At 70.8% G+C, this 56,761-nt stretch carries 49 protein-coding genes, 2 tRNA genes and 1 pseudogene (1 of these 52 cut by a window edge); 29 read left to right on the top strand and 23 right to left on the bottom strand.

Annotation, left to right across the window (positions count from 1 at the left end):
• Positions 1-105 carry the end of a biotin/lipoyl-binding carrier protein gene (locus ACFYVR_RS15355; protein ID WP_387474472.1) on the top strand. It extends 111 nt beyond the left edge of the window, so the window shows 105 of its 216 coding nt (coding positions 112-216); the start codon falls outside the window, past its left edge; the stop codon is at positions 103-105.
• 12 nt (positions 106-117) lie between these two features.
• On the top strand, positions 118-1,632 hold the full coding sequence (locus tag ACFYVR_RS15350; RefSeq protein ID WP_387474470.1) for a sensor histidine kinase: 1,515 nt from the start codon (positions 118-120) through the stop codon (positions 1,630-1,632).
• A gap of 141 nt (positions 1,633-1,773) precedes the next feature.
• On the opposite strand, the gene ACFYVR_RS15345 is transcribed toward ACFYVR_RS15350, so the two are convergent.
• Positions 1,774-2,028, bottom strand: a complete 255-nt coding sequence (locus ACFYVR_RS15345; protein WP_007537924.1) for a WhiB family transcriptional regulator — start codon at positions 2,026-2,028, stop codon at positions 1,774-1,776.
• A gap of 356 nt (positions 2,029-2,384) precedes the next feature.
• Positions 2,385-3,341 (bottom strand): diacylglycerol/lipid kinase family protein, encoded by a 957-nt coding sequence (locus tag ACFYVR_RS15340; protein WP_387474467.1) that lies wholly within the window; start codon positions 3,339-3,341, stop codon positions 2,385-2,387.
• A gap of 73 nt (positions 3,342-3,414) precedes the next feature.
• Between ACFYVR_RS15340 and ACFYVR_RS15335 the strand changes: the two genes are divergently transcribed.
• Positions 3,415-3,840 carry a hypothetical protein gene (locus tag ACFYVR_RS15335; protein ID WP_387474465.1) on the top strand — a complete coding sequence of 142 codons (426 nt, stop codon included), beginning with the start codon at positions 3,415-3,417 and terminating at the stop codon, positions 3,838-3,840.
• 48 nt (positions 3,841-3,888) lie between these two features.
• On the opposite strand, the gene ACFYVR_RS15330 is transcribed toward ACFYVR_RS15335, so the two are convergent.
• Both ACFYVR_RS15330 and ACFYVR_RS15325 read right to left on the bottom strand, forming a co-directional pair.
• Positions 3,889-4,362: a GNAT family N-acetyltransferase gene (locus ACFYVR_RS15330; protein WP_387474463.1), complete on the bottom strand. Its 474-nt coding sequence runs from the start codon at positions 4,360-4,362 to the stop codon at positions 3,889-3,891.
• Positions 4,363-4,401: 39 nt separating this feature from the next.
• Entirely contained in the window at positions 4,402-4,962 is a 561-nt protein-coding gene (locus ACFYVR_RS15325) for an acid phosphatase (RefSeq protein ID WP_387474600.1), read from the bottom strand.
• A 130-nt stretch (positions 4,963-5,092) separates the two neighbouring features.
• Between ACFYVR_RS15325 and ACFYVR_RS15320 the strand changes: the two genes are divergently transcribed.
• The gene (locus ACFYVR_RS15320) at positions 5,093-5,884 is read left to right on the top strand and encodes a ParA family protein (RefSeq protein WP_387474461.1); all 792 of its coding nucleotides are present in this window, start codon (positions 5,093-5,095) and stop codon (positions 5,882-5,884) included.
• Between the two features lie 49 nt (positions 5,885-5,933).
• Here ACFYVR_RS15320 and ACFYVR_RS15315 read toward each other — a convergent pair whose 3' ends face one another.
• The gene (locus ACFYVR_RS15315) at positions 5,934-7,163 is read right to left on the bottom strand and encodes a hypothetical protein (protein WP_387474459.1); all 1,230 of its coding nucleotides are present in this window, start codon (positions 7,161-7,163) and stop codon (positions 5,934-5,936) included.
• A gap of 9 nt (positions 7,164-7,172) precedes the next feature.
• Positions 7,173-8,765: a DEAD/DEAH box helicase gene (locus ACFYVR_RS15310; RefSeq protein WP_387474457.1), complete on the bottom strand. Its 1,593-nt coding sequence runs from the start codon at positions 8,763-8,765 to the stop codon at positions 7,173-7,175.
• Between the two features lie 303 nt (positions 8,766-9,068).
• Between ACFYVR_RS15310 and ACFYVR_RS15305 the strand changes: the two genes are divergently transcribed.
• Entirely contained in the window at positions 9,069-9,749 is a 681-nt protein-coding gene (locus tag ACFYVR_RS15305; protein WP_387474455.1) for a ferritin-like fold-containing protein, read from the top strand.
• 114 nt (positions 9,750-9,863) lie between these two features.
• The gene (locus ACFYVR_RS15300) at positions 9,864-10,091 is read left to right on the top strand and encodes a DUF3107 domain-containing protein (RefSeq protein WP_387474598.1); all 228 of its coding nucleotides are present in this window, start codon (positions 9,864-9,866) and stop codon (positions 10,089-10,091) included.
• Between the two features lie 97 nt (positions 10,092-10,188).
• Here the strand turns inward: ACFYVR_RS15300 and ACFYVR_RS15295 are convergent, their stop codons facing one another.
• A complete protein-coding gene (locus tag ACFYVR_RS15295; RefSeq protein ID WP_387474453.1) occupies positions 10,189-10,833 on the bottom strand; it encodes a TetR/AcrR family transcriptional regulator in 645 nt (214 codons plus the stop codon).
• Positions 10,834-11,259: 426 nt separating this feature from the next.
• Between ACFYVR_RS15295 and ACFYVR_RS15290 the strand changes: the two genes are divergently transcribed.
• Positions 11,260-12,201 carry a DUF3152 domain-containing protein gene (locus ACFYVR_RS15290; protein ID WP_387474596.1) on the top strand — a complete coding sequence of 314 codons (942 nt, stop codon included), beginning with the start codon at positions 11,260-11,262 and terminating at the stop codon, positions 12,199-12,201.
• 18 nt (positions 12,202-12,219) lie between these two features.
• Here the strand turns inward: ACFYVR_RS15290 and ACFYVR_RS15285 are convergent, their stop codons facing one another.
• Positions 12,220-12,663 carry an acyl-CoA thioesterase gene (locus tag ACFYVR_RS15285; protein WP_387474451.1) on the bottom strand — a complete coding sequence of 148 codons (444 nt, stop codon included), beginning with the start codon at positions 12,661-12,663 and terminating at the stop codon, positions 12,220-12,222.
• 103 nt (positions 12,664-12,766) lie between these two features.
• Between ACFYVR_RS15285 and moeZ the strand changes: the two genes are divergently transcribed.
• Entirely contained in the window at positions 12,767-13,975 is a 1,209-nt protein-coding gene (gene moeZ, locus ACFYVR_RS15280; protein WP_387474449.1) for an adenylyltransferase/sulfurtransferase MoeZ, read from the top strand.
• Positions 13,976-14,055: 80 nt separating this feature from the next.
• Positions 14,056-14,904 carry a TIGR02569 family protein gene (locus tag ACFYVR_RS15275; RefSeq protein ID WP_387474448.1) on the top strand — a complete coding sequence of 283 codons (849 nt, stop codon included), beginning with the start codon at positions 14,056-14,058 and terminating at the stop codon, positions 14,902-14,904.
• Positions 14,905-14,922: 18 nt separating this feature from the next.
• Here the strand turns inward: ACFYVR_RS15275 and ACFYVR_RS15270 are convergent, their stop codons facing one another.
• The 3 genes from ACFYVR_RS15270 to ACFYVR_RS15260 are packed head-to-tail and all read right to left on the bottom strand — an operon-like array spanning position 14,923 to position 17,141.
• A complete protein-coding gene (locus ACFYVR_RS15270; RefSeq protein ID WP_387474446.1) occupies positions 14,923-15,945 on the bottom strand; it encodes a pirin family protein in 1,023 nt (340 codons plus the stop codon).
• A gap of 7 nt (positions 15,946-15,952) precedes the next feature.
• The gene (locus tag ACFYVR_RS15265; protein WP_387474444.1) at positions 15,953-16,420 is read right to left on the bottom strand and encodes a GNAT family N-acetyltransferase; all 468 of its coding nucleotides are present in this window, start codon (positions 16,418-16,420) and stop codon (positions 15,953-15,955) included.
• A gap of 19 nt (positions 16,421-16,439) precedes the next feature.
• Positions 16,440-17,141, bottom strand: a complete 702-nt coding sequence (locus ACFYVR_RS15260) for a FadR/GntR family transcriptional regulator (protein WP_387474442.1) — start codon at positions 17,139-17,141, stop codon at positions 16,440-16,442.
• 148 nt (positions 17,142-17,289) lie between these two features.
• Between ACFYVR_RS15260 and ACFYVR_RS15255 the strand changes: the two genes are divergently transcribed.
• The 6 genes from ACFYVR_RS15255 (at position 17,290) to ACFYVR_RS15230 (ending at position 25,421) form a co-directional block, all read left to right on the top strand.
• On the top strand, positions 17,290-18,567 hold the full coding sequence (locus tag ACFYVR_RS15255; protein WP_387474440.1) for an MFS transporter: 1,278 nt from the start codon (positions 17,290-17,292) through the stop codon (positions 18,565-18,567).
• A gap of 202 nt (positions 18,568-18,769) precedes the next feature.
• Complete coding sequence (locus tag ACFYVR_RS15250; protein WP_387474594.1) at positions 18,770-20,197, top strand: MFS transporter; 1,428 nt, start codon at positions 18,770-18,772, stop codon at positions 20,195-20,197.
• Positions 20,198-20,337: 140 nt separating this feature from the next.
• Positions 20,338-22,836: a nitrite reductase large subunit NirB gene (nirB, locus tag ACFYVR_RS15245; protein WP_387474438.1), complete on the top strand. Its 2,499-nt coding sequence runs from the start codon at positions 20,338-20,340 to the stop codon at positions 22,834-22,836.
• Between the two features lie 193 nt (positions 22,837-23,029).
• A complete protein-coding gene (gene nirD, locus ACFYVR_RS15240) occupies positions 23,030-23,437 on the top strand; it encodes a nitrite reductase small subunit NirD (RefSeq protein ID WP_387474592.1) in 408 nt (135 codons plus the stop codon).
• A gap of 80 nt (positions 23,438-23,517) precedes the next feature.
• Positions 23,518-24,633 carry a uroporphyrinogen-III synthase gene (locus ACFYVR_RS15235; protein ID WP_387474436.1) on the top strand — a complete coding sequence of 372 codons (1,116 nt, stop codon included), beginning with the start codon at positions 23,518-23,520 and terminating at the stop codon, positions 24,631-24,633.
• On the top strand, positions 24,630-25,421 hold the full coding sequence (locus ACFYVR_RS15230) for a sirohydrochlorin chelatase (RefSeq protein WP_387474434.1): 792 nt from the start codon (positions 24,630-24,632) through the stop codon (positions 25,419-25,421). The genes ACFYVR_RS15235 and ACFYVR_RS15230 overlap by 4 nt, the downstream gene beginning before the upstream one ends.
• Here the strand turns inward: ACFYVR_RS15230 and ACFYVR_RS15225 are convergent.
• Together ACFYVR_RS15225 and ACFYVR_RS15220 are read right to left on the bottom strand one after the other, a co-directional pair.
• On the bottom strand, positions 25,363-27,126 hold the full coding sequence (locus tag ACFYVR_RS15225) for an NTP transferase domain-containing protein (RefSeq protein WP_387474432.1): 1,764 nt from the start codon (positions 27,124-27,126) through the stop codon (positions 25,363-25,365). The genes ACFYVR_RS15230 and ACFYVR_RS15225 overlap by 59 nt on opposite strands.
• Positions 27,127-27,198: 72 nt before the next feature.
• Positions 27,199-27,624, bottom strand: coding sequence for a PaaI family thioesterase (locus tag ACFYVR_RS15220; protein ID WP_387474430.1), 426 nt, complete (start codon positions 27,622-27,624; stop codon positions 27,199-27,201).
• Between the two features lie 43 nt (positions 27,625-27,667).
• Between ACFYVR_RS15220 and ACFYVR_RS15215 the strand changes: the two genes are divergently transcribed.
• The gene (locus ACFYVR_RS15215) at positions 27,668-28,144 is read left to right on the top strand and encodes a winged helix-turn-helix transcriptional regulator (protein WP_387474428.1); all 477 of its coding nucleotides are present in this window, start codon (positions 27,668-27,670) and stop codon (positions 28,142-28,144) included.
• 39 nt (positions 28,145-28,183) lie between these two features.
• On the opposite strand, the gene ACFYVR_RS15210 is transcribed toward ACFYVR_RS15215, so the two are convergent.
• Complete coding sequence (locus tag ACFYVR_RS15210) at positions 28,184-28,480, bottom strand: MGMT family protein (RefSeq protein WP_387474426.1); 297 nt, start codon at positions 28,478-28,480, stop codon at positions 28,184-28,186.
• Positions 28,481-29,266 carry an alpha/beta fold hydrolase gene (locus ACFYVR_RS15205; protein WP_387474424.1) on the bottom strand — a complete coding sequence of 262 codons (786 nt, stop codon included), beginning with the start codon at positions 29,264-29,266 and terminating at the stop codon, positions 28,481-28,483.
• A gap of 111 nt (positions 29,267-29,377) precedes the next feature.
• Between ACFYVR_RS15205 and ACFYVR_RS15200 the strand changes: the two genes are divergently transcribed.
• Together ACFYVR_RS15200 and ACFYVR_RS15195 are read left to right on the top strand one after the other, a co-directional pair.
• Positions 29,378-32,665, top strand: a complete 3,288-nt coding sequence (locus ACFYVR_RS15200; protein ID WP_387474590.1) for an ATP-dependent helicase — start codon at positions 29,378-29,380, stop codon at positions 32,663-32,665.
• Positions 32,662-36,087: an ATP-dependent helicase gene (locus tag ACFYVR_RS15195; RefSeq protein ID WP_387474422.1), complete on the top strand. Its 3,426-nt coding sequence runs from the start codon at positions 32,662-32,664 to the stop codon at positions 36,085-36,087. Before ACFYVR_RS15200 ends, ACFYVR_RS15195 begins: the two co-directional genes overlap by 4 nt.
• Positions 36,088-36,118: 31 nt before the next feature.
• Here ACFYVR_RS15195 and ACFYVR_RS15190 read toward each other — a convergent pair whose 3' ends face one another.
• Entirely contained in the window at positions 36,119-36,517 is a 399-nt protein-coding gene (locus tag ACFYVR_RS15190) for a MauE/DoxX family redox-associated membrane protein (RefSeq protein WP_387474420.1), read from the bottom strand.
• 169 nt (positions 36,518-36,686) lie between these two features.
• Between ACFYVR_RS15190 and ACFYVR_RS15185 the strand changes: the two genes are divergently transcribed.
• Both ACFYVR_RS15185 and nudC read left to right on the top strand, forming a co-directional pair.
• The gene (locus ACFYVR_RS15185; RefSeq protein WP_387474418.1) at positions 36,687-37,754 is read left to right on the top strand and encodes a potassium channel family protein; all 1,068 of its coding nucleotides are present in this window, start codon (positions 36,687-36,689) and stop codon (positions 37,752-37,754) included.
• Positions 37,755-37,813: 59 nt separating this feature from the next.
• Positions 37,814-38,695 carry an NAD(+) diphosphatase gene (nudC, locus tag ACFYVR_RS15180; RefSeq protein ID WP_387474588.1) on the top strand — a complete coding sequence of 294 codons (882 nt, stop codon included), beginning with the start codon at positions 37,814-37,816 and terminating at the stop codon, positions 38,693-38,695.
• A gap of 57 nt (positions 38,696-38,752) precedes the next feature.
• Here the strand turns inward: nudC and ACFYVR_RS15175 are convergent, their stop codons facing one another.
• Positions 38,753-39,010, bottom strand: a complete 258-nt coding sequence (locus ACFYVR_RS15175; protein ID WP_387474416.1) for a mycoredoxin — start codon at positions 39,008-39,010, stop codon at positions 38,753-38,755.
• An 85-nt stretch (positions 39,011-39,095) separates the two neighbouring features.
• Here ACFYVR_RS15175 and ACFYVR_RS15170 point away from each other — a divergent pair, with 85 nt between their 5' ends.
• The 3 genes from ACFYVR_RS15170 to ACFYVR_RS15160 all read left to right on the top strand — a co-directional run bounded on the left by ACFYVR_RS15170 (position 39,096) and on the right by ACFYVR_RS15160 (position 42,060).
• Complete coding sequence (locus tag ACFYVR_RS15170; RefSeq protein ID WP_387474414.1) at positions 39,096-41,246, top strand: ATP-dependent DNA helicase UvrD2; 2,151 nt, start codon at positions 39,096-39,098, stop codon at positions 41,244-41,246.
• Between the two features lie 143 nt (positions 41,247-41,389).
• Entirely contained in the window at positions 41,390-41,626 is a 237-nt protein-coding gene (locus tag ACFYVR_RS15165; RefSeq protein ID WP_387474412.1) for a hypothetical protein, read from the top strand.
• A 140-nt stretch (positions 41,627-41,766) separates the two neighbouring features.
• Positions 41,767-42,060 (top strand): WhiB family transcriptional regulator, encoded by a 294-nt coding sequence (locus tag ACFYVR_RS15160; RefSeq protein ID WP_387474410.1) that lies wholly within the window; start codon positions 41,767-41,769, stop codon positions 42,058-42,060.
• 94 nt (positions 42,061-42,154) lie between these two features.
• On the opposite strand, the gene ACFYVR_RS15155 is transcribed toward ACFYVR_RS15160, so the two are convergent.
• Positions 42,155-43,093 (bottom strand): exodeoxyribonuclease III, encoded by a 939-nt coding sequence (locus ACFYVR_RS15155; protein ID WP_387474408.1) that lies wholly within the window; start codon positions 43,091-43,093, stop codon positions 42,155-42,157.
• A gap of 184 nt (positions 43,094-43,277) precedes the next feature.
• Between ACFYVR_RS15155 and ACFYVR_RS15150 the strand changes: the two genes are divergently transcribed.
• Both ACFYVR_RS15150 and ACFYVR_RS15145 read left to right on the top strand, forming a co-directional pair.
• On the top strand, positions 43,278-45,635 hold the full coding sequence (locus ACFYVR_RS15150; protein WP_387474406.1) for an arylsulfatase: 2,358 nt from the start codon (positions 43,278-43,280) through the stop codon (positions 45,633-45,635).
• Positions 45,636-45,648: 13 nt separating this feature from the next.
• Positions 45,649-46,651, top strand: a pseudogene (locus tag ACFYVR_RS15145) (HAD family hydrolase).
• Positions 46,652-46,708: 57 nt separating this feature from the next.
• Here the strand turns inward: ACFYVR_RS15145 and ACFYVR_RS15140 are convergent.
• The 3 genes from ACFYVR_RS15140 to ACFYVR_RS15130 all read right to left on the bottom strand — a co-directional run bounded on the left by ACFYVR_RS15140 (position 46,709) and on the right by ACFYVR_RS15130 (position 50,419).
• Positions 46,709-48,049, bottom strand: a complete 1,341-nt coding sequence (locus tag ACFYVR_RS15140; RefSeq protein ID WP_387474404.1) for an ABC1 kinase family protein — start codon at positions 48,047-48,049, stop codon at positions 46,709-46,711.
• Positions 48,046-48,933, bottom strand: a complete 888-nt coding sequence (locus ACFYVR_RS15135) for a TOMM precursor leader peptide-binding protein (RefSeq protein WP_387474402.1) — start codon at positions 48,931-48,933, stop codon at positions 48,046-48,048. The genes ACFYVR_RS15140 and ACFYVR_RS15135 overlap by 4 nt, the downstream gene beginning before the upstream one ends.
• Before the next feature lie 100 nt (positions 48,934-49,033).
• Positions 49,034-50,419 (bottom strand): zinc-dependent metalloprotease, encoded by a 1,386-nt coding sequence (locus ACFYVR_RS15130; protein ID WP_387474400.1) that lies wholly within the window; start codon positions 50,417-50,419, stop codon positions 49,034-49,036.
• A gap of 123 nt (positions 50,420-50,542) precedes the next feature.
• On the opposite strand from ACFYVR_RS15130, the gene ACFYVR_RS15125 reads away from it, so the two are divergent.
• Positions 50,543-51,565 carry a PDZ domain-containing protein gene (locus ACFYVR_RS15125; RefSeq protein WP_387474398.1) on the top strand — a complete coding sequence of 341 codons (1,023 nt, stop codon included), beginning with the start codon at positions 50,543-50,545 and terminating at the stop codon, positions 51,563-51,565.
• A gap of 21 nt (positions 51,566-51,586) precedes the next feature.
• Here ACFYVR_RS15125 and ACFYVR_RS15120 read toward each other — a convergent pair whose 3' ends face one another.
• The gene (locus ACFYVR_RS15120) at positions 51,587-52,207 is read right to left on the bottom strand and encodes a PPA1309 family protein (protein ID WP_387474396.1); all 621 of its coding nucleotides are present in this window, start codon (positions 52,205-52,207) and stop codon (positions 51,587-51,589) included.
• Between the two features lie 123 nt (positions 52,208-52,330).
• Here ACFYVR_RS15120 and ACFYVR_RS15115 point away from each other — a divergent pair, with 123 nt between their 5' ends.
• Positions 52,331-55,312, top strand: coding sequence for a UPF0182 family protein (locus tag ACFYVR_RS15115; protein WP_387474394.1), 2,982 nt, complete (start codon positions 52,331-52,333; stop codon positions 55,310-55,312).
• A 94-nt stretch (positions 55,313-55,406) separates the two neighbouring features.
• On the opposite strand, the gene ACFYVR_RS15110 is transcribed toward ACFYVR_RS15115, so the two are convergent.
• Complete coding sequence (locus tag ACFYVR_RS15110; protein WP_387474392.1) at positions 55,407-55,925, bottom strand: transglycosylase family protein; 519 nt, start codon at positions 55,923-55,925, stop codon at positions 55,407-55,409.
• A 525-nt stretch (positions 55,926-56,450) separates the two neighbouring features.
• On the opposite strand from ACFYVR_RS15110, the gene ACFYVR_RS15105 reads away from it, so the two are divergent.
• A tRNA-Met gene (locus ACFYVR_RS15105) sits at positions 56,451-56,527 on the top strand.
• A 144-nt stretch (positions 56,528-56,671) separates the two neighbouring features.
• Positions 56,672-56,748 (top strand) — tRNA-Met (locus ACFYVR_RS15100).
• Positions 56,749-56,761 lie beyond the last annotated feature (13 nt).

Here is a 56,761-nt window from a genome sequence, read left to right as displayed (position 1 = left end):
ATGGAGATTCCGGTGATCGCGGAGGTGGACGGCACCGTCTCCTCGGTCGACGTCTCGGTTGGTGACGTGATCCAGCAGGGCGACCTGATCGCCGTCATCTCCTGATCTCCACGCTCGATGTCGACCCTGAGTGACCTGCTCGCCGAGCACACCGATCTACCCGGCTACGCGGTCGACCACCTGCAGCGGGTGGTCGGGGAGTGGCAGTTGCTCGCCGACCTGTCCTTCGCCGACGTGCTGTTGTGGGTGGCGACCGACGCCGGCGCAGCCGAGCCCGCGGACGACGCGGAACTGGTGTGCGTCGCGCAGTGCCGGCCGACGACGGCGCCGACGGCGTTCGCGGAGGATGCCGTCGGGTGGGTCGTGTCCGATGTCGAGCATCCGCACGTGCGGCAGGCGCTGTCGGAGTGGCGGATCGTGCGGGTCCCGGACGGTCCGGCCACCGAGGACGCGCCGGTCCGGCGGGAGGCGGTCCCGGTGCGCTGCAACGGCGACGTGATCGCGGTCCTGAGCCGGGACACCAACCCGACGCAGCAACGGCAGGCGAGCCCGCTCGAGGTCGCATACCTGGACTGCGCGACCGAGCTGTGCCAGATGATCAGCGAGGGCACCTTTCCGACGCCCGAGGAGCGCAGCGAGATCCTGTCGAGCCCCCGCGCCGGGGACGGGTTCATCCGCCTCGATCCCGACGGCACCGTCGTCTACGCGAGCCCGAACGCGCTCTCGGCCTATCACCGGATGGGGTTGACGACCACGACGCTGACCGGTCGGGATCTGGCGTCGGTGACCCGGACGTTGATCACCGACCCGTTCGACGCGCAGGACGTCGCGACCGACATCCGGGCCGCGTTGGCCGGCAAGGCGGGCAAACGCGTGGAGGTGGAGGCTCGCGGGGCGATCGTGTTGCTGCGCACGCTGGTGCTGCGGCCGGGTGGCCAGCCCGCGGGTGCGGTGGTGTTGATCCGGGACGTCACCGAGGTCAAGCGGCGGGACCGGGCCCTGCTCAGCAAGGACGCGACGATCCGGGAGATCCACCACCGGGTGAAGAACAACCTGCAGACCGTCGCGGCGCTGCTGCGGTTGCAGGCCCGCCGGACGCAGCACGACGAGGCGCGCCTCGCGCTGACCGAGTCGGTGCGCCGGGTCACGTCGATCGCCCTGGTCCACGACATCCTGTCGATGTCGGTCGACGAGGAGGTCAATCTCGACGAGGTGGTCGACCGGCTGGTGCCGATCATGGCCGATGTCGCGGTGGTCAACAGTGCCGTCCAGATCCGGCGGGAGGGCAGTTTCGGGGTGTTTCCGGCGGAGCGGGCGACGCCCCTGGTGCTGGTGCTCACGGAGCTGGTCCAGAACGCGTTCGAGCACGGGTACGAGCCGGGGCAGGGTGGGACGGTGACGATGCGGGCGAGTCGGTCGGCGCGGTGGCTGGACGTGGTGATCCACGACGACGGTGCCGGTCTGCCCGAGGGGTTCAGTCTCGAGCGTTCGGAGAGCCTGGGACTGCAGATCGTCCGGACGCTGGTGTCGGCGGAGCTCGGTGGCTCGCTCGGTCTGCGGCCCGGTCCCCAGGGCGGTACCGAAGCGGCACTTCGGGTTCCGCTGGGCCGCCGGGCGGCAGCCCGTCTGTGAACGGTGCGGCAGCCCGTCTGTGAACGGTGCGGCAGCGTCGCGTGTGACGGTGCGGTGGGTCGGGATTCGCGGGGTCGGTCGCGAACGCACATGAGGCCCGGCGCCTTTCGGCGGCCGGGCCTCATGTGGGATGTTCGGTGACTAGACCGCGCTGCGGGCCCGGGTGCGCGCGTTCCGACGCTTGAGTGCGCGGCGCTCGTCCTCGCTCATGCCGCCCCAGACGCCGGCGTCCTGGCCGGACTCGAGTGCCCAGGAGAGGCAGTCAGCGGTGACGGGGCACCGGTTGCACACCAGCTTGGCGTCGGCGATCTGCGCGATGGCCGGCCCACTGTTTCCCACAGGGAAGAACAACTCCGGGTCCTCGTCCCGACAGATTGCCTTGTGGCGCCAGTCCATCTTCTCTGCTCCTTTGCTGGGTGCGAGCGCACCGTGTCGTGGTGATGCGCTGCGTACCGGGTGGTTGTGGTGTCGCGCACCGTGTCGTTTCGCGTAAGTCATGCGCGGTTCGGGCGAATGTTTCCGCGCTGTTGCTTGTGAATGCTTTCACGAACGCGCAGGAAGTCAATAGAAAATGGCCCGTCCGTGGGGTAACTCACTTCAAGTGGGTCACCCGATGTGGTCTGCATTACTTTGTACCCCGCTGACGGCGAGATTGCAGTATGGGGGTAGAGTTTTTTTCGCCTTTGCCCTTAGTGGGGGTTGCCGGGCGTGACCTGGCCCAGGCGGTCGACGGCCTTCACCACCGCCCCCGGTCATCCCAGGCTCGGAGCCACCACCGTCAGCGCCTCCCGGACCGCGATGAATTCCACGTCGGTGCGTTTGCCGATGTAGTCGCCGTCCAGTTGCAGCCCGATCGGGACGGTCGACCGGATTCGGACCCGTGGGGCGTCGTCGACACGAAAGAGCTTGCGGGACTTGGGGCTCGCTCCCTGGGTGAGGAGTTGGCGAACCACCGGCATCGTCGCGGCCACGCTCATCGTCCGCATCGCGAACACGCCGAGGCCGGTGTCGAACCCGGTTTCCGGGTTGACCGCGACGGGGCGTTGGTTCAGATACGTCCACGGGCTCGAATTCGAGACGAACGCGTAGTGCACGCCGTCCACCGGATCGGTTCCCGGGATCTCGACGGTCAGCGTGGGTTCGAGGCGGCGGTTGCGGAAGAACGCGCGGACCGCCGTGCGGACGTAGCGGGCGGGGGTCGCCGCGTGTCCCTTGGCGCGGGCGAGGTCGATCGCCTCGCACACCTGCGCGTCGAGACCGAGGCCGGCGTTGAACGTGAACCAGCGCCCGTCGCAGTGCGCGAGTCCGATGCGGCGGCGCTCGCGCAGCTCGAGCAGCTCGATCAGCTGATTCGTCGCGACCACCGGGTCCGGGTCGATACCGAGCGAGCGGGCGAACACGTTCGCCGATCCGCCCGGGACCACGGCGACGAGAGGGGTGGGTCCGATGGGGACCGCGATCATCGAGCCCGGTACCGGGGCGCCCAGAAGTCCGTTGACGACCTCGTTGACGGTGCCGTCCCCTCCGTGCACGATGATCAGCCCGATGCCCTCGAGGGGCGCTCGGCGGGCCAGTTCGGCGGCATGGCCGCGATGCGTCGTGTGGACCACCCGTACCTGCACGCGACTCGACAGGGCGTGCGCGAGCAGGTCACGCGCCGCGGCGGTGGTCGAGGTTGCGTTGGGGTTGACGATCAGCAGCGCGCGCACGGGTGCCCAGCCTAGCGGGGACGTGACGCGGGGAGCCGACGGCATTCGGTGCGCCGTTCTATAGGCTGGCGCCGTGTCCGAGTCGCCCACACCTCCCAGTACGCCCACCACCGTCCGATGGGCGGGAGGCCTCGTCGCTTTCGAGGGTGCGCTGGCCGTCGTCGTCGCGATCGTGCTGGTCGTGCGCGGACTGCTCGGCCACGACGGTGAGGCCGCCAACCCGTACGGCACCGCCGCCTGGTTCGTGATCCTGGGCGGGGCGGTCCTGGCCGCCGGCCTGGCACTGCTGCGGGGTCGTCGGTGGGGCCGGGCGATCGCGGTCGTCGCCCAGCTGCTGCTGCTGCCGGTGGTGTGGTCGCTGCTGACCGACTCGCACCAGCCGATCCTCGGGGTGCTCTGCGCGGTGATCGTCGTCCCGGCGCTGGCCTTCCTGTTTGCCGGGCCGACGTCGCGGTGGATGGCGCAGGAGTACGGCGGGGACACGGCCGACCGGGACTGACGGCGCTCATCCGCCGGCCCGACGGGCGACCGGCATCCCCGCCGCCGGCTACGCCGTCGCGGCCAGCTCGCGCAGCGCCGTCCCGCTGAGGCGGTAGCCGGTCCATTCGTCCTGGGCGCGGGCGCCGAGGGCGTCGTAGAACTCGATCGACGGCGTGTTCCACTTCAGCACCGACCAGGCGAGGCGGGTGTAACCCTGGTCGACGCATTCCTTGGCCAGCGTCGCCAGCAGTGCCTTCCCGTGTCCCCGGCCACGGGACCGTGGCTGCACGTACAGGTCCTCGAGGTAGATGCCGTGCACGCCGTCCCAGGTCGAGAAGTTGCGGAACCACAGCGCCGTTCCCACCACGACGCCGTCCTCCTCGGCGACGTGACCGAACGCCGCCGGCGCCGGGCCGAACAGTGCGGCCTCCAGCTGGGACTCGGTGACGGTGCACTCGTGGCGGGCCTTCTCGTACTCCGCGAGCTCGTACACCAGGCCGGTGACGGCTGGGACGTCGTCGGGCCTGATCCGGCGAATCATGCTGTACCTCTTTCGTTCTCGCACTCGACGGGCTGCGGGTCAGTGCACGTTGTGGCTGACGATCTGGCGGACGCCGTGGTCGAACCCGAGGACCGTGATCGCTCCCGGCGACAGTGCGAACCGCCTGCCCTCGACCAGCGGCAACCCGGCCCACCGTGCGATCAGGGCCCGGGAGAAGTGGCCGTGCCCGACGAGGACGACGTCACCCTCGGGCAACCGGGACTCGGCGACGGCCAGCACCAGTTCGGCGCGGGAATCCACCGCGTCGAAGCCCTCCCCGCCGGGGCAGGGGTGCGTCCACACCGTCCACCCGGGGACCGTCTCCCGGATCTCGGCGGTCGTGAGTCCCTCGTAGTCGCCGTAGTCCCACTCGACCAGGGCGTCCCAGGTGCGGGTGTTCAGACCGGCGACCTCGGCGGTGCGCACCGCCCGCTCGCGCGGGCTGCACAGCACCTCCGTGTCACGCAGCCCCAGCGCGTCGATCCGGCGCCCGGTCTCCCGCGCCTGCTTCTCGCCCTCCGCGGTGAGCGCCACGTCGGTGCGCCCGGTGTGGCGTCCGGCCGCTGCCCACTCGGTCTGGCCGTGGCGGAGCAGGACGATGCGGGCGTCGGCGAGGTTCCTGGTTGCCGGGTGGCCGGTTCGTGTGTTTTCGGGCGTGGAAGTCGACACCGTCGCATCATCTCAGGCGTGTGGGTCGCATGGGACGCCCGAGTAGGCAATGATCTCCGTCGTGACAACAGTGCTCGCGGTGGCGAATCAAAAGGGTGGGGTCGCGAAGACCACGACGGTCGCGTCGCTCGCGGCCGCATTGGCGGGTCTCGGACGCAAGGTGCTGGTCGTCGACCTCGACCCGCAGGGATGTCTGACGTTCTCGCTCGGGCACAATCCGGACCGGCTCGAGGCGTCGGTCCACGAGGTGCTGACCGGGCAGTTGCCGCTGCGCGAGGTCATCCTCGATACGGAGGAGGGGTTCTCCCTCGTTCCGGCGACGATCGACCTCGCCGGGGCGGAGGCCGTGCTGTTGATGCGTCCGGGGCGCGAGTTCACCCTCAAGCGGGCGCTCGCCACTCTGGGCGACGACTACGACGTCGTGCTGCTCGACTGTCCGCCGTCGCTCGGTGTGCTCACCCTCAACGGTCTCACCGCGGCCGACGCGGTCCTGGTTCCGTTGCAGTGCGAGACGCTCGCGCACCGGGGTGTCGGGCAGTTGCTGCGCACGGTCACCGAGGTCCAGCAGATCACGAACCCGGAGCTGACGTTGCTCGGGGCTCTGCCCACGCTGTATGACGCGCGCACGACCCACAGCCGCGACGTGCTCTCCGACGTCGCGGATCGCTACGACCTGCCGGTGCTCGCGCCGCCGATTCCCCGCACCGTCCGGTTCGCCGAGGCGAGCGCGTCGGGCGCGACGGTGCTCGCCGGACGCAGCAACAAGGGCGCCCAGGCGTACCGGGAGCTGGCGGCGAACCTCGTCGCGTACTGGGACGGGGAAGCGGAGTTGCGCAGCTTCACTGCCGAGTGATCGCGGGGCGGTGCCGGCTCGGTGTCGAGTGAGCGACTGCCGCGCCGCGTCAGCGGAGGGCGACGAGAACGTCTCCGCGCTGTTCGAGCAGAACGGATCCGACCGCGGCGCTCGTGATCGGCAGCCCGCCGAGATCGGTCGGCGCGACGCCGCGGTCGACGGTGATGCGCCGGATGTGCGTGCCGGTGGCCGGGTCGAGCACCTCGATCGCACCGTCGACGGGGACGAGGAACTGCCCGCCCATCGGCGTGCCCGGGCCCAGCGCGCCGTCGACCGTCCAGGCGGGCGTGAAATCGGTTGTGCGAAGGGTGATCACCTGCGAACCCGTCCACCACGACCAGAACGACCCGGTGCGTTCTACGGCGGCGGTGGGGGACACGTCGGCGGGCGCCGCGAACCGGGACACCTCGGTGCCGGTGCCGTCGACGACGATCACGGTGGCGCCTGCGGTCCCGCCTTGCGGGAGGTAGATGGCGGTGCGTTCGCCGGACACCGCGAGCACCCGGGCGCCGGAGCCGGACGGGCCCGCCTCGGACAGGAGGCGGGAGCCGTACTCCTCGGGCGTGGTGTTGTCCTTGGGCGCCGGATTGAGCACGCTCAGCCGGACCTGCTCCTCGCCGGGGCACGATTCGAGCACCGAGAGCCGGCTGCTGCTCGACGCGGACGAGAGCAGCGTGCACCCCGTGCGGGGCTGGGCGCCGGGGGTCACCGGAGCGTCGACCCGGCCGAACTCGAGGGTGCGCACCAGATCCGAACGCCACACCTCCAGCCGGGTGTCGCCGCGCGAGGTCAGGTAGGTGCCGTCCTCCGACAGGCTGACGTCCGCGTCGGCGTCGCTGGACCGCTGTGCCTGCCGGACCCCGGTCGACCCGTCGAGTTGGGTGACCTGGCCGCACCCCCGGTCGTCCGGGTACACGGCGACGGCGGTGTTCCACGCTCCGATCGCCCCGCACAGCGGCCGGTCGCGCCGGTACTGCCAGAGCTGTTCGCCGGTGGTCGGGTCGTGACCGGTGACGGCGTCCCCGTCCGCACCGACGACGGCGCCACCCGCGACCAATGGGGTGCGGGTGGCGTCGCTGTCGATGTGCCAGGCCTCGGTGAGGGTGTCGGGAACCGCGAGCGCGGTGTCCGCCGGTGCGGCCGGGTTCACGGCCGTCACCGACTCGGTTCCGTGGGCGTCACTGGTCAGCCAGATCGCGCCTGCGGCAACGAGAACCACGAGGACGATCGCGCAGGCGGCCAGGACGTCGGCACGGCTGCGCCGCTCGGGTGCGAGCACTGTTGTCGGTTACTCCGCGGGCGAAGGGGACGCGGAGGCAGCGGGCGCGGCGGAACCGGCCGCCGGACGCCGACGCCGGCGGCGACGTCGCGCCGGGGCGGTCTCACCGGTGGGTGAAGTGGGTTCCGGTGCAACGGTTTCCGGCGAGGTGTCCGCCGGTGCGGTGGTGGACTCCGCGATGCGACCACCGCGGGTGCGCTTGCGGGTGCGGGTCCGCCGCGGACGCTCCGCCGAATCCGAGCCCTCGCTCGAAACCTCCTGCGCCCGTTCGGGCTTCGGGCGGCGGATGGTGCCCTTCACGCCGGTGGGGATGCCGAGGTCGGAGTAGAGGTGCTCGGAGCTCGAGTACGTCTCGATCGGCTCGGCGATGCCGAGGTCGAGAGCCTTGTCGATCAGCTGCCAGCGCGGCACGTCGTCCCAGTCGACGAGGGTGACGGCGGTGCCGGTGCGGCCCGCGCGGCCGGTGCGGCCGATCCGGTGGACGTACGTCTTCTCGTCCTCCGGGCACTGGTAGTTGATGACGTGGGTGACGTCGTCGATGTCGATGCCGCGGGCCGCGACGTCCGTGGCGACGAGGACGTCGACCTTGCCGGAGCGGAACGACTTGAGGGCCTTCTCCCGGGCGATCTGCCCGAGGTCGCCGTGCACGGCGCCGACCGAGAAACCGCGCTCGTTCAGATCGTCCGCGACCTTCTGGGCGGTGCGCTTGGTGCGGGTGAAGATCATCGTCGCGCCCCGGCCCTCGGCCTGCAGGATCCGCGCGACCATCTCGGCCTTGTCCAGGGCGTGGGCCCGGTAGATGTGCTGGGCGGTGCGATCGTGGACCGCCGACGATTCCGGCTCCTCGGCGCGGATGTGCGTCGGCCGGGTCAGGAACGTCCGGGCCAGGGTGATGATCGGGCCGGGCATGGTCGCCGAGAACAGCATGGTCTGGCGGGCGTCGGGCACCATCTGCAGGATCCGCTCGATGTCCGGCAGGAAGCCGAGGTCGAGCATCTCGTCGGCCTCGTCCAGCACCAGGACGCCGATCTTGCCGAGGATCAGGTGCCCCTGCTTCGCCAGGTCCAGCAGACGGCCGGGCGTGCCGACGACCACGTCGACGCCCTTCTGCAGCGCCTCGATCTGGGTCTCGTAGGGCCGGCCGCCGTAGATCGAGAGCACCTCGAGCTTGCGGTCCTCGCTGCCCTTCAGGTGCTTGCCCGCATTGACCAGGTCCTGGGTGACCTGGATGCACAGCTCACGGGTGGGGACGATGACCAGTGCCCGCGGTGTCCCGTCGAGCGGGGCGGTACCGGAGTCGGCGGTGGCGACCCGGTGCAGCAGCGGCACGCCGAAGCCGAACGTCTTGCCCATGCCGGTGCGTGCCTGACCGATCAGGTCGTCGCCCGCCAGCGCGAGCGGCAGCGTCAGCTCCTGGATCGCGAAGGTGCGTTCGATGCCGATCTCGGCCAGTGCCCGGACGATCTCGTCGCGGACGCCGAGCTCGGCGAAGGTGGGTGGGGTGTGGGTCTCGTCGAGCTGAGCGGACAGCGTGTTCTCGCTCGCGTCGTCTTCGTGGTCGATCGTGATCTTGCTCAGTGCTCCGGCCTTCCTCGTCGGCACGCGCGCACGAGCGGGGCCAGGCCGATTGCCGGCCGGTGGGCGGTGCCGCGGCTCTTCGTCCGGGCCGTACCCAAGTCCGACTCTCGTCGGGTGCCCTCGTCCGAGGTCTCGCCTCCTGCTTCCTGCGCGGAGACGGTTGTCTCGGCGCGGCGCGGGAACGGACCTGCGGATCAGGTGCGCGCACATTTTCCGTGGGCCGCCACATACGCTCGAATACCCGAATCGGTCGATCCGAGGCGGCGTCCCGCAACCATGGTAGCTGCCACGCCGGTGTTCGCAGGTACGCGTCTAGGCTGTCGAGGCATGGGAGCCAATTCCGCCGATTCGCTGTCGTCCGTCGTCGCCGCCGATCACCCCGGTGTGAGTGAGCTGTTCGCCGTCCTGGCGTACGGCGAGATCTCCGCCTTCTACCGCCTCGCCGAGGACGCCCGGATGGCCCCCACGCTGGCCGGCCGGGTCGCGCTGGCCCGGATGGCCGGCGCCGAGATGCGCCACTTCGAGACGCTCGAGACGGCGCTCGCCGACCGCGGCCTCGACGTCTACGAGGCGATGACCCCCTTCGTGCAGCCGCTCGACGACTACCACGCGTCCACCCACCCGTCGACCTGGCTCGAATCGCTGGTCAAGGCGCATGTCGGTGACGGCATCGCCGCCGACTTCTACCGGGAGATCGCCGGTGCGCTGGATCCGTCCGTCGGCGCCGTCGTCCGGGAGGTGCTCGCGGAGACCGGGCACTCGGAGTTCGTGGTGCACGAGGTCAGTGCCGCCGTCGCGGCGAGCACCAAGGAGAAGGACCGCCTGATGCTGTGGGGCAGGCGGCTGCTGGGGGAGGCGATCACCCAGGCGCAGTACGTGATGGCGCAGCGGGAGGCGCTGACGGAGCTGATGCTCACCACCACCGGCGACCTCAACGGGGTCGCGGCGCTGTTCGACCGGATGCAGCAGCGGCACGCGGAGCGGATGGCGGTCCTCGGCCTGGTCTGAGCCGGGGCGCCGGCGGCGTGTTCGCTGTCAGCACACCGGTGATCGGGTGTTCGCGTCACCCGCTGCACTAGCCTGGGCAACGGTAGTGATGGCACGACAATTCGGAGGTTGGCCGTGGAGGTCAAGATCGGCATTTCTGACAGCCCGCGCGAGCTGGTCATCAGCAGCGCGCAGACCCCGGAAGAGGTGACCGACCTCGTGTCCGCGGCGATCGGTTCGGACGCGTCCGGAGTCCTCGCCCTCACCGACGACAAGGGCCGCAAGTTCCTGATCCAGGCCGCGAAGGTCGCCTACGTGGAGATCGGTCCGTCGGACAGCCGCAAGGTCGGTTTCGCCAGCTGACGGTCGGGAGAACCCGAACACACGAAAACGGGGCGCGGATGGTTCCGCGCCCCGTTTTCGTGTGCTCTGTCGGTCGTGCTCGGTCAGTCGCGCGCCGTCACGGGTGCATCGGCACGTGCGAGAGGCCACCCCATGCGAGCGCGACGGTGGTGTCCACCGCTTCCTCCTTGGGGATGGGCCGGCTCGCCTGCAGCCAGTAGCGGGCGGTGAACTGGCTGGTGCCCACCAGCCCGACCGCGAGGATGCGCGCCCGGTAGGGGTCGAGCCCGGAGTCGTGGGCGACCAGGTCGAAGACCGCGTCCACGCAGGCTTCGGTGGCGCGGTCGACGCGGGCCAGCACCTGGGGGTCGCCCATCAGGTCCGACTCGAAGACCAGTCGGTAGCCCTGGCTGTCGTTGTCGACGAAGTCGAAGAAGGCCTGCACCGCGGCGCGCACCCGCTGACGGTTGTCGGTGGTCGACCGCAACGCCTGGCGCACGCCCGAGATCAGGCTGTCGACGTAACTCTGCAGTACGGCGAGGTAGAGGTCGAGCTTGCCGGGGAAGTGCTGGTAGAGGACGGGTTTGCTCACGCCCGCGCACTCGGCGATCTCGTCCATGCCTGCGGAGTGGTAGCCGCGGCTGACGAACACCTCGCTCGCGGCCTGGAGGAGTTGGAGCCGGCGGGCGTCCCGGGGCAGGCGGGTGCTGCGCTTGGTCGGCTGCCGGCCGTTCGCTGCGGAACGATCCGCGAGTTCAGTCATCGTGCTCCCAATCTTGCGTTTTCACCGTCCGTGCCTCGTGCTGGGGGTGAGGTGGCTCACGGCACCGGGTGCACAAAGTGATCGAACAATACGGAACGAGCATCCGGTCATCCGTGAAATGACGCATGCCGTTCCCGTCGAGTATTCCAGGTCACTGTCACAGCGCGATGTCCAGTGCACGTAAATGTCGTCCCATCGCAGGTCACGGCCCGACTATCGGGGACGGCGGGCGGTCCCGGACCGGTGGTGTCGGGCGGGACGAGCCCGCACTTGTGAGACTCTGGTCCCGTGACGGATCGAGGCGGAGGACCGCGAGTGCGGGATGAACACCCGTTGCGGCTGGAAGACCCCGACCGCACTGCCGGCACAGGTCGCCGGGCCGACCCGGGTGGCACGGCGGAGCGTGAGCGCGGCTCGCACCAGCCGCTGCGGGCGCAGTGGGACCCGATCGGGGAGGACACGGGCCGCCCCCGTGGTCCGCGCCCGGAACGTCAGGTCCGCAAGCAGAGCAGGCTCGGCAGGTTCGTCTCGACCTACGGATGGCGCGCCTACGCGATCCCGATCCTGGTCGTGGTGACGATCCTGGTGATCGTCGACGCCGTCCGCGGGGGCGGGTCCGACTCGGAGACCCTCGGTGATCCGGGGTTCGGAGCCCGCAGCAACACGGCGGACGGTACCGGCGTGATCGGGGTGCCCCCGCAGGGCGACGGCAACTTCGCCGCGACTATCCCGTCCGGCGCACTGCCCGACGGTGGTTCCTTCACCGAGACCGGCGCGGCGACCTGGCGTGTCGTCCCCGGCACGGGCCCGAAGGTCGGTCAGGGCACCGAACAGGTCTTCACGTACACGGTCGAGGTCGAGGGCGGCGTCGACACCGCGGGCTTCGGTGGCGACGAGTCCTTCGCCCGGATGGTCGACCAGACCCTGGCCAACCCGAAGAGCTGGACGCAGGACCCGCGGTTCGCGTTCCAGCGGATCGACTCCGGGGAACCGACGTTCCGGATCTCGCTCACGTCGCAGATGACGGTCCGGCAGGCGTGCGGCTACGACATCCAGTTGGAGGTGTCCTGCTACAACCCGGGCATCGACCGGGTGGTTCTCAACGAGCCGCGCTGGGTTCGCGGGGCGGTCGCGTACCAGGGCGACATCGGTTCGTACCGGCAGTACATGGTCAACCACGAGGTCGGCCACGCGATCGGCTACCAGGCGCATCAGCCGTGCGAGGTGGAGGGCGGGCTGGCACCGGTGATGATGCAGCAGACGTTCGGTACCGCGAACAACGACATCGCCGAGCTCGACCCCGAGGGCGTCGTGCCGATGGACGGCAAGACGTGCCGCTTCAACCCGTGGCCCTACCCGCGGGCCTGACCGGGCGGGGCACCGGGGTCAGGACGGTCGCACCCACGGTGCCAGCCGGGCGCGCTGCTCCGTCGTGAGGCGACGCAGCGTCTGGGTGTACGGATCGCCCAGGGCGAGCTGCGTCGAGGCCTCCACGGCGGGACGGGCCGTCGGATCCGCCCCCGCGGCCCGCACCTCGTAGCGGACGGTCAGGTCGGCGCTGCGTACCCGGTCCAGCCACATCGACACCTCCAACGGGTTGTCCGCGTGGGTGAGCGGTGTGCGATACCGCACCTCGAGGTGCGCGACGACCGAATTGCGCAGCATCGCCGCGACGTCGGGGTCCACCGAGGCCAGCCAGTCGACCCGCGCCTCCTCGAGCAGCGTCACCATCCGGGCGTGGTTGATGTGCTTGAACGCGTCCATGTCGGACCAGCGGACCGCGATCCGGGTGCGATGGACGGCGGGGTCGGTCGGGTCGAGCGGGGTCATCGTGCTCCTCGGGACAAGGTGGCGGGAAAGGTGGATCGGCGCCCCGGACGGTATCGGAGGGTCCCGCGGCGTGGCGGCGTCACGCGCGGGGACAATGGATCACATGCCGACACCCGCCCCGACCTCAGCCGCCTCGACCGGTGCACTGCCGCCGCTCGTGGAGCCGGCCGCCGAGCTGACCCGCGAGGAGGTGGCCCGGTACAGCAGGCACCTGATCATTCCGAACATCGGGATCACCGGGCAGAAGCGGATCAAGAACGCGCGGGTCCTGGTGATCGGCGCGGGCGGTCTCGGCTCGCCGACGCTGCTGTATCTCGCCGCCGCGGGTGTCGGGACGATCGGCATCGTGGAGTTCGACGACGTCGAGGAGTCGAACCTGCAGCGTCAGGTGATCCACGGCCGTGCCGACGTCGGCCGTCCGAAGGCCCGCAGTGCCCGCGACTCCATCCTCGAGATCAACGACCGTGTCGAGGTGCGACTGCACGAGGTCCGGCTCGACAACGGCAATGCCGTCGACCTCTTCTCGCAGTACGACCTCGTCCTCGACGGCACCGACAACTTCGCCACCCGCTACCTCGTCAACGACGCGGCGATCCTCGCGGGCAAGCCGTACGTGTGGGGGTCGATCTACCGGTTCGAGGGTCAGGTGTCGGTGTTCTGGGAGGCCGCTCCGGACGGGCGCGGCCTGAACTACCGGGATCTGTACCCGGAGGCGCCGCCGCCGGGCATGGTCCCGTCGTGCGCCGAGGGTGGTGTGCTGGGGGTGCTGTGCGCGTCGATCGGGTCGGTGATGGCGACCGAGGCGATCAAACTGATCACGGGGATCGGCGAACCGTTGCTCGGGCGGTTGATGATCTACGACGCGCTCGCGATGAACTATCGGACGATCCGGCTGCGCCGCGACCCGGGCCGGGTTCCGGTCACCGAGCTGATCGACTACGACGCCTTCTGCGGAGTGGTCTCGGAGGACGCGGTCGCCGCGGCCTCGGGGTCGACGCTGACCGCGCCGGAGCTCGCCGAGCGGCTGGCCGCGGGCGGCGACATCGCGCTGATCGACGTCCGGGAGCCGGTCGAGTGGGACATCGTGCACCTGCCCGGGGCGACGCTGATCCCGAAGGACCGCATCCTGTCCGGCGACGCGCTCGCCGACCTGCCGCAGGACCGGCCGATCACCCTGTACTGCAAGACGGGGATCCGGTCGGCGGAGGTGCTCGCCGCGCTCAAGAGCGCCGGATTCGCAGACGCCACCCACCTGCAGGGCGGCATCGTGGCGTGGGCGAACCAGGTCGACCCGAGCCTGCCCACGTACTAGGCGGAGACCGACCTCGGTTCGGAAGATCACACAGGGCGCGTCTGCGCCGGTCGGACACGACTCGGCGGTAAGTTGGGCGCGTGAGCTCCGTCGAACCTCCCACCCACGTGCGGTCCACCTTCGGTCTGCGGGAGACCACACCGGTCCCGCTCGGACCGGACTGGGAGGGCGGATGGCGCTGTGACGACGTCGTGCTGTCGCCGGTCGCCGATCATGCGCGGGCGGCCTGGTCGGCGAAGGTGCGCGAGACGCTCGACCCCGGCGGCGTCCGACTCGCCCGTCCGGTCCGGGCGACCGACGGCCGGTACGTCGTGTCGGGGTGGCGCGCCGACACCTTCATCGGCGGTACGCCGGAACCGCGGCACGACGAGGTGGTCTCGCTGTCGCTGAGGCTTCATGCCGCCACTGCGGCGCTGGAGCGGCCGCGGTTCCTGGTGCAGCCGCCGGTGCTGCCGTGGGCGGACGTGGACGTGTTCGTGGCGGCCGATCGTGCGGCGTGGGAGCAGGTACCGCTGCGGGGTGTGAAGGGACAGTTCGAGCCGACGTCCGCGGACGGCCGCACGAGCATCGAGCTCATCGGGCAGCTCGCGACCCTGCGCAAGCCGGTGCACAGCCCAGACCAGCTCGTCCACGGTGACCTGTTCGGCACGGTGCTGTTCTCGGGGTCGGATGCGCCGGGTATCACCGACATCACGCCCTACTGGCGTCCGGCGGCGTGGGCGGCGGGCGTCGTCGTGGTCGACGCACTGTCGTGGGGCGGGGCGGACGAGGAACTGGTCGGCCGCTGGGAGGACCTGCCGGAGTGGCCGCAGATGCTGCTGCGGGCGTTGATGTTCCGGCTCGCCGTCCACGCACTGCACCCGCGGTCGACGGCCGAGGCCCTCCCCGGCCTGGTGCGCACGGCCGACCTCATCCGACTCATGCTGTGAGCGGCTGAGGTCGGGTCGTCAGGGGGTGTCGACGTGGCCGTCCGGGTGGCGGGCGAATCGTCCGGAGTCGGCGGCGTGGACGGGGTCGTCCGCGGGCCACGGCCAGCCACCGAACGCGGTGCGGCGGTAGTCGTCGAACGCCTGCTGCAGTCCGGTGGCGTCGTTCATCACGAAGGGGCCGTGCTGCGCGACGGGCTCCCCGATCGGGCGACCCTGCAGCAGCAGGATCTTGATGCCGCCCGCTCCGGCGGTCAGCGTCACCGGCGCGGACGCGTCGACCAGCACACCGGTGCCGGTGCCCACCTCGGAATCGGCGACGCGGACCGACGACCCCTCGTACACGTACAGCACCCGGTGCGTCTCCGGCCCGGTCGCCGCGGGCAGCTCGAACTCGGCGTCGGCGTCCAACTCGAGGTGCCAGATCGCCAGGTCGGCGCTCTCGGTCGACGCCCAGGACTCGGGCGGCGCAGACGGCGGGTCGGTGTCGTCGAGCGTTCCGGCGATCACGGTCACCTCGGTGGTGCGGCCCGCCGAGTCGCGCCGGGTCACACGGGGGGTCCGCTCGCTCCAGAACATCGAGAAGTGCGGGTCGGCGGTCTTCGACGCGGCGGGCAGGTTCAGCCAGATCTGGAACAGTTCGAGGGGGTTGGGGCGCTCCCGGTCGAGCAGGGGGAACATCTCCGAGTGCGAGACGCCGCGGCCGGTGGTCAGCCACTGGGTGTCGCCGTCGCCGTAGCGGGCGGTCGCGCCGAGGGAGTCGGCGTGGTCGACGACGCCCTGCCGCACGTAGGTCACGGTCTCGAATCCGCGGTGCGGGTGCTGGGGGAAGCCGGGAACGGTGCGTCCGTGGTACATGTTCCAGCCCGCGGGGTTACCGAAGTCCTGGCCGAGCGGTCGTCCGGCGAGCGAGGCGTCGGGCCCGAGGTCCGCGGTGCCCTCCGGGTACGCGTCGAGGTGGTAGGCGACGAACAGGAACGGGTCGACGGTCTGCCACGGCGAGCCGAGGCGGAACGTCTGCAGTACGGGATCGCTCACGGTCATGAAAAATTCAACTAGTTGTCGGGTCGGTTGATTCCCGGGCCGCGGCGCGGACCAGTCGCATCGGGACGTGGTCGATGCCCGCCTCGACGTAACCGGGGCCGGTGCGCACGAAGCCGAACCGGCCGTACCAGGACTCGAGATGGGCCTGCGCGGAGATCTCGACGTCGCCGCCGCACGTGGCGAGGGCGGCCTCGATCAGCGCCCCGGCGACCCCCTGCCCGCGGGCCGGGACGGCGGTGGCCACGCGCCCGATGTGGGCGACGGGACCGTCGGTGAGTACCCGCAGCGTCGCGAGCACCTCGTCGTCGCGTTCCGCCCAGAACAGCGTGGTGGTCGGCTCGAGGTCGCGGCCGTCGAGTTCCGGCTCGCTCACGATGCCCTGCTCGTGGACGAACACCGCGGTCCGCAGGCTCATGATCCGGTACAGCGTGACCGGGTCGACCTGGTCGAGCGGCGCATGACGGATGGTCGGCACCCTGTCGATCGTAGGGCCGTCAGGACGTGGGTGCCTCGGGCCGGCGCAACCAGATCAGCTCCGTGAGGAACTGCTGCGCCACGGTCGCGGCGCGCTCGGGGTCGCCGTCGACGACGGCGCGCACCAGTTCCTCGTGCTGCGGTTCGAAGGAGTTGGCGGCATCGACCGGATGGCGGGCGACGGTCTGCTCGATCGCGGGCAGCAGGGAGTCGTAGAACTCCAGGTAGACCTCGTTGTGGCTGGCCGCGACGATCGCGCGGTGCAGGTCGAGGTCCGCCGCGACCGCGGCCTGCTTCTCGTGCGGCGTCGCCGTCTCGGGGTTGCGCCAGAGCTCGTTTCGGCGGTCGAGCAGCGCGCGCAGCGTGTCGATGTCCGTGTCGTCGCGGCGGCGGGCGGCGAGGGCGGCGGCGGTGACGTCGAGGGCCTGACGGAGCTCGAGCACGTCCCGCTCGTGGGCGGAGGCGAAGTACTTCGACAGTGTCCCGCCGAGATCGCTCGCCGCGATCACGTAGGTGCCCGAGCCCTGCCTGCGTTCGAGCATCCCGGCGTGCACGAGTGCCTGCACCGCTTCGCGCACGGTGTTGCGGCCCGTTCCGGTGAGTTCGGCGAGTGCGGGCTCGGTCGGGATGCGGGTTCCCACCGCCCAGCGTCCGGCGGTGATCTCGGCGCGGAGCTGTTCGGTGACCTGGGCGATCAGGGTGCTGCGTCGTACGGGTTGCACGATGACCTTTCTCCGACCGGCGCGCGGGCGCCTGTCGCCTGCGGGGAACGTGATGCAGCATATTGGTTGCCCTAATTCATCCAGTCATCCTATGATTTTTCGGGTCCCGTCGTCACGGGACGAAACCGTGCATCGAGCGAGGTGAGTGATGACCGTGCAGGAGACGGCCCCGCAGACGACCGTCGCGGCAGGTTCGGCGAAGCGATCGCTCGTCGCAGGCCGGCTCACCGTCCTCGCCGCGATCGTCCTCTCGGCGCTCACCCTGCGTATCGCGGTGACCTCGCTGACGCCGCTCTTCGACGACATCGGAAACGACGTCGGTTTCGGTTCGGCGGTCGTCGGCATCTTCGGGATGCTCCCGACCGCGATGTTCGCGCTGTTCGGCATCCTCACCCCGCGCCTGGGTGCCCGGTTCGGGCTCGAGCGGGTGGCGTTGACGGCCATGGTGATGACGGCCGCCGGCCTGGTCGCCCGGTCCGCGTTGTCCGGCACCGCCGCGCTCCTGGCGTTCTCGGCGCTGGCGCTCGGCGGCATGGGAATCGGTAATGTTGTCATCCCTCCGCTGGTCAAGCGCTACTTCTCGGACCGGCTCGGTCTGGTGAGCACCGTCTACATCCTGTGCGTGCAGATCGGCACCATGCTTCCCGCCCTGGTCGCCGTCCCGCTGTCGGAGTCGTACGGCTGGCGGGTCTCGCTCGGCGTGTGGGCGCTCCTGCCCGTCGCGGCGGTGCTGCCGTGGCTGGGTGTACTGATGTCACGCCGCGGTCACGCCGACGCTCAGGTCGACGATGCGCCCGGCCGCCGGTCCGCGGCCCTCGCGGCGGCCGGGGGCCGGGTGTGGCGCTCGCCGGTGGCGTGGGGCATGGCCGGCATGTTCGGCATGACGTCGCTGATCACCTACTCGATGCTGACCTGGATCCCGAAGATCCTGACGGAGGCTGGGGCCGGAGCCGCGTTCGGCGGCTCGATGGTCGCGCTGTTCAGCGCGGTCGGGTTCATCGCCGCCCTCGGCGCACCCGCGCTGTGCATCCGGATCGCGAACCCGTACCCGCTGGTGCTCGCCTGTGTCGTCTGCTACCTGATCGGTTTCGCGGGCCTGCTGTGGGCGCCGATGGCGGCGCCCGTGCTGTGGATCGTCGCGGTCGGCCTCGGGCCCAGTACCTTCCCGATGTCGCTCACGCTGATCAACCTGCGCACCCGCTCGGCCGCCGGATCGGCCGCGCTGTCCGGGTTCACGCAGGGGCTGGGTTATGCGGTCGCGTGCATCGGACCCCTGATGTTCGGGGTACTGCACGACGCCACCGGTGGCTGGACGTGGCCGTTCGCACTCCTCGTCGGGGCGGTGTGCGTGATCCTGGTGGCCGGCTACGTCGCGTGCAAACCACGGTTCCTCGAGGACTCCTGGGGCGCCCCCACCGGCTCGTGAGAGACCTGGATCACATCCGGTAACGTGCCGTTCACCTGCGGAAAGGTTCTCACAGTCGGGTCCGGAACAAGGTGAGAGCAAGTTCATTGCCGGGTCACTGACGGCAGCACCGGGGCAACATCCCCCTCGTAGTTTCTGGGTCATCCCAATCCAACGAGGAGGCTCGGTGACCACACGATCGGACGACGCCACGGCAACGGCCGTGGGAGTCGAGACCCCAGTCTCGACTCCCAAGCACTACATCGCGCACTGGGATGCAGAGGACGTCGAGGCCTGGGAGGCCGGCGGCAAGGACGTCGCCAAGCGCAACCTGATCTGGTCGGTCATCGCCGAGCACGTCGGGTTCTCGGTCTGGTCGATCTGGTCCGTCATGGTCCTGTTCATGCCGACCGACATCTACGGCATCGACGCCGCCGGCAAGTTCTTCCTGGTCGCGGTCCCGACCCTCGTCGGTTCGATCCTCCGGATCCCGTACACCGTCGCCACCGCGAAGTTCGGCGGCCGCAACTGGACGATCTTCAGCGCGCTGGTCCTGACGATTCCGCTGATCGGGGCCCTGTACCTGATGCTCAACCCCGGCTTCAGCTACACCACGTTCCTCGTGGTCGCGGCGATCGCCGGTGTCGGCGGCGGCAACTTCGCGTCGTCGATGACCAACATCAACGCCTTCTACCCGCAGCGCCTCAAGGGCTGGGCGCTCGGCCTCAACGCCGGCGGCGGCAACATCGGTGTTCCGGTGGTCCAGCTCATCGGTCTGCTCGTGATCGCCACGGTCGGCAACACCGAGGCATGGATCGTCTGCGCGGTCTACCTCGTGCTCTGTGGTGTCGCCGCGATCGGCGCCGCGCTGTTCATGGACAACCTCGGCAACCAGAAGGCCGACCTGCGGGCCATGGGCCAGACCCTCAAGTTCCGCGACTCCTGGGTCATCGCCTTCCTCTACATCGGCACCTTCGGCTCGTTCATCGGCTACAGCTTCGCGTTCGGCCAGGTCATGCAGATCAACTTCCTCGCAGGCGGCGACACCCCGGCGCAGGCGGCGCTGCACACCGCACAGATCGCGTTCATCGGTCCGCTGCTCGGCTCGATCGCTCGGCCGTACGGCGGCAAGCTCGCCGACCGCATCGGTGGCGGCAAGATCACGCTGTACACCTTCGCGGCGATGACCCTCGCCGCCGGTGCCCTGGTCACCGCGAGCATGCTCGACGACGCCACGCCCGGCGCCGCGAGCACCGGCGTCCTGGTGATGCTGGTCGGCGGCTTCATTGCCCTGTTCCTGCTCTCCGGGCTCGGCAACGGCTCCGTCTACAAGATGATCCCGTCGATCTTCGAGGCCAAGGCGCAGGGACTCGACCACCTGGACGCCGAGCAGAAGGCGACGTGGTCGCGCAACATGTCCGGCGCGCTGATCGGTTTCGCCGGCGCGATCGGTGGTCTCGGTGGCGTCGGCATCAACCTGGTGCTCCGCGCGTCGTACACCAGCGCCGCCAAGTCCGCGACGATGGCGTTCTGGGTGTTCCTCGCCTTCTACGTCGCCTGCATGGCGGTCACCTGGGTGGTGTTCCTGCGCCGCCCGAGGGAGCGCACGCACGCCGAAGGTGCCGCGTCCCCGGCCCTCGTCACGGACTGACCCGGCGGGTCCGGTCGGGACGGAACGGCCCGACCGGACCGGTGACACCGAGAAGTCGAGCAACACAGCACATCCCATCTCCACCAGCAAGACTGTGCAGCGTCGTACAGGCTGCGCGATCGATCCAGGAAAGGTGCGCCATGAGCCACAAGTCGGTAGTCGTCGTCGGTCACGGAATGGTCGGACACCGGTTCGTCGAGGCCCTCCGCTCTCGCGACGAGGACGGCCAGTGGCGGGTCACCGTCCTGTGCGAGGAGGCGCTGCCCGCCTACGACCGCGTCGGCCTGTCCTCCTACGTCGGATCCTGGGATGCAAAGGAACTCGCGCTCGCAGGCAACGACTACCTCGGTGACGGCCTCGTCGACCTGCGGACCGGTGTCCGCGCCGACACCATCGACCGGGCCGCGCGCACCGTCACCACCTCGACGGGTGACACCATCGGCTACGACGCGCTGGTGATGGCCACCGGGTCCTACGCGTTCGTGCCGCCGGTGCCCGGACACGACCGCCCCGAGTGCTTCGTCTACCGCACCCTCGACGATCTCGACGGGATCCGGGCCCGCGCCGAGGCGGCCGGCCCCGGAGCCGTGGGTGTCGTGGTCGGTGGTGGCCTGCTCGGCCTCGAAGCGGCGAACGCGTTGCGGCTCATGGGAATGACTCCGCACGTCGTCGAGTTCGCGCCGCGGCTGATGCCGTTGCAGGTCGACGAGGGTGGCGGCGCGCTGCTCGCCCGACTCGTCGAGAGCCTCGGTGTCTCCGTGCACACCGGCGTCGGGACCGCCGCCATCAGCGAGGGGCCGGACGGGTTGAGCGTCGAGCTGTCCGACGGTTCGGTCATCGACGCCTCCCTGCTGGTGTTCTCGGCCGGCGTCCGGCCCCGGGACCAGCTCGCCCGGGACGCGGGACTGGACGTCGGCCAGCGCGGCGGCATCCTCACCGACCTCGGGTGCCGCACGTCGGACGAGGCGATCTACGCGGTCGGCGAGTGCGCGGCCGTCGAGGGGACCTGCTACGGCCTGGTGGCCCCGGGCTACACCACCGCCGAGATCGTCGCCGACCGGATGCTCGGCGGCGCAGCGGAATTCCCGGGTGCGGACCTGTCGACGAAGCTGAAGCTGATGGGTGTCGACGTCGCGAGCTTCGGTGACGCGCACGCGCAGACCGAGGGTGCACTCGAAGTGGTCCTCTCCGATGCCGCGAAGGGCACCTACGCCAAGCTCGTCGTCTCCGACGACGCGAAGACCCTGCTCGGCGGCATCCTGGTCGGCGACGCGTCCGCGTACTCCTCGCTGCGACCGCTCGTCGGCCGCGAGCTGCCGGGCGACCCGGCCTCGCTGATCTCGCCTGCCGGCGAGAAGCCCGGCGCCGGATCGCTGCCCGACGACGCCGAGGTCTGCTCCTGCAACGCCGTCACCAAGGGCGCCATCTGCGGTGCCATCGCCGAGGGTGCCTGCGACATCGCGCAGGTCAAGGCCTGCACGAACGCCGGCACCACCTGCGGCGGCTGCCTGCCGACCATCAAGCAGCTGCTCGCGTCGTCGGGCGTGGTGATGAGCAAGGCGCTGTGCGAGCACTTCGAGCAGTCCCGCGCCGAGCTGTTCGAGATCGTCCAGGCCACCGACACTCGCACCTTCTCCGCACTGATCTCGAAGTACGGCAAGGGTTCCGGCTGCGACATCTGCAAGCCCGTCGTCGCATCCATCCTGGCGTCCACCGACTCCGACCACATCCTGCACCGAAACCAGGCGGGACTGCAGGACACCAACGACCACTTCCTGGCGAACATCCAGAAGAACGGCACGTACTCGGTGGTGCCGCGGATGCCCGGTGGTGAGTGCACCCCGGAGCAGCTGATCGTGATCGGTGAGGTCGCCCGCGACTTCGGCCTGTACACCAAGGTCACCGGTGGTCAGCGGATCGACCTGTTCGGTGCCCGCGTCGAGCAGCTGCCCGCGATCTGGAAGCGTCTCGTCGACGCAGGCATGGAGTCGGGGCAGGCGTACGGCAAGTCGCTGCGCACCGTGAAGAGCTGCGTCGGATCCACCTGGTGCCGCTACGGTGTGCAGGACTCCGTGGGGATGGCGGTGAACCTGGAGAACCGCTACCGGGGGCTGCGGTCGCCGCACAAGATCAAGTTCGGTGTCTCCGGCTGTGCCCGCGAGTGCGCGGAGGCGCGGGGCAAGGACGTGGGCGTCATCGCCACCGAGAACGGCTGGAACCTCTACGTCGGCGGCAACGGCGGCCAGTCGCCCAAGCACGCACAGCTCCTCGCCGGCGGCCTCGACGACGAGACACTGGTCAAGTACATCGACCGCTACCTGATGTTCTACATCCGCACCGCCGACCGGCTGCAGCGCACCGCGCCGTGGGTCGAGGCGATGGACGGCGGACTCGACCACCTCAAGGAGGTCGTCTGCGAGGACAGCCTCGGCATCGCCGAGGAGCTCGAGGCCGCGATGGCCAAGCACGTCGACGGCTACAAGGACGAGTGGGCCGGCGTGCTGGAGGATCCGGAGAAGCTCTCCCGCTTCGTGTCGTTCGTCAACGCGCCCGACGAGGCCGACCCGACCGTGGTCTTCGACGAGTCCGGTGCCCGCAAGGTGCCGGTGCTGATGGGAATGCCGCCGATGCCGTCCTGAGTGTCAGCTGCTTACCGTCAGGGAATTTGGCCTTAACGCCGGGGTAACACCACACCGGAAAAATGTGAGGTCAGTTGTTACAGGGAGGACCACCACCATGACCGTGATCGATACCACGGCGGACGCCGTGACCGGATCCCATGCCGACGCACCCGAGTCCGCGGGCACCGCACCGGAACTCGTGGACACCGTTCTGGCATCGGCGGGCACCGCGCCGGGTACCGGCCGCAGTAGCGTCAACAACGGCCGCCTCGAATGGACCTCGGCGTGCCCGCTGAGCCGGCTGATCCCGGGGCTCGGGGTGGCAGTCCTGCTCCGCGGAGGTGAGCAGGTGGCGCTGTTCCTGCTCGACGACGGTTCGCTGCGCGCGGTCGGCAACATCGATCCGTTCGGCCGGGCCGCCGTGATGTCGCGCGGTCTGGTTGGTGACCGGGCGGGTGAACCCACCGTGGCGTCGCCGCTGCTCAAGCAGGTGTTCTCCCTCGTCGACGGTCGCTGCCTCGACGACGAGTCGGTGCGTCTGCCCGTGTACGACGTGCGAGTGTGGGCCGGGGTCGTCCAGGTGCACAGCCCGCTGCAGGCAGGCGCGGGTAGCGCGTGACGACGGCGGCGGATCAGACGAACAGCAGTGAGCCGCACCGGTCCTCAGGAGGTGAACCCCTCAAGGGGTTCACCATCGGCGTGACCGCGGCCCGACGCGCAGAGGAGTTCACCACCCTGCTCACCCGACGGGGCGCAACGGTCGTGCAGGCCGCGGCGATCCGCATCATCCCGCTCGTCGACGACGCGGAGCTGGAGCGGGTCAGCCGGGAGTTGATCGAGCGACCCGCGGAGATCACGGTGGCGACCACCGGGATCGGCTTCCGCGGGTGGATGGAGGCCGCCGACGGCTGGGGGCTGGCGGAGGATCTCGGGCAGGCACTGGGCCGGTCCCGGATCCTGGCCCGCGGGCCCAAGGCGAAGGGCGCCATCCGGGCCGCCGACCTGCGGGAGGAATGGTCGCCCGCGTCGGAATCCTCCGCCGAGGTGCTCGACCACCTGCTCGCGGAGGGGGTGGAGGGCAAGCGGATCGCCGTGCAGTTGCACGGTGCCACGACGGAGTGGGAGCCGCTGCCCGACTTCTGCGAGGTGCTCCGACTGGCCGGGGCCGAGATCGTTCCCGTCCCCGTCTACCGGTGGACGCCACCGGACGACCAGGCCGCGATGGACCGCCTGATCGAGTTGACCGTCACCGGCGGTCTCGACGCGGTCAGCTTCACCAGCGCGCCCGCGGTGGCATCGATGCTGATGCGTGCCAAGGAGACCGGGCTCGTCGACCCGCTGCTCGCGGCGCTCGGCGGACGGGTGTTGGCGGTGTGCGTCGGCCCGGTGACCGCGGCGCCCCTCGAAGCGCTCGGCGTCCGCACGACGATGCCGGCGCGGGCGCGGCTCGGCTCCCTCGCCCGGCACATCGCCGAGGAACTGCCGCGGCGCGCGATGAAGGTGCGTGCCGCCGGCCACGACCTGAGCGTGCGCGGGGGCTGCGTCGTCGTCGACGGCGAGGTACGCCAGCTGGCACCCGCCGCGATGGCGCTGATGCGCACCCTGGCACGGCGTCCGGGCCGGGTCGTCTCACGCGAGGAGCTCCTCGCGGTGCTGCCCGGCGGCGGTGGCGACACGCACGCCGTGGAGACGGCGATCGCCCGGCTGCGGTCCTGCCTGGGGGCCCCGAAGATCGTGCAGACCGTGGTCAAGCGTGGCTACCGGCTCGCGACCGACCCGACCGACTGCGGAGACGGTGACGGAGGACGACCATGACGGAACACCGAACGACCGGACACCCGACACCCGCGCTGGTCCTCGTCGCGCACGGCACCCGCAACCCGCGGGGTGTCGACCTGGTGGCCGAGCTCGCGGAGGAGGTGGCCGCGACCGTCGGGACCACCCGGGTCGCGTTCGTCGACGTGCTCGGCCCGTCACCCGCCGAGGTGCTGCGCGACCTCGACGCGCCGGCCGTCGTCGTGCCCGCCTTTCTCGCGTCCGGCTACCACGTGCACACCGACGTCCCCCGGGAAGTCGCCGAGTCCGGCAACCGCGACGTGCACGTCACCGCCGCGCTCGGCCCCGATCCGGTACTGGCGCGGGTCCTGCTCGAGCGGCTCCGGGAAGCGGGGTGGCGCCGCGGCGACGCGATCGTGCTCGCCGCCGCCGGATCATCCGACCCGCGTGCCCTCGCCGACGTGCGCCGCGCCGCGACGATGCTCGCCGAACTGGCCGGTGACCGCGTCGACATCGGGTACGTCGCCACCGCGGAACCCCGCGTGCCCGCCGTGGTCGACCGGGTCCGCGCCGAGACGGGCAGGCGGGTGTTCGTCGCGTCGTACCTGTTGGCTCCCGGCCTGTTCCACACACGGCTCGCCGAGGCCGGTGCCGACGGGGTCGCCGAACCGCTCGGCGCGCACCCCACCCTGGTGCGTCTACTGGTGGCGCGCTATCGCTCCGGCGTCGCGGCCGTGGAAGTTGCTGCGGCAGAGGGGTACTCGACTCTCAACGGGGCAGCGGCAGCAGTTCCGCGACTCCTCCGTCGGGTGTTGCCGGTTCGATGACGGCGAGGGCGTCGGCCCCGACCAGCGCCCCCAGGTGCGCGGTCCGCACCTGATTGACGCCGCGCCAGCTGCCGTCCGGTTGCCGGGTGACCGGCACGATGCGCGGTGTCTCGCCGCGGCTCCCGGCGGGCGCGAGTTCGGCGCCGTTGGCGATGGTGCCGGTGACCGCCGTCGGCCGCGGTGCCCCGGTCAGGGCGGCGGCCACCGCGGGTGCGGTGAGCAGTACCGTCGCCAACGCGGCGTAGGGGTTGCCGGGCAGTCCGAGCACCACCCGCTCGTCCGGGAGCGTCGCGACGATCTGCGACCCCCCGGGCCGGCATCGCACCCGGCTCACCACCGTGCGGGCACCGGCGCGGTCGAGTGCCCGACGCAGGTGGTCGGCCGCACCGCCGCCGGTCGCGCCGACGATGACGATGACATCGGTGTCGGTGGAGCCGGCGGCCAGCAGCTCGTCGAATCCGCCGACGGTGTCGCGCAGGTGCGTGTCCGCCCTGGTGTGCAGTCCGCACCACGAAAGGTAATGGGGCAGAACGGGTCCGAGAGAGTCTCGGGTCTGCCCGTCGCGGAGCGGCCCGTCACGGCGGATCTCGTCGCCGGTGACCACGACGTGCGCGCGCACCGGGCCCCGCACCAGCAGTTCGGTGACCTCGGCGCTGCGGGCGAGCGAGGCGAGCGCGGCGGTGACCGGGGTGCCGCCCGGTGCCAGTGACGCACCGGGGGTCCAGTCCTCGCCGCGGCGGCGCGTGTCGTCCCGGTCCGGGGCGTCCGCGGAGCGCGACAGCGTCCTGCCGTCGAGGGTGACGTGCTCGTCGCGGATCACGGACGTGGCGCCGACCGGCAGGTGTGCGCCGGTCGCGATCCGCACCGCGTGTCCGGGATCGAGGACCACCTCGTCCGGGGAACCCGCGTAGCGGACGGCGTCGTCGAGGTGCCACGGCCCGGTCCCGGACACGGCGTAACCGTCCATCGCGGACACGTCGACGCGGGGGAGTGCGTCGGCGGCGATCAGCGGCTGCGCGAGCACGCCCCCGATCGCGTCGAGTGGAGGCAGTTCGAGCGCGGGCAGTGTCTCGATCCGGCGGCGGATCGCCTCGCGGGCATCGGCGATCGCGAGCGGTGCCCCGGCCCGCGTGGCCTCGGCCCTGGCCCGGGCGGCCGCCAGATCGGCCTCGGTGTCGCAGTCGGAGACATCCGACATCCGCACCGTCGCATAGCCGTTCGGGACGAGCGACTTCATCGCCTGGTTGGTGAACCCGTCCAGTGTGTCGAGGCGGGCGGTCAGGGCGTCGGTGCGCCACAGTCCGAGCAGGAACTGCACGCGCCCGGCCTCGTCGACCGCGAACACCGCGTCGGCACCGGTCTCGCCGAGCGTCCGGCGCAGACGGTCGATCGCGTCGGCGGTCAGTGACGGCAGATCCGCGGCCAGCACCGCGACCGCCGGAGCCCCGCCGACGACCTGCAGTCCCGCGGCGAGCGCCGCGACCGGGCCCGCGCCGCGGGGGGTTTCCTGTACCTGATGCACCGACGGATCCAGGTCGGGCCGATGCGGTCCGACGACGACGGTGGCGGCCGCGCCCCCGACCGCGGCGAGCGCGGTGGCGAGCATGCTGCGGCCGCCGACCTCGATCGCGGGCTTGTCGACCCCGCCCATCCGGCTGCCGGAACCCCCGGCGAGGACGATGGCGTCGAACGATTCGGCAGTCATCCCGTTATCGTCGCACGGCGCAGCCATCGACCCCTGACGGCCGTGGTCGACAGCCGGCCGTGCCGATGCGGATCAGGCGGGCAGTGCGACGTTCTGCAGTCGAACTTGTCCGCGGGCAAGGGCTTTGCCGGTCTGCTCGCTGGTGATCGTCACCAGCCACAGCTGCTGTACTCGGCCCTGCTGCAGCGGCTCGGCGACCACGAGTGCGCGTTCGCCGCCGGTCGAGGACCGGAGAAAGTCGGTGCCGTTGTGGACGCCGACGGCGAACTGGCCGCGCTCGACGACGGCCGCGCTGGCGCCGATGCTCGCGGCCGACTCGACCGCGGTCGCGTAGACGCCGCCGTGCACCACACCCCACGGCGTGAGGTGGTCCGCGGTCAGGTCGATGTGTCCGGTGACGCGGCTGCCGGTGGCCTCGTCGACGATCAACCCCGCGGCGGTCACGAAGGCGCTCTCGGGACGGGAACGGATGTCGCTGGTGAAGTCGGTGGTGGTCATGCGACGACGCTAACTGCTGATTTCGAAGTTAGCAAGGACTAGGATGGCGACCATGGAGTGGCTGGAGATGAGCACCGAGAACTGCTCGGTGCAGCGCACCCTCGACGTGATCGGCGAGAAGTGGACGATGCTGGTCCTGCGCGAGGCCTTCAACGGCGTCCGCCGCTTCGACGACATGCACCGCCACATCGGGCTCTCCGAATCCGTTCTCGCCGACCGTCTCCGGAAGCTGGTGGCGGCCGGCGTGCTCCGCGCCGTGCCCTACCGCGAGGAAGGCAAACGCAGCCGCAACGAGTACCGGCTCACCGACAAGGGGCTCGACCTGCTCCCGGTGATCGTCGCCCTGCTGCAGTGGGGCGACCGGTACTGCGCCGACGACCACGGGCCGGGCATCGAGGTCCGCGAACGCGCGACGGGCGTTCCCGTCCACGCGGTGGTGCGGCCGGTCGGCGAGCCGGGATTGACGGCGCGCGAGACGATCGGGGTTCCCGGGCCGGGCGCGCGACCGCTCGCGAGGTGAGATCGCCACCGGCAGACCGGCGTTCGGTGTCGGCTGCCGTCAGTACCGGTGCCGGGCGGCGCCGAGGTCGACGCGGCCGTCGCGAATCGGAACATTCTCGGCGGCAAGGCGTTCGAGCTGCCGTCGGGCGAGGTGCGCCGCGGGCCGGCCCGACGCCGGGACCACCCGGTGCCAGGGCAGGTCGGACGAGTCGGTGCGCATGATCCAGCCGACGGTGCGCGGGGAGCTCAGGCCGGCCGCCGCCGCGATGTCGCCGTACGTGCTCACCCGGCCCGGCGGGATCGCCGCGACGAGTTCGCGGACCCGCTCCACCTGGTCCTCGGTGGTCGCGGCCATCTACAGCAGCTTCTCGACCAGTGCGGCCACCTCGGCGGGCCGTGACGACGCGACCATGTGGTCGACGTCCATCTCGATCACCGTCAGCCGGTCGCCGAGGTGCTCGGTCAGCGCCGCGCGGACAGCGGGCGTCACGTACGGCGGCTGCACGCGCATCGCCTGCACCAGGACGGTCGGCAGGTCGGCGGGCGGCAGCGCCACCGGCCGGGCCAGTTCACCCCAGGACGCCACGACCGCCGGCACCGCGTACCGCCAGCCGACACGACCGTTGTCGAGGCGGATCAGGTGTTCGGCGATCTCCTCGTCGAGCACCTCGTCCGCGACGTCCGCCCACGCCCCGTGGACCTTCTCCGAGCGAGCCTCCGCCGCGTCGGTGTAGTCGGGGTAGCGGACGGTGAGGTCGGCGATCTCGAGCATCCGCGCCGGGTCGAGGCCCATCGCCGGATCGAGCAGCACCAGCGCGCGCACCCGCTCCGGGACCCGGGCGGCGAGATGCAGTGCGACTGCACCACCGTACGAGTGACCGACGAGGACCACCGGGTCGACGTTCTCGGCGGTCAGCATCGAGGCGAGCGCCTCCACCTGGTCGGCGATGCCCCACGGCGGGCCCCACGTCGAGTGCCCGTGTCCGCGCAGGTCGGGGGCGATCATCCGCACCTTGGGCAGATGGCCGTCGGCGAGGTGGCGCCAGCGTCGGCCGTGCCCGGTCAGGCCGTGCAGGGCGAGAACCGGGGGGCCGTCGACGGGGCCGAAGCGATGCACTGTCAGGTCGGACACGCCCGCCATTGTGCCCGAAGGCGGTTCCGGTGCCGGAGTGTCTCGCCGACCCCTTCCCGGGCGGTGCCCGGCGTGTGGCCCAGGACGGTGGAGCGGGACCTGTCGGTGGCGCGTGATGAAATGCCCGGCATGATCGACGAGCGGACGCAGCGGCCGAGCACCACCCTGGTGCGTCGGCCGCACCGGGTGCCGCCGACCCGTACGTGGGGTCCCGAGGTGGCCCCGCTGCTGGAGGCGGCGGCCGCCGGACGCGGCCCGGTCGATCGCCGGTCCTGGCAGGTGCTCGGCGGTCCGGGGACGGGCAAGACGTCGCTGATCGTCGACCTGGCCGCGTCCCGGATCGCCGGGGTGAACGGCGACCCGGAATCGGTTCTGGTGCTGACCCATTCGCGTAAGGCGGCGACTGCTGTGCGGGAGTCCGTGACGGCCGCGCTGCTCGAGTCGGGGCCCTCCCGCGCGACGCGGGAGCCGCTCGTGCGGACCGTGCACTCGTATGCCTTCGCAGTGCTCAGGTTGCAGGCCGCCGCTCACTCGAACCCGCCGCCTCGACTCATCACCGGTGCCGAACAGGACGCGGTGCTGCGCGAGCTGCTGCGCGGCGACGTCGAGGACGGAGCAGAGTACTGGCCGGAACGACTGCGTGCGGCGCTGCCCATGGTCGGGTTCGCGGCCGAACTGCGTGACCTGATGCTGCGGGCGGGGGAGCGGGGCCTGGGACCCGAGGATCTGATCCGGCTCGGGCGGAAGCACTCCCGGCCCGAGTGGGTGGCCGCCGGCACGTTCGTCACCCACTACGAGCAGGTGATGCTGCTGCGCGGGTCCGTCGGCGTGGAGGCGCCGGAGGCGACCGCACCGGCCCTCGACGCCGCCGAACTCGTCGGGGCGGCGCTGACGGCGTTCGCCACCGACCCGGACCTGCTGGCCCGCGAACGCGCCCGCATCCGGTGCCTGCTCGTCGACGATGCACAGCACCTCGACCCGCAGGCCGCCGAACTGGTGCGGTTGCTCTCGCACGGCGCCGACCTCGCGGTGGTCGCGGGCGACCCGGATCAGGCGGTGTTCGGATTCCGCGGCGCCGACTCCCGCTACCTGACCGACCTCGCCGACGCGGGCAGCGATCGGCGGGTGCTGCTGCGGACGGATCACCGTGCCGCGCAGCGCGTCTCCGAGGTGACCACCCGGATCGCGGCGCGCCTGCCCGGTAAGCAGCCGCATCGGGCGCCGGAGGCCGTCACCGACGAGGTGGGACACGCCTCGGTGGCGGTGCTCGGCACGGCGGGACGGGAGTCGGCGCTGATCGCCGACACCCTGCGCCGCGCGCACCTGCACGACGGCGTGCCGTGGTCACGGATGGCGGTGATCGTCCGATCGGTGCCGCGCGTGCTGGCACCCCTGCGGCGGGCGCTGCTCGCCGCCGGGGTCCCGGTCACCACCGCCGCGTCCGAGGTGCCCCTGGCCCGGCAACACGCAGTCGGTGGCCTGCTGCTCGCGCTGCGAGCGGTCGGCGGCGGCCCGTTCACCGGCGAGGACGCGCTCGCGCTGCTGTCCGGGCCGGTCGGCGGTGCGGACCCGGTCACGCTGCGGCGGCTCCGGCGGGGGCTGCGCCGCGTCGAACTCGCCGCCGGTGGCGAACGGGACTCCGCGGAACTGGTGCGGGCGTTGGTCGTCGACGGTCAGGAGGCGCACGGGGCGCTGGTCGGCAAGCTGACCGAGGGCGAGTTCGCGGCGCTGCGACGCGTCCTGACGGTGCTGACCCGGACGCGTAAGGCCCTGCGGCAGGGGCGCGGTGTCGAAAACGTGCTGTGGGCGTGCTGGCAGGCGACCGGCCTGGAGAAGCGGTGGGCGGCGGCGTCGTTGCGCGGCGGTCCCATCGGGGCGCAGGCCGACCGCGACCTCGACGCCGTCGTCGCCCTGTTCGACGCGGCGGCGAACTACGTCGACCGGTTGCCGCGGGCCAGCCTCGCCGGATTCGTCGCGTACCTGGTGGACCAGGAGATCCCCAGTGATCCGCGCTCCGCGGCCGCGCCCTCGGAGGCGGTGTCGGTCCTCAGCGCGCACGCCGCGGCCGGACGGGAGTGGGATGTCGTCGTGGTCGCCGGGGTCCAGGAGGGGTTGTGGCCGGGCCTGCGGGCACGCGGCACGCTGCTCGGCACCGAGGCGCTGGTCGACCTGACCGCCGGTGTCGGCGACCCCGACCGGACGCCGCTGTCGCGGACCGCGCCGCTGCTCGCCGAGGAACGCCGGCTGTTCCTCCTCGCGTGTAGCCGCGCCCGCCGGACCCTGCTCGTCACCGCCGTGCGTTCGGCCACCGGTGACGCCGACCTCGAACCGTCCCGGTTCGTCGACGAACTCCTGGGTGCAGACGACGAACTCGCCGACACCGCACCGGATCTCGCACCCGCACTGCCCAGCCGGGTGCTCGCCCTGCCGTCGCTGATCGCCGAGCTGCGCCGCGTGGTCTGCGACCCCGACCTCGCCGAGAGCGACCCCGACATGCAACGACGGGCTGCAGCGCAGTTGGCTCGCCTGGCCCGTGCCGGGGTCCGCGGTGCCCACCCGGAGGACTGGTACGCAGTCGGGGAACCGAGCACCACCGACCCGCTGTGGCTGCTCGAGGACGGCCCGGTTCCGCTGTCGCCCTCCACGATCGAGCAGCTCGACGCGTGCCCGCTCCGGTGGGCGCTCGAGCGGCACGGCGGTGCCGACGGCGAGAACACGCACGCCGTGACCGGCACGCTCGTGCACACGTTGGTGCAGGCGGTCGCCGGGAAGATGCCACCGGATCAGGTGCGCCGCGCGCTCGCCGCCGCGTGGGACGCCGTCGATCTCGGATCGCAGTGGTACTCGCGCCGCGAGATGGACCGCACCGCGCAGATGATCGACTCGTTCTCCGAGTGGCTCCGCCGCACCCGCGGTGAACTCACCGAGGTGGGCGTCGAGGTGGCCGTGGACGGAGTGCTCGAGCCCCGAGCGGAGGGCGAGCCCGCGGTCCGGCTGCGGGGCCGGATCGACCGCCTCGAGCGGGACGCCGACGGTCGCCCCGTCGTCGTCGACGTCAAGACCGCCCGCAACCCGGTCAGCAAGGACGCCGCGGAACAGCACGCCCAGCTCGCCACGTATCAGCTCGCCGCCGCGCGGGGCGCGATCGACGGTGAGCCCGCGACCCGACCCGGCGGCGCACGGCTGGTGTTCGTCGCCAAGGCCAACCGGACGGACGGCGCGACCCAGCGGCTGCAGGCGCCGCTCACCGAGGAGACCGAGGAGCAGTGGCTCGACCTGGTGCACGCGGCGGCCGCCGCGACCCAGGGCCCGCACTACCCGGCGCGTCCGAACGACGGGTGCCGGCACTGCCCGGTGACGTCGAGCTGCCCAGCACAGGAAACGGGAAGGCAGGTGACGGACGCATGAGCGCGGCGACACCGCGAATCGCGCCGTCCGATCTCGCCGCGGCCCTCGGCCAGTTCCCGCCGACACCGGAACAGGCGGCGGTGATCGCCGCGCCGCTCGGGCCGACGCTCGTCGTCGCGGGCGCGGGAGCGGGCAAGACCGAGACGATGGCCGCGCGGGTGGTGTGGCTCGTCGCCAACGGCCTCGTCGACCCCGACCAGGTGCTGGGGCTGACGTTCACCCGGAAAGCCGCCCAGCAGTTGACCTCCCGCATCCGACAGCGGCTCGCCCGGCTCGCCGATCCGCGGGTGACCCGCCGGCTGGGGCTGAGCGAGGAACTGCGCACGCGGATCCTCACCGGTGAGCCGGAGGTGAGCACGTACCACTCGTACGCGGGCCGCCTGCTCACCGAACACGGGCTGCTGCTGCCGATGGAACCGTCCGCGGAACTGCTGTCCGAGACGGCGCTGTGGCAGCTCGCGTTCCGGGTCGTCAGCACCTGGGACGGCGACCTCGACACCGACCGCAATCCCACCTCGCTGACCGAGGCGGTGCTCGCCCTGTCCGGACAGCTCGCCGAACACCTCGTCGAACCCGAGGACCTGCGCGAGGCACACACCGAACTCGACAAACTGATCCACACGTTGCCCGCCGGCCCCCGCCAGCGTGGTGGACCGAAGAAGGATCTCCTCGACCTGCTCGCCACCCAGCACGAGCGGGTCGGGCTGCTGCCGCTGGTCCAGCGGGTCTCGCAGACGCTGCGGCGCGAACGGGCACTGGACTTCGGCAGCCAGATGTCGCTCGCGGCGCGGGTCGCCGCGGAGCACCCCGAGGTCGGGCGGGCCGAACGCACCCGATTCCGGGTGGTGCTCCTCGACGAGTACCAGGACACCGGGCACGCGCAGCGGGTGCTGCTGTCGTCGCTGTTCGGCGGCGGCGAGGACGCCACGCTCGCGCTCACCGCCGTCGGCGACCCCATGCAGTCGATCTACGGGTGGCGGGGTGCGTCGGCCGCGAACCTGCCGCGGTTCGCCACCGACTTCCCGCTGCCGGGTGGCGAGCCCGCGCCGCGACTGGAGCTGCTGACCAGTTGGCGCAACCCCGCCGAGGCCCTCACGCTGGCCAACGCCGCGTCCGCGGGACTCCGCGAGCGCGGCGTGCCGGTTCCGGAACTGCGGCCCAAACCCGATGTCGCACCGGGCGATGTCCGGATCGCGTTGCACACCGACGCCGTCGCCGAACGCGAATGGGTCGCCGAGCGGATCGCGGCCGAGTACGCCGCCGCCCGCGACCGCGAGGAGCGGCCACCCACCGCGGCGGTGCTGATCCGGCGCAACGCCGATGCCGCGCCGGTCGCCGCCGCGCTGCGACGGCGCGGCCTGCCGGTCGAGGTCGTCGGGCTGGGCGGGCTGCTGCACGTGCCGGAGGTCGCGGACGTGATCGCGATGCTCCGGCTGGTCGCCGATCCGCTCGCCGGCAGCGCCGCGGTCCGGGTACTGACCGGTGCGCGTTGGCAACTCGGTGTCGCCGATCTCGCGGCACTGTGGAAGCGGGCCCGCGAACTCGCCGTCGGGGCCGCCCGTCCCGCTGGCGGCGCCGTCACCGACCCGGCTAGCCTCGACGAGGCGCTCGAGTCGGCACAGCCCGGTGAACATGCAGAACAGGCCGGCCTCGCCGACGCGATCGCCGATCCGGGGGCACCCTCGCGCTACTCGGTCCTCGGCTACGCCCGCATCGGAGCGCTCGCCGCCGAACTGACGTCGCTGCGCGAACGGATCGGGCAGCCCCTGACCGAACTCGTCGCCGAGGTCGAGCGGGTGCTGGGCATCGGCATCGAGGCCCAGGCGCGGCTACCGTGGGTGGCGCCCGGCGGCGCCGGACGCGAACACCTCGACGCGTTCGCCGACGCCGTCGCCGGCTACGCCCGCACTCCGTCGTCGACGCTGACCGGGCTGCTCGCATTTCTCGCGGCCGCCGACACCATCGAGAACGGGCTCGCACCCGGCGAGGTCGAGGTGGCCCCGGACCGCGTTCAGGTGCTGACCGTGCACTCCGCGAAGGGTCTCGAATGGGAGGTCGTCGCCGTCCCGCACGTCGTCGACGGAGTGTTCCCGTCCGGCACCGCGACCGGAACCTGGCTCGGCGCGGTCGGGGAGCTGCCGCCGCCCCTGCGCGGCGACCGGGCCCGCGGTGCTGACGGCTCCGACGGGTTTCCGGTGCTCGACCTGGACGCCGTCTCCGACCGCAAGGACCTCGAGGATGCGCTCGTCGCGCACAAGGCGGCCCTCGCGCGCCGCAAACTCGAGGAGGACCGGCGCCTGTTCTACGTCGCGCTCACCCGGACCGAACGCGCTCTGTACGTCTCGGGGCATCACTGGTCCGAGGCCGGCACCACACCGAAGGGACCGTCGGACTTCCTGACCGAGATGCGTTCGGTGGTCGAGCAGGCGCAGCAGGCGGGAACGCCCGTCGGAGTCGTCGAGCACTGGGCGCCCGATCCGGATCCGGAGGCTCAGAATCCGCTGACCGCCGAAGCGGTGACGGCGCTGTGGCCGCGGGATCCGCTGGGGAACAGACGATCCGCCGTCACCCGCGGAGCGGAACTGGTGCTCGCCGCGCTCGCGGGAAAGGCGCCCGCAGCGAACCCGGACGACGCGCCGGAGGACGACCCGGAGGGGTGGGCCGCGGACGTGGACGCCCTGCTCGCCGAGCGCGCCGCCCGCGCCGCCGCCCGCGCCGAGGTGGCGCTGCCCACGCAGATGTCCGTCAGCCAGCTCGTCGACCTCGCCGCCGCGCCCGACGAGCTCGCCGCCCGGCTGCGCCGTCCGCTGCCGTTCCCTCCGAACCCGCTGGCCCGCCGGGGCACCGCGTTCCACGCCTGGATCGAACGGCGCTTCGGCGCGACCCGGCTGCTCGACATGGACGAACTGCCCGGCGCCGCCGACACCGACGGCGCCGCGGACAGCGACCTCGAGGCACTGCAGGATGCGTTCCTGCGCTCACCGTGGGCCAACCGGAGCCCCGTCGAGGTGGAGGTGCCGTTCGAGACCTCCATCGCGGGCACCGTCGTGCGTGGCCGGATCGACGCGGTGTTCGCCGACCGGGACGGCGGCTGGACCGTCATCGACTGGAAGACGGGCGCCGAACCCAGCGCCGCGAACGAGCGGGCCGTGGTGATGCAGCTCGCGGCGTACCGGCTCGCGTGGGCGGAACTGATGTCCGCGCGCGTGCAGGCCCGCGGCGGCGCCGCGGTCGATCCGTCGCGGGTGCGGGCGGCGTTCCACTACGTCCGCACCGGCCGCACCATCGCGCCCGACGACCTGCCCGACGCCGACGCCCTGGCTCGCCTGATCGAGACCGCCGGCGCGAGCACCGGCGAACCGGGCGACGGGCACCCGAGTGATGCGCAACCGCACGTCGGCGAGGGCGAGCACGACGGGTGACCCCGCGTCGGGGGGTCGGCCGCCGTCGCCGTCAACCCTCGCGGCGCACCTTCAGTGCCGCCGCGACGAGCGGGATCTGCAGTGGAAGCCGAACCACTGCAACGGCTTTCAGGGGCACCGGTACGGAATCCCTGCGCAGCCAGTCGATCGCCATCTGCACGTTCGCCGGGAACACCGCCACCAGCAGGGCCGCGGCGAGGGTGCCGCCGAACCGGCGGGTGCGGGGGATCGCGATCGCGGTCCCGATCGCGATCTCGGCGACACCCGAGACCTGCGTGTAGGCGCGGGCCGGGCCGGGCAGCCGGCGGGGCACGATCGAGTCGAACGGCTTCGGCGACACGAAATGCATGACACCCGCACCGAGCAACAGGGCGGCGAGGCCGGACCGGGTCAGCGCGGCGCGGCGGCCGGGATCGGATGACGTGGACACGGCACAACAGTGGCGCACCGTGGCCCTCCACGCCAGCACCGGCGGCGACCATGGGTGCGGAAGCGGCCGCTCGCCGTACTGTACCGACGCTCCACCGCGTGGCCGCGCGCGTATCGGCGCGGCGGGACGTTAGGCTCCCAGCCGATGTCTGCGAACTGGAGTTCGGCACATGGCCGGTAAGTTGCGTGATCGATTGCGTGATCAGGAGAGCCTGATGACGCAGCCCGACTATGCCCTCGTCGGCGTACTGCGGATCCCCGAGCTGGTCCGCAGCCCGTTCCGGCTGATCTTCCGACGCGTCATGATGGCCGTCGCGGTGCTGTTCCTCGCCGTCATCGTCGTCTACCTCGACCGGGGCGGCTACCGGGACGTGCAACCGGACCCGCTGTCGTTCCTGGACTGCCTGTACTACGCGACGGTGTCCCTGTCGACGACCGGTTACGGCGACATCACGCCGCTCACCCCGGGCGCCCGGTTGATCAACGTGCTGGTCATCACGCCGCTGCGGGTGCTCTTCCTGATCATCCTGATCAGCACCACTCTGGCCGCGCTCACCGAACGGTCCCGGCAGGCCTACAAGATTCAGCGTTGGAGGCACACCGTGCGTAATCACACCGTCGTCGTCGGCTACGGCACCAAGGGCCGCACCGCGGTCGACGCGATGCTCGGCGACGGCATCAAGCCGTCCGACATCGTCGTCGTCGACACCGATCAGGCCGTCCTCGACTCCGCCGCCGGCATCGGACTGGTCACCGTCCTCGGCTCCGCGACCAAGTCGGACGTGCTGCGCCTCGCCGGCGTGCAGAACGCGGCATCGGTGATCGTCGCGGCCAACCGCGACGACACGGCGGTGCTGGTGACGCTGACCGCCCGCGAGGTCGGCCCGAAGGCCAAGATCGTCGCCGCGATCCGCGAAACCGACAACGCGCACCTGCTGCGGCAGTCCGGTGCCGACTCGGTGGTGGTGTCGTCGGAGACCGCCGGCCGGCTGCTCGGCATCGCCCGCACCACCCCCACCGTCGTCGAGATGATCGAGGACCTGCTCACCCCCGAGGCCGGGTTCGCCATCGCCGAACGCGAGGTCGAACGAGACGAGGTCGGTGGGTCCCCGCGGCACCTGTCGGACATCGTCCTGGGCGTGGTCCGCGACGGGCGCCTCGTCCGGGTCGGCGCACCCGAGGTCGACGCGGTCGAGGAGAACGACCGGCTGCTCTACATTCGCCGCGTCGGCAACTGACCCGCCGCCGAGGGCGACCGGGACCCGACCCCTAGGGTGGGTGCGTGGCTGAATTCGAGATGACCAGCGTTCCGCTGCTGTCCCGGTCCGCGTTGGACCGCGCCGAGGAACTCCGGTCCGACACCGACGCCCTGCGTGCCGGCTGGGCCGACGCCCAGGTGCTGAAGGTCAACCATCGCGGGCAGGTCCGCATCGACGACACCGACCTCGTTCTCGAACCCGCGACCACCCTCGGGGACGAACCCGTCGCCGGGGCGGTGTTCCTCGGTCGGCGTGAGGGCAGGCACCTGTGGGCGGTGCGGGTCCCGGCGATGATCGGACAGCTCGGCGACCTGCGCATGGTCGGGCATCGGCTCGACGACTCCAGCGCTGGCATCCTCACCACCGCGGTCGCAGTCCTGAACTGGCACGACTCCGCCGGATTCAGCGCCGTCGACGGGGCGCCGACGACCCCGACCGTGTCCGGATGGTCACGGCACAGCGTCAGCACGGGGCACGAGGAGTTTCCGAGAACCGACCCGGCCATCATCTGCCTCGTCCACGACGGCGCCGACCGGGTGCTGCTCGCACGCAACGGGAACTGGCCCGAACGTCGCTACTCCGTGCTCGCAGGCTTCGTCGAGGCCGGCGAATCGCTGGAGGCGTGCGTGGCACGGGAGATCGCGGAGGAGGTCGGCGTCGAGGTCCGCGACATCCGCTACCTCGGCAGCCAACCGTGGCCGTTCCCGCGGTCCGTCATGATCGGCTTCTCCGCCGTCGCGGACCCCGACGCACCCCTCACCTTCGCGGACGGCGAGATCGCCGAGGCGCACTGGTTCGCACGCGACGAGGTCCGGGAAGCGCTCGCACTCGGGGACTGGACGTCCCCGGCCGACGCCCGACTGCTCGTCCCCGGGTCGGTGTCCATCGCCCGCGGCATGCTCGAGGCCTGGGCGAGCTAGTTCTCCCGACACACGGCGCCCGCCTCGATCTCGGGGCGGGCGCCGTGTGTGCCGGGGTCAGAGGCCGAGTGCCTGCTTGACCTCGACGAGCGACGGATTGGTGGCCGTGGAGCCGTCCGCGAACTTCACGGTCGGCACGACGTGGTTGCCGCCGTTGACGCTGCCGACGAACTCGGCGGAGGCCGGGTCGTCCTCGATGTCGATCTCGACGTAGCCGATTCCGTGTTCGTCGAGTTGCGTCTTGAGCCTGCGGCAGTACCCGCACCAGGTGGTGGAGTAGATGGTCAGGGCGGTGGCGGTGTCAGTTGAGGTCACGAAGGAGTGAACATCGCGACCTCGGTGTTTGTTCCGCCGGTGGCTCGGCGGTGCGGTGTCGGACCGCCCTGCCATGATGGTGGCCATGGCAGCGGACGCACCGGACTCATCAGGACTCGATCCGCAGCAGTCGGCGGCGGTGCTCGCCCCCCGCGGCCCGGTGTGCGTTCTCGCGGGCGCAGGCACCGGCAAGACCCGCACCATCACGCACCGGATCGCCCGCCTGGTCGCCGACGGTCACGTCGCGGCGGGGCAGGTCCTCGCGGTCACGTTCACCGCGCGGGCGGCGGGGGAGATGCGGGCCCGGCTGCGCACACTCGGCATCGGTGAGGGCGCGAGCCAGGTGCAGGCCCGCACGTTCCACGCGGCGGCCCTGCGGCAGCTGCGGTACTTCTGGCCGCAGGTGATCGGCGACACCCAGTGGGAACTGCTCGACCGCAAGTTCACGGTCGTCGCGCAGGCCGCCAACCGGGCCGGTCTGCCGACCACCACGGAGAGTGTCCGGGACCTGGCCAGTGAGATCGAGTGGGCGAAGGCGTCGCTGTTCGCGCCGGAGAACTACGCGGCGGCCGTCGCCCGGTCGCGGCGCGAACCGCCCGCCGACCCGGCCCGGGTCGCCGACGCGTACGCGGCGTACGAATCGCTCAAGGTCCGCGGCGACGCGATGCTCCTCGACTTCGACGACCTGCTGCTGCACACCGCCGCCGCACTGGAGAACAACGCCGCGGTCGCGGAGGAGTTCCGCGACCGGTACCGCTGCTTCGTCGTCGACGAGTACCAGGACGTCACGCCGCTGCAGCAGCGCGTCCTCGACGCCTGGCTCGGTGACCGCGACGACCTGACCGTGGTCGGCGACGCCAACCAGACCATCTACTCGTTCACCGGCGCGAGCCCGCGGTACCTGCTCGACTTCACCCGGCGATTCCCGGGCGCGACGATGGTGCGACTCGAACGTGACTACCGGTCCACCCCCGAGGTCGTGTCGTTGGCCAACCGGGTCATCGGAGCGGCCCGCGGCCGGATCGCCGGCACGCGTCTGCAGCTCATCGGTCAGCGTCCGCCGGGTCCGGAGCCGACGTTCGCGGAGTTCGACGACGAACCCGCGGAGGCCGCGGCGATCGCGAAGCAGGTCAAGAAGCTCATCGACTCCGGTGTGGAGGCCGCGGAGATCGCGGTGCTGTACCGGATCAACGCGCAGTCGGAGGCGCACGAGCAGGCGCTGACGGAGCTCGGCATCCCGTTCCAGGTACGCGGCGGGGAGGGTTTCTTCACCCGCCCGGAGGTCCGGCAGGCGGTCACCGCACTGCGGCAGACGGCGTCGCGCGACGATCTGCCCGGGGGTGCCGACCGCGGCGCCGCGCTGGTGACGCTGGTCCGGGCGGTCCTGGTGCCGCTCGGCTTGACCGACACCGAACCGGTGGGTGCGCAGGCACGGGAACGCTGGTCGGCGCTGACCGCGCTGGTCGAGCTCACCGAGGAGCTGCTCACCCACGAACCCGATCTCGACCTCGCAGGTCTGCTGCGTGACCTCGCCGCGCGTGCCGAGGCCCGGCACCCACCGACGGTGCAGGGCGTGACCCTGGCGTCGCTGCACGCCGCGAAGGGCCTCGAATGGGACTCGGTGTTCCTGGCGGGGCTCACCGACGGGACGCTGCCGATCGCTCACGCGCTGGGCGACAAGACGACGCCGCCCGACGAACAGGCCATCGAGGAGGAACGCCGGCTGCTGTACGTCGGAGTGACGCGCGCACGGGTCCACCTGCAGTTGTCCTGGGCGCTGTCACGCAGCGAGGGCGGACGCCGGTCGCGGCGGCGGTCACGGTTCCTGCACGGCCTGATCCCGGACGATTCGCCGGCGTCGCGGATCGCCGCGCCCGCGCCGCAGAAGAAGCAGCCGCGGTGCCGGGTCTGCGGCAAGCAGCTGCTGGGGACCGCCGCGACGATGCTCGGCCGGTGCGAGACGTGCCCGTCGAACCTCGACGCCGCGCTGTTCGACGCGCTCAAGGCGTGGCGTTTGGAGAAGGCGAAGGAACTCAAGGTGCCCGCGTACGTGGTGTTCAGCGACAACACCCTGACGGCGATCGCCGAGCAACAGCCTCGCGACGACCGCGCACTGGTGGGGATTCCGGGTATCGGAGCGAAGAAACTCGAGCGGTTCGGGGCCGACGTGCTGGCGGTTGTCCGTGGGGAGGATCCGCTCGGCACCGCGCAACCCTCACTGATCGAGGGTGCATAACCGCAGGTCAAAAATGGGTTGTGTGGTTCGGGTCGTTCCACCTACCCTGGATTTCGACGTTGCGGGCTGCGGTCTGCCGTCACGACCACCCTCGGCGCTCGTCGCCGAGGACCGCACGAACGACAAGGGAGGTGATCGGAAACATGATTGATCGCAGCAGCAGCCTGCAGGGCGTCTTCGCTCTGGGCAACTCCGTGCTGGGCAGCTTCGCGTACGGCAAAGCCTCGCGTGGACATGCGTCGACCATCCGTGTCGCCGCCACCGCCCAGCTGCCCGCCGCCGTGTGGGCGGAGGCGCCGAAGCGCGTCGTCCGCCGTCGCGCACACGCAGCAGCTCTGTCGTCCGTGCCCCGGATCGGAAACCGAGAACACTCTCGGTAGGGAACTCTCCACCGGCCACGGACGCCCCAGCGGACCGTGGCCATTCGTGTTTTCGGGCGCCTCCTCGCATGGAGGTGCGCGGGGGCCCGCCACAGGTTCGCACCACGACCCGAACCCAAGACGAGCCCAAGGAGCACGACGTGTCCACCGCGACAGTCCGCACCATCACCGAACTCACCACGACCGGTCCGGTGCAGCGCGAATTGCCTTGCCGTGCCGACAATCCCGACCTCTGGTTCGGGGAGACCCCTGCCGAGCTGGAACTCGCGAAGTCCCTCTGCGCCGAGTGTCCGGTGCGGGCCCGCTGCCTGAGCGCGGCCCTCGACCGCGGGGAGCCGTGGGGGGTGTGGGGTGGGGAGATCCTCGACCACGGTGTCGTCATCGCCCGCAAGCGTCCCCGCGGCCGCCCCCGCAAGGTCGCCGTCTGCGCGTGAGGGGGCGTCGCACCGCCGTTCGCGCCCGCGCCGCCGCCGCAGCCCCTTCGGCTGAAGGGCACCTTCGTACGCTTCAGGCGCACGAAGGTGCCCTTCAGCCGGGAGTGGGGCCGAGCGAATCGAGGTGGTAGTCGACGACGACGGGGGCGTGGTCGCTGATCCGGCGGTCCGCAGCCGGTTCGCGGTCGGTGCCCGCCTCGACGGCCGCCCGCGCGAGCCGCGGCGTCGCGAGGTGGTAGTCGATCCGCCACCCGACGTCGTTGGTGAACGACTGCCCCAGCCACGACCACCACGAGTAGGGACCGTCGATGTCCGGGTACCGGGTGCGGACCACGTCGACGAGGGTGCGCGGGGACAGGATGGAGCCGAACCACTCGCGTTCCTCGGGGAGGTAGCCCTCGACCTGGTTGCTGCGCCGCCAGTTACGCACGTCGTGGCGGGTGTGGGCGATGTTGAGGTCGCCCATCAGGAGCAGCTCCCGACCGCGGGCGCGGGCGTCGCGACGGGCGCGGGTCAGGTGCCGCGCGAACGCGTCGAGGAACCGCATCTTGCGCTCGTACCGGGCACCGCCGTCGGGTGCCTCCCGCATCCTCCCCGGCTTCTGCAGGTGCGCGGGCAGGCCACCCTTCGGCAGGTAGAGCGACGCCACCGTGATCGGTGCGTCGGCGAGGTCCACCTCGATGTACCGGCCCTGATCCGCGAACTCGCGCAGTCCCCGGGCCAGCGGTGTCGGCTCGAGTTCCGCTGCGTGGGTGTGTGTGTCGGAAGGCGTACGCACCAGTGCGGTGCCCGTCCACGTGCGAATCGCATCGGGGGCGTGGCGGGTGAGCACGGCCACGCCGTTGCGTCCGGGGAGCACACCCTCGTCGTACGCGAGGTGATAGGCGCCGAACACCCCGGACGGGATGGCGGCCGCCGGGGCCCGCATCTCCTGCAGCGCGACCACATCCGGATCTCGCTCGCGCAGCCACTGCTCGAAGCCGCGACGCTGCGCGGCCCGGATTCCGTTGACGTTGAAGGTCGCGATCCGCACGGTCGCCCAGTGTATTCACCCGCGTATGCAGCCGCGCGAGGCAGACACCGGGTAGCCGCGGCCCCGGCTGTCGACCCGGAATTGCGTGTCCGGGTTCGCGAATGTCGGTCTCGTGTCGACTCTAGCGATCGTCGGACCGATCGTGCTTGGGTGGAGAAGGGGACCCCGATGAGGAGCCGACATCATGGCCAAACCATTCAGAGGCGTCGTCAATCTCGACATTCGTGACTCGGTCCCGGACTGGGGACCGTACGAGCAGCCGAAGGCCCCGTCCGGTGTACCGAACGTGCTCTACATCGTTCTCGACGACGTCGGGTTCGGTGCCCTGGGCTGCTACGGCGGTCCGATCGAGACACCGAACATCGATCGGATCGCGGCGAACGGGCTGCGGTACGGCCAGTGGCACACCACCGCCCTGTGCTCACCGACCCGGTCCTGCCTGCTGACGGGCCGTAATCACACCACCAACGGCATGGCGTGCATCAGCGAGGCCGCTGTCGGTTTCCCCGGCGCGAACGGTCACATCCCACCCGAATGCGCCACCCTCGCCGAGATCCTGGTCGATCACGGTTTCAGCACCGCGATGGTCGGCAAGTGGCATCTGTGCGCCGAGGACGAGATGAACATGGCGTCCAGCAAGCGGCACTGGCCGACCGGCCGCGGCTTCGACCGCTTCTACGGCTTCCTCGGCGCCGAGACCAACCAGTGGTTCCCGAACCTCGTCCACGACAACCACACCGTCGAGCAGCCCGCCACCCCGGAGCAGGGCTACCACTTCAGCGTCGACATCACCGACAAGGCCATCGAATACATCGACGACGTCAAGGCGATCGCCCCGGACCGGCCGGTGTTCCTGTACTACGCGCCCGGCTGCGCCCATGCCCCACACCATGTTCCGCAGGAGTGGGCCGACCGGTATCGTGGCAGGTTCGACGCGGGATACGAGGCGATCCGGGAACGCACCCTCGCCCGCCAGAAGGAGCTCGGTCTGGTCCCGGAGAACACCGAGCTGCCGCCGCTCAACCCGATCGGCACCCCCGAGGCACGGACCGGGCCCGACGGGCAGCCGTTCCCCCCGCTGGACTACACGCGCCCCTGGGACACCCTGTCCGCCGACGAGCAACGGCTGTTCGCCCGGATGGCCGAGGTGTATGCCGGTTTCCTGTCGCACTGCGACGACCAGATCGGTCGACTACTGGACTATCTCGAGGAGATCGACCAGCTCGACAACACTCTGATCATGCTGGTCGCCGACAACGGTGCCAGCGGTGAGGGCGGTCCCAACGGCTCGGTCAACGAGAACAACATTGCCAACGGTGTGCCCGACGACCTGGCCGAGAACCTCGCGAAGCTGGACGAGCTGGGCGGCACCAGGACGTACAACCACTACCCGAACGGGTGGGCGATGGCGTTCAACACCCCGTTCAAGATGTGGAAGCGGTACTCGTTCAACGGCGGCACCTGCGATCCGTGCATTCTCTCGTGGCCGGCGAACATCGCCGCCCGCGGTGAGACCCGCGACCAGTACCACCACGCCATCGACCTGGTGCCGACCGTGCTGGACTGTCTCGGCCTCGAATTGCCCGACGCGATCAAGGGTTACACGCAGCATCCGTTGCAGGGTGTGAGCATGCGCTACAGCTTCGACGCGAAGACCATCCCGACGGCGAAGCACACCCAGTTCTATTCGATGCTCGGTACCCGGGGAATCTGGCACGACGGGTGGAAGGCCGTCACCACCCATCCGGCGATCAGCGGGTGGAGTCACTTCCCCGACGACACCTGGGAGCTGTACCACACCGATGTGGACCGGGCCGAGCTGCACGACCTCTCCGCCGAGGAGCCCGGCAGGCTCGCCGAACTCGTCGGCCTGTGGTTCCACGAGGCCGGCGCCAACCGGGCGTTCCCACTCGACGACCGCTCCGCCGTCGAGATCCTCACCACCCCGCGTCCCCAGCTCGCGGCGCCGCGGAACCGCTACGTGTATCGCGGTGGGGGTGCCGAGGTGCCGGAATCGGTCGCGGTCAACATCCGCAACCGGTCCTATTCGATCGGGGCACTGGTCGATCTGCCCGGTCAGGGTGCTGCCGGGGTGCTGCTCTCGCACGGCAGCCGGTTCGGCGGGCACGCCCTCTACGTGAAGGACAACCGGTTGCACTACGTGTACAACTTCCTCGGCAGCGAGGAGCAGCGGATCAGCGCGACCGAGGACCTGCCGACCGGGGAGAAAGTGGTCCTGGCCGCGTCGTTCGACAAGGACGGCGAGGATCCGCCCGGCACAGCTCATGGTGTGCTGCGCCTCTACTACGGCGACCGTCAGGTCGGCGAGGGCCGGATCCGGACCCAGCCCGGAAAGTTCGGCATCGCGGGGGAGGGTCTCACGGTGGGTCGCAGCGCCGGGGAAACGGTCACCGACGACTACCCGGGCGCCGCACCGTGGGCGTTCACCGGCGGGACCCTGAACCGGGTGGCGATCGACGTCAGCGGCGAACCGTACGTCGACCTCGAACGCGAGGCGGTCGCGATGCTCTCCCGTGAATGACGGGGGCGACGCCATGACGGACGCGGCGCGGGCCGCGCGCCCTGTGGGCTCGCCGCAGGGGGAGTCCCGCCGACTCGGCAGCGGAGATCCGCTCCCGAGTTGGCGGGAGGGCGCCACCAAACGGGCCATCCTCGACTTCGTCCGGTCCGTGACGGACGAGGGAGATTCCACCGTCCCGATCGAGGAGCGGATCGCGGTCTTCGACAACGACGGCACGCTGTGGTGCGAGAAGCCGATGCCCATCCAACTCGACTTCATCCTGCGTCGTCTGGTCGCCATGGCAGAGCAGGATCCGTCGCTGCGTACCCGCCAGCCCTGGCAGGCCGCCTGCACCCGCGATTACAGCTGGCTGACCGGCGTCCTCGTCGACCACTACCGCGGCGACGACAGCGGGGTGAAGGTGTTCGCCGGCGGGGTGCTGACGGCATTCGCCGACATCACGGTGGAAGCCTTCGAAGCCCAGGCCGACCGATTCCTCCGCACCACCGACCATCCCACCCTCGGCCGCACCTACCTGACGTGCGGCTACTCGCCGATGATCGAGTTGCTCGGCTACCTCGCGGCCCACGGGTTCCACAACTACATCGTCTCCGGCGGCGGCCGTGACTTCATGCGGCCGATCAGTCGACGTGTACGGGGTGCCCCGCGAACGGGTCATCGGAAGCAGCGCCTCACTGACCTGGACCGGCGCCGGCCGTGGCGGCACGTTGATCCACCAACCCGAGTTGGACGTCCTGGTCGACGGTCCCGAGAAGCCGGTCCGGATCTGGAGCCGTGTCGGTCGCCGGCCTCTGCTGGCGGTCGGGAACAGCAACGGGGACATCCCGATGCTGCAGTTCTCCGAGCAGCCGGAACGACCCTCGCTGCAACTGCTGCTGGTTCACGACGACCCCACCCGTGAGTTCGACTACCAGGAAGGAGCCGAACAGGCGATCGCCCTCGCAGGCGTCAGGGACTGGACCGCCGTGAGTATCAGGGACGACTGGGCGACCGTGTTCGACCGGCGCGGGATGTAGAGCAGCAGGGTCCGAACCCGGTCACCGGCCGGCGTGCACCGACCGGTCCGGCCGTGTCTACTCGGCCCGGCGCACATCCTCGGTGAAACCGGGCAGCCAGTGCGTCAGGATCCCCATGTAGGGGGCCTCGGCGTCGAGTTGCGCGCAGATGCCGACCGACCCGAGGAGCACCCGGAAGATCATCACGTACTCGGGCGGCAGGTTCAGCGCGCGGGCGGTGCGGAAGTGGTCCGACGAGAAGTCGGTCGCCGTCCCGGCCGCGCGCTGCAGCCACGACCGGGTGAAGTGGAACGACTCGGTGTGGATCGGATCGGTGAACGGACGCAGGTAGTCCGCGATCTCACGCTCGGTCACGTTTCGTCCGGGGAGGACGAAACCGTTGGCGCGCAACAACTCCGTGAGTTCCTCGAAACGTTCGTCGAGTGCGAGGCGGACCATTCGCCCCAGCACCGGTGGCAGACCACCCGGCATCGGGGCGCACGCGCCGTAGTCGAGGACGCCGAGCCGGCCGTCGTCACACAGCATGAAGTTGCCGGGATGGGGATCGCCGTGCAACAGCCCGACCCGGGCCGGCGACGCGAAGTGGAACTCGGCGAGCCGCGCACCGGCGGTGTTGCGCTGTTCGGTGGTGCCGCCGGTGATGATCGCCGACAGCGGTGTCGCGGTCATCCACTCGGTGATCATCACCTTCGGTGAACTCGCCACCACCCGGGGGATCGAGAATTTCGGATCGCCGTCGAACTCGGCGGCGAACGCCCGCTGGTTGTTCGCCTCGATGCGGTAGTCCAGTTCGTCCTCGGTGCGGGCGGTGAGCTCGTCGAGCACCGGTTTGATGTCGGCTCCCGGCATGACAGCGGTGAACATCCCTGCCATCCGGGAGAGGGTCTTCAGGTCCGCTCGCAGCGCCTCGTCCGCGCCCGGGTACTGCACCTTGACCGCGACGTCGCGGCCGTCGGACCAGACGGCCCGGTGCACCTGCCCGATGCTCGCGGACGCGGTCGGAGCGTCGTCGAAGCTCGCGAACCGCTCCCGCCACCGGGTGCCGAGCTGTTCGTCGAGCACCCGATGCACCTTGCGCGCGGGCAGTGGCGGCGCCTCGGCCTGCAGTTTCGTCAGGGCGTCCCGGTACGGTTCCGCGAACTCCTCCGGGACCGCGGCCTCCATCACGCTCAGGGCCTGTCCCAGCTTCATCGCGCCGCCCTTGAGCTCCCCGAGCACGGTGAACAACTGCTCGGCGGCCTGCTGGGTGAGTCTGGCGTCGATCTCCTCCCGATCCCCGCCGGCGAGCTTGCGCCCGAAGCCGACAGCGGCCCGCCCGGCGATCCCCAGAGGGATACTCGCCAGTTTTGCGGTGCGGGCGGAACTTCGGCGGGGGATGTCAGGCACGTCCCCAATCATGGCCGACGATCCGAGTCTTCGCCTACATCCCTGGTCAGATCGCGGCACTCGCACCGGGGATGGCGCTGCCAGCGGCGGCGCAGCAGCTGAGTGCGCGTCACGTCGAGTTCGATCGTCGTGTCGACGGTCGTGGGGGACCGGTGCGGGTCGCCGTCGATCAGCGCGGTCAGCTCGGACACCGCCAGGGCCGCGGTCGCGAGGACGGCCTCGGGGCCGGCGTACCCGACCCTGCCGAGGAGCTGCGCCGCGATGTGCGGCCACTCGGGATCGCGATCGGTGCGGGTCAGATCGGCGCAGCGCAGGCAGCTCGTGCGTCCCGGCAGCACCAGCGGACCGACGACACCGCGGCCGTCCCGCATCCGCACCGACAGGTGCGCGATGCGCCCGGCCATCAGGTCGGCGACGGTGCGCGGCTCGGGGACCAGTTCGTCGGTGAGTACGACGCAGTCGACCCCGACCTTCGGCGGGCCGTCGGCGGCGTGATCGGGGGCGGACCGGCCGACGTGCACCCGGCGGCCGCGCAGGGCCGCGGCGATCCGATCCGCCAGCGGCCCCCGTCCGTGCAGGTGCACCGACCGGACCACCGGCTCCCGCCGGGCCCGGACGAGCACGTCCGCCGCCTCCAGCTCCGCCAGGATCTGTGCCAGCTCCCCGTCCCCGATCCCGGCCAGGTTCGCCTGCCATGCCACCTGATCCGGGCTGTGACCGCCGTCGAGCAGGCGCAGCACCCCCGCCAGCGCGGTCGCGGTCACGCCCGGTGGTGGGCGCAGCACGAGCGCAGTCTCCGGATGCCAGCCCAGCTGCACTGCGCCGCTGGGACGGGTCAGTACCGCGATGCGGGGGTCGAGTCGCGGCCCGGTGATCGGGCCGACCGAGGTCGTCATGCCCGTCAGCGTGCCAGTCGCCGGGTCGCCGAACCGTCCCGAGAAGCCGGTTGTCCACAGGGCGAAATCGGCTGTGACCTGCGAAGTGCCGGGTGTCGACCTACTCGTCGGAGGCGTTCGCGTCTCCGCCTTCGCCGCGCTCCTCCCGCTCGCGTGCCTGCAGCGCCTCGAGCTGCGCGATCGGATCGTCGAACGTGCTGGACCCGCCGCCGACCACGCGGTCCACAAAACCGGCCGGGCTGTCCAGGTCGCTCGAATCCGGCAGCAGGTCCGGGTGCGCCCAGACGCCGTCACGCCCGTCCATGCCCGCGGCCTCGGTGAGCCGGTGCCACAGCTGCGCGGCCTCGCGAACCTTGCGCGGCCGCAGCTCGAGACCCACCAGGGTCGCGAACGTCTGCTCGGCAGGCCCACCGGTCGCGCGCCGCCGGCGCAGCGTCTCGTTCAGCGCCGCGACCCCGGGGAGGCGCTCGCCGAGCGCCTCGGCGACGACCGTCTCGACCCAACCCTCGATCAGCGCCAGCAGCGTCTCGAGACGTTCGAGTGCCTGCTTCTGCTCCGGGGTGGTCTGCGGTTCGAAGGTGCCCTGCTGCAGCAGCTCCTCGAGCTTCGACGGATCGGTCAGCGCATTGGGATCGAGGTTCTGCGCGGCCTCTTCGATGGCGGAGAAGTCCATCTTGATGCCGCGGGCGTACTCCTCGACGGTGGCGAGCAGGCGCTGCCGCAGCCACGGCACGTGCACGAACAGGCGCTGGTGCGCGGCCTCGCGCGCGGCGAGGAACACCAGGATCTCGCGGTCCGGCTGTTCGAGCCCCTCGCTGAACTTCTCGATCGCGGCCGGCTGCAGCGCGGCCACGCCGTGCGGTCCGAGCGGGAGTCCGATGTCGGTGGAGGTCAGCACCTCGGACGCGAGCTGGCCGAGCGCCTGGCCGAGCTGCGAGCCGAACGCCAGCCCGCCCATCTGCCCGATCATGCCGAGCATCGGACCCGCCATCTGCTTGGCCTCCTCGGGCAGCCCGGACACCCACATGCCCGACACCTGCTCGGCCACCGGATCGCACAGGCGCTTCCAGGTGTCGAGGGTGTTCTCGAGCCAGTCGGCGGGTGTCCACGCCGCGGTGCGGGTGGCGCCGGCGGGCAGCGTCGTCGCCCCGTCGAGCCACAGCTCGGCGAGGTGCGCGGCGTCGGCGACCGCGGCGCCGGTGCCGTCGGACACCGGCGTCACCGACCCGATCTGCTGCAGCGCCAACTTCTTGGCGACGTCGTAGTTCACCGGGCCCGAGGACTGCCCGCCGGGCCCCATCGCGCTGCCCATGCCGCTGAGCATCTGCCCGAACTGCGTCAGCATCTGACCGAGCGCGGCGGGGTCGAATCCCTCTGCGCCGAACCCGAACGGCATCCCGCCAGGACCGCCCGGACCGCCGGACGCGTTCTTGTCACGGTCGGGGTCGTCGTCGGAGTTCGAGAAACCGAAGGGCAGATCGCTCATACGTCAACGGTACAAGGCGAGGCCCGCGGTCGCGGCAGCGGAAATCACGCCGAGCGCGAACACGGCCGTGCGACGTGCCGGTGCGACCGGGGCCACGCTGCACCGACCTCTACCCTGGTCCGGGTGAATCGAAGGATGGTCACTCTGGTCGCGGCGCTCGTGCCGGTCGTGGCGTTGCTCGGGCTCGGAACCGTCGTCCAGGTGCCGTTCGTGGCGCTCGGGCCCGGTCCGACGTTCAACACACTCGGAGAGGTGGAGGGCAAGCAGGTCGTCGAGATCACGGGGACCGAGCTCGATCCGACCACGGGCAACCTCAACATGACGACGGTGTCGGTCCGGGACGGGCTGACCGTGTTCGACGCCTTCGGATTCTGGCTCAGCGGCCGATACGGACTCGTTCCCCGCGAGGAGGTGTACCCCGCGGACCGCAGTCGCGACGAGGTACGGGAGGAGAACGCCGCCGACTTCGCCCAGTCCGAGGAGTCCGCGGAACTGGCCGCACTCCACTACCTCGGTGAGCCGGTGAACCTCGAGATCAGCGACGTCGCCGCCGACGGGCCGTCGGCCGATCTGCTGCGTACCGGTGATCGCATCGTCAGCATCGACGGCGAGCCGGTGCAGACCGTGGGCGACGTGCAGCGCAAGGTCGCCGATCTCGCTCCCGACACCGTCGCCTCGATCGTCGTCGAGCGTGACGGCGCGGAGGTGACGGTGCCCGTGACGCTGGGCGCCCGACCCGGTCACGAGGACGCCGGCTACCTCGGTATCACCCCGACCGAGAAGCCGGACGTGCCGTTCACCGTCGACTTCAACCTCGCGGAGGTCGGCGGGCCGTCCGCCGGTCTGATGTTCACCCTCGCCGTGATCGACAAGCTCTCCCCGGGAGAGTTGAACGGCGGGAAGTTCGTCGCAGGCACCGGCACCATCGACTCGGACGGCACGGTGGGTCCGATCGGCGGCATCCCCTACAAGCTGGTCGCGGCGAGGGAGGCCGGCGCGACGACCTTCCTGGTGCCGTCGCAGAACTGCGACGAGGCCGAGCAGCGGGCGCCGGACGGGCTGCGGCTGGTGCGTGTCGACGACCTCGCCGGCGCCGTCGACGCCCTCGACTCGCTGAACTCCGGCGGCGACGCACCCGGCTGCTGAGCGGTCCGGTCCGCGAACGGGTCACCAGCCGTCGTCGGTGTCCTCGAAGGTCGCGTGCAGCGCGTGGACCAGGCCGGGGGCCAGGTTGTCCCCGGTGCGCAGTTCCGGCTCGGCGAAGGGGTCCTCGTCGTCCTCGGGTGCGAGTGCCAGCGCACACTCGGATCGACCGTCCCGCAGCACCGCGACGATCAGGCGCGCCGCACGGCGGTCCGGGTGGGCTCCCGCGGCGGCGCGGACGACGTCGTCGGCGGCGTTGTCGCCGGACAGGGCCGCCGAGACGGCACGGTCCAGTTCGTCCTCCGCGGTCGGCGGCAGTACCAGGATCTCCTGGACGACCAGGCATCCCGCGACGCCGGAGGACCAGCTGGTGGTGCCGAGGTACTCCTCGAGTGCCGCGCTGCCGCCGTGCAGGTCGTCGGGGAGCGGATGCTGTTCGATGGGGGTGAGCTCGGAACCGGCTTCGAGTTGGTCGAGCAGGTGCGGTTCCGCCGCCGCGATCGCGGCGGTCGGGACCAGGGCGAACATCCGCGGCGGTTGCCCCCACCCGTCGGGGGTGACATGGTCGGCGACCTCCTGTACGCACCGCGGAAGGGCGTCGCCGGAGATCCGGGCCGAATGGGCTGTGCCGTCGAAATCACTCACCGGCTCATCCTCGCACCCGGACAACCAGGGCGACCGCGTCGCCCACCTCGGCAACCCACGTAGAGTGGGACAAAACACCTTGCGGCCCCGTTCGGTGGCCGCCCGACGACCGGAGCGTGACACGTGGGCATGCGGCCCCCCACCGGATTACCCTCGTTGTCCAGACGGAGCCGAGTGTTGTTGGTACTCGCGCTCGTTGCGGCGGTGCTGCTGCTGATCGGACCCCGGCTGATCGACACCTACGTGAACTGGCTGTGGTTCGGCGAGGTCGGTTTCCGTGGCGTCTTCACCACGGTCCTGGTGACCCGGATCCTGCTGTTCCTGGTCGTCGGGTTGTTCGTCGGCGGTGCCGTGTTCGGGGCGATGTTGCTGGCATACCGGTCACGTCCGGTCTTCGTCCCCGCGGCCGGGCCGAACGATCCCATCGCCCGCTACCGGACCACGGTGATGGGCAGACTGCGACTGTTCGGGATCGTGGTGCCCGTGGTGATCGGTCTGCTGTCCGGTCTGGTCGCGCAGTCGAGTTGGGTTGCCGTGCAGTTGTTCCTGCACGGCGGCACCTTCGGTCAGCGTGATCCGCAGTTCGACCTCGACGTCGGGTTCTACGCGTTCGATCTGCCGTTCTACCGGTTGGTCCTGAACTGGATGTTCGTCGCGGTGCTGATCGCGTTCTTCGCGAACCTGGTCACCCACTACGTTTTCGGCGGACTGCGGCTCACCGGGCACGAGGGCGCGCTGACGAAGGCGGCCCGGATCCAGCTGGCGGTCCTCGCGGGCACGTTCGTGCTGCTCAAGGCGATCGCCTACTGGCTGGACCGGTACTCGTTGTTGTCGAGCAGCAGGAAGGAGCCGACGTTCACCGGTGCCGGCTACACCGACATCAACGCGGTGCTCCCCGCCAAACTGATCCTGCTCGCCATCGCGGTGATCTGTGCGCTCGCGTTCTTCGCGGTGATCTTCATGCGGGACATGCGCATTCCCGCGCTCGCGACCGCGTTGCTGGTGCTGTCGTCCATTCTCGTGGGCGCGGTCTACCCGCTCCTCGTCGAGCAGTTCTCGGTCAAGCCGAACGCGGCGGTCAAGGAGAGCGAGTACATCGAGCGGAACATCGCCGCGACCCGTCAGGCGTACGGCATCTCCGACGACAAGGTCACCTACGAGCCCTACACGGGCGACGGGACGAAGGCGCCGCAGGACGTTCCCGCCGACGTCACCACCATCGCGAACGCGCGTCTGCTGGACCCCAACGTGCTCTCGCCGACGTTCACGCAGCAGCAGCAGCGGCAGAACTTCTACGGGTTCCCGCCCACCCTCGACATCGATCGCTACGAGTTGGGCGGCGAGAAGCGCGACTACGTCGTCGCGGCGCGTGAGCTCTCGCCGAACAACCTGCAGGGCAACCAGACGGACTGGATCAACAAGCACACCGTGTACACGCACGGTGACGGCCTCGTGGCGGCCCCGGCGAACCGGGTGACGGCACCGGTCCTCGACCCGACGCAGGACACGTCGAACAACGCCGGTTACCCGATCTACACCGTCAGCGACATCGCCTCGCAGCAGCAGGGCAGGCAGATCATCAAGGTCGACCAGCCGCGGATCTACTTCGGTGAGGTGATCGCCCAGGGCGACGCCGACTACGCCATCGTCGGCGGCGGGGACGGGCAGGCTCCGCGTGAGTACGACACCGACGCGACGAAGTACACCTACACCGGTCAGGGCGGTGTGCCGATCGGCAACTGGTTCAACCGGTTGACGTTCGCGGCCAAGTACGCCGAACGCAACATCCTGTTCTCCGGGGTGATCGGCTCGGACTCGAAGATCATCTTCAACCGCGATCCCAAGACCCGCGTGGAGAACGTCGCGCCGTGGCTGACCACCGACGGCGATGCGTATCCGGCGGCCGTCGACGGGCGCGTCGTCTGGATCGTCGACGCGTACACCACCCTCGACGCATACCCGTACGCGCAGCGCAGCTCGCTCGACGGGTTGGTGGAGGACAGCATCGACCAGACCACCGGTCGGCCGCTGCCGCGCAAGGAGGTCTCGTACATCCGCAACTCGGTCAAGGCCACCGTCGACGCGTACGACGGCACCGTCACCCTGTACCAGGTCGACGAGCAGGATCCGGTCCTGAAGGCCTGGATGGGGGTGTTCCCCGGCACCGTGCAGCCGAAGAGCACCATCAGCGCGGATCTGCAGGCGCACTTCCGGTACCCGGAGGATCTGTTCAAGGTGCAGCGCGAGATGCTCGCCAAGTACCACGTCGACGACCCGGGCGAGTTCTTCACCAACAACGCCTTCTGGTCGGTGCCGAACGAGCCGACGGTCGAGGGGTCGAAGCTGAACGAACCGCCGTACTACGTGCTGGTCGGCGACCAGGAGACCGGTGATCCGGTGTTCCGGTTGACCAGCCCGATGGTCGGGTTCCGCCGCGACTTCCTGTCCGCCTACATCGCGGCCGACTCCGACCCGGAGAACTACGGCAAGATCACCGTGCTCCAGTTGCCGAGGGACAAGCAGACGCAGGGTCCGGCGCAGGCGCAGAACTCGATGATCTCCGACTCCCGGGTCGGCTCGGAGAAGGCACTGCTCGAGCGGACCAACAAGATCCAGTTCGGCAACCAGCTGACGCTGCCGATCGCGGACGGCGGAATCCTGTACGTCGAGCCGATGTTCACCGAACGCAGCGGTGCGAACAACGCGACGTTCCCGCAGCTGACCAGGGTGTTGGTGAGTTACCAGGAACCGGGTCCGACGGGACGCGTCCGGGTGGGCTACTCGGCGACTCTCGCGGAGGCGCTGAACCAGGTGTTCGACGGCGGAATCGGTGGTGCCGCAACGGCACCGGGCGGCACGGTCACCGAACAGCAGTCGACCGGCAGCACGCCCGCGACGGGCACGCCGGCACCGGCGGCGACCCCGCAGCCGGCGCCCGACACCAGTGCCGCGGCCTCGACGAACCGGGACGCCGTGGTGGCCGAGCTCGACGCGGCGCTGAGCCAGGTGCGGTCGAGCCAGCAGAGCGGCGACTTCGCGGCCTACGGCGCGGCCCTGGACCGGCTCCAGAAGGCCGTCACCGCCTACCAGAACCTGCCGAAGTAACAGGCCGACGGACGCGACGAAAGGCGCCCTGCCGACCGGAAACGGTTGGTAGGGCGCCTTTCTCGTAGGTACGCGCCCGTCCGGGTGGTGTGCGTCAGCGGGGGAGGCCGGCCAGGTAGGCGTTGCCGTCGGCGATCAGCTGACGGACCTGGTCGCCGTAGCCGTACTGCACCGCCGTGGAGATCGCGAGGTCGGTGGCCGCCTGGACCTGATCGGGGGCGGTGACGGTCGGTGCCGGGGCCGGCTCGGGCGCCGGAGCCGGTGCGGGCTCGGGCTCGGCGACGGTGAGGTACTGACCGCAGTGGGGCCATGCGCCGACACCCTGGGTGGCGAGCACGTTCTCGGCAACGCGGATCTGCTCGGCCTTCGAGGCGGTGTGCGGCGAACCGGAGCCACCGTTGGCGGCCCAGGTGCCCTGCGAGAACTGCAGGCCGCCGTAGTAGCCGTTGCCCGTGTTGATGGCCCAGTTGCCGCCGCTCTCACACTGGGCGACACCGTCCCAGTTGTGGGTGGCGGCGGATGCGGTACCGGTGGCGAGACCGAACGGAACGGCGACAAGGGCGCCCGCGGCAGCCAGGCCGAGAACGCGTGCGGTCGTCTTGCGAGTGGTCATGCGGGGTGAATCCTCTCCGCGCTTGCCGACGGGTGGCGCTGTGCGCTGGACACCGGTACGGCCGTGGCGGACAGTGTGCTGTTCGTCGCCCGGCGTCGTACGGCACGCCCGTCCCTGCCCCTCGAAATGGTTTCGGGGTTCCGGTCCCGCGGGGCAGAGTCGAGCAGCGGCGGGCCGGCTGGGCCCGTTGGTTTCGGGCCGACGGCGACGCTAGCCAACGATTCGCGGTGGGTCACGTTCGTCGAACTTCGGCCTGCCACAACGTAAATCGCCGATGTAACGCGTGTTTCGCCAGGTCAGCCCGCGTGGGTGACGGAGAAGGACGGCGGCGTTACCCGGCTGTTATGTGGTGGGGATCACCATCCTTCTGTGGAGTGCGTCACGCCGATGACCGGTATCCGGAACGGAATTCGGTCACTCTGGCCGCCGGGCCGGCGGTGGGGATGCGGCGTGTCCAGGCGATTCGCGTTCGCGTCCTGGGGATTTGTGTTCGATTCACGCTCTCGTGTAACTTCGTTCATGCAGCGCGGGGTGGAGCAGCTCGGTAGCTCGCTGGGCTCATAACCCAGAGGTCGCAGGTTCAAATCCTGTCCCCGCTACCAATGAACGAGGGCCCGGTCTCATTCGAGACCGGGCCTTCGTCGTGTCTGCCGGGTGGGCGCGGGACGACGGTTGCCGGGTGTGGTCGAGCCCACTGTGGGGGTGGTCAAGGGCGCTCCGGAAGTCGTGTACAGTGGTGAGTGCAGCGCGGGGTGGAGCAGCTCGGTAGCTCGCTGGGCTCATAACCCAGAGGTCGCAGGTTCAAATCCTGTCCCCGCTACCAATGAACGAGGGCC

The sequence above is a fragment of the Rhodococcus sp. NPDC003318 genome (assembly GCF_042879035.1).
Taxonomy (GTDB): Bacteria; Actinomycetota; Actinomycetes; order Mycobacteriales; family Mycobacteriaceae; genus Rhodococcus_G.
Note: the sequence above shows the minus strand (reverse complement) of the source record. Positions and strands in the feature narration are given on the sequence as shown.

What these genes read in the sequence shown, in the direction of transcription:
- ACFYVR_RS15350 (WP_387474470.1), top strand. Translation starts at nt 118, where the DNA reads ATGTCGACCCTGAGTGACCTGCTCGCCGAGCACACCGATCTACCCGGC.
- ACFYVR_RS15345 (WP_007537924.1), bottom strand. Translation starts at nt 2,028, where the DNA reads ATGGACTGGCGCCACAAGGCAATCTGTCGGGACGAGGACCCGGAGTTG.
- ACFYVR_RS15330 (WP_387474463.1), bottom strand. Translation starts at nt 4,362, where the DNA reads ATGATTCGCCGGATCAGGCCCGACGACGTCCCAGCCGTCACCGGCCTG.
- ACFYVR_RS15305 (WP_387474455.1), top strand. Translation starts at nt 9,069, where the DNA reads ATGGGAGCCAATTCCGCCGATTCGCTGTCGTCCGTCGTCGCCGCCGAT.
- ACFYVR_RS15295 (WP_387474453.1), bottom strand. Translation starts at nt 10,833, where the DNA reads ATGACTGAACTCGCGGATCGTTCCGCAGCGAACGGCCGGCAGCCGACC.
- ACFYVR_RS15285 (WP_387474451.1), bottom strand. Translation starts at nt 12,663, where the DNA reads ATGACCCCGCTCGACCCGACCGACCCCGCCGTCCATCGCACCCGGATC.
- moeZ (WP_387474449.1), top strand. Translation starts at nt 12,767, where the DNA reads ATGCCGACACCCGCCCCGACCTCAGCCGCCTCGACCGGTGCACTGCCG.
- ACFYVR_RS15270 (WP_387474446.1), bottom strand. Translation starts at nt 15,945, where the DNA reads ATGACCGTGAGCGATCCCGTACTGCAGACGTTCCGCCTCGGCTCGCCG.
- ACFYVR_RS15255 (WP_387474440.1), top strand. Translation starts at nt 17,290, where the DNA reads ATGACCGTGCAGGAGACGGCCCCGCAGACGACCGTCGCGGCAGGTTCG.
- nirB (WP_387474438.1), top strand. Translation starts at nt 20,338, where the DNA reads ATGAGCCACAAGTCGGTAGTCGTCGTCGGTCACGGAATGGTCGGACAC.
- ACFYVR_RS15230 (WP_387474434.1), top strand. Translation starts at nt 24,630, where the DNA reads ATGACGGAACACCGAACGACCGGACACCCGACACCCGCGCTGGTCCTC.
- ACFYVR_RS15225 (WP_387474432.1), bottom strand. Translation starts at nt 27,126, where the DNA reads ATGACTGCCGAATCGTTCGACGCCATCGTCCTCGCCGGGGGTTCCGGC.
- ACFYVR_RS15220 (WP_387474430.1), bottom strand. Translation starts at nt 27,624, where the DNA reads ATGACCACCACCGACTTCACCAGCGACATCCGTTCCCGTCCCGAGAGC.
- ACFYVR_RS15215 (WP_387474428.1), top strand. Translation starts at nt 27,668, where the DNA reads ATGGCGACCATGGAGTGGCTGGAGATGAGCACCGAGAACTGCTCGGTG.
- ACFYVR_RS15210 (WP_387474426.1), bottom strand. Translation starts at nt 28,480, where the DNA reads ATGGCCGCGACCACCGAGGACCAGGTGGAGCGGGTCCGCGAACTCGTC.
- ACFYVR_RS15205 (WP_387474424.1), bottom strand. Translation starts at nt 29,266, where the DNA reads ATGGCGGGCGTGTCCGACCTGACAGTGCATCGCTTCGGCCCCGTCGAC.
- ACFYVR_RS15200 (WP_387474590.1), top strand. Translation starts at nt 29,378, where the DNA reads ATGCCCGGCATGATCGACGAGCGGACGCAGCGGCCGAGCACCACCCTG.
- ACFYVR_RS15195 (WP_387474422.1), top strand. Translation starts at nt 32,662, where the DNA reads ATGAGCGCGGCGACACCGCGAATCGCGCCGTCCGATCTCGCCGCGGCC.
- ACFYVR_RS15185 (WP_387474418.1), top strand. Translation starts at nt 36,687, where the DNA reads ATGGCCGGTAAGTTGCGTGATCGATTGCGTGATCAGGAGAGCCTGATG.
- nudC (WP_387474588.1), top strand. Translation starts at nt 37,814, where the DNA reads ATGACCAGCGTTCCGCTGCTGTCCCGGTCCGCGTTGGACCGCGCCGAG.
- ACFYVR_RS15170 (WP_387474414.1), top strand. Translation starts at nt 39,096, where the DNA reads ATGGCAGCGGACGCACCGGACTCATCAGGACTCGATCCGCAGCAGTCG.
- ACFYVR_RS15165 (WP_387474412.1), top strand. Translation starts at nt 41,390, where the DNA reads ATGATTGATCGCAGCAGCAGCCTGCAGGGCGTCTTCGCTCTGGGCAAC.
- ACFYVR_RS15150 (WP_387474406.1), top strand. Translation starts at nt 43,278, where the DNA reads ATGGCCAAACCATTCAGAGGCGTCGTCAATCTCGACATTCGTGACTCG.
- ACFYVR_RS15140 (WP_387474404.1), bottom strand. Translation starts at nt 48,049, where the DNA reads ATGATTGGGGACGTGCCTGACATCCCCCGCCGAAGTTCCGCCCGCACC.
- ACFYVR_RS15135 (WP_387474402.1), bottom strand. Translation starts at nt 48,933, where the DNA reads ATGACGACCTCGGTCGGCCCGATCACCGGGCCGCGACTCGACCCCCGC.
- ACFYVR_RS15130 (WP_387474400.1), bottom strand. Translation starts at nt 50,419, where the DNA reads ATGAGCGATCTGCCCTTCGGTTTCTCGAACTCCGACGACGACCCCGAC.
- ACFYVR_RS15110 (WP_387474392.1), bottom strand. Translation starts at nt 55,925, where the DNA reads ATGACCACTCGCAAGACGACCGCACGCGTTCTCGGCCTGGCTGCCGCG.